Annotated in this window: 47 protein-coding genes and 6 pseudogenes (2 of these 53 running past the window's edge); 23 read left to right on the forward strand and 30 right to left on the reverse strand. The window is 67.3% G+C overall.

What is annotated here, in order from left to right:
• Positions 1 to 1,030 carry the 5' portion of an LLM class flavin-dependent oxidoreductase gene (locus ON32_RS20305; protein WP_040792628.1) on the reverse strand. Its footprint begins 20 nt before the window's first position, so only the first 1,030 of its 1,050 coding nucleotides appear in the window; it begins with the start codon at positions 1,028 to 1,030; its stop codon lies off the left edge, out of view.
• A 137-nt stretch (positions 1,031 to 1,167) separates the two neighbouring features.
• On the opposite strand from ON32_RS20305, the gene ON32_RS20310 reads away from it, so the two are divergent.
• Entirely contained in the window at positions 1,168 to 1,974 is an 807-nt protein-coding gene (locus tag ON32_RS20310; RefSeq protein WP_040792530.1) for an SDR family NAD(P)-dependent oxidoreductase, read from the forward strand.
• 541 nt (positions 1,975 to 2,515) lie between these two features.
• Positions 2,516 to 4,735: an acyl-CoA dehydrogenase family protein gene (locus tag ON32_RS20320; protein ID WP_040792629.1), complete on the forward strand. Its 2,220-nt coding sequence runs from the start codon at positions 2,516 to 2,518 to the stop codon at positions 4,733 to 4,735.
• Between the two features lie 37 nt (positions 4,736 to 4,772).
• On the opposite strand, the gene ON32_RS20325 is transcribed toward ON32_RS20320, so the two are convergent.
• The 3 genes from ON32_RS20325 to hpnE all read right to left on the reverse strand — a co-directional run bounded on the left by ON32_RS20325 (position 4,773) and on the right by hpnE (position 8,616).
• Positions 4,773 to 6,563, reverse strand: a complete 1,791-nt coding sequence (locus ON32_RS20325; RefSeq protein ID WP_040792532.1) for a hydroxysqualene dehydroxylase — start codon at positions 6,561 to 6,563, stop codon at positions 4,773 to 4,775.
• Positions 6,564 to 6,634: 71 nt separating this feature from the next.
• Positions 6,635 to 7,228, reverse strand: a complete 594-nt coding sequence (locus ON32_RS20330) for a TetR/AcrR family transcriptional regulator (RefSeq protein ID WP_040792630.1) — start codon at positions 7,226 to 7,228, stop codon at positions 6,635 to 6,637.
• A gap of 23 nt (positions 7,229 to 7,251) precedes the next feature.
• Positions 7,252 to 8,616 carry a hydroxysqualene dehydroxylase HpnE gene (gene hpnE / locus ON32_RS20335; RefSeq protein ID WP_040792533.1) on the reverse strand — a complete coding sequence of 455 codons (1,365 nt, stop codon included), beginning with the start codon at positions 8,614 to 8,616 and terminating at the stop codon, positions 7,252 to 7,254.
• Positions 8,617 to 8,748: 132 nt separating this feature from the next.
• On the opposite strand from hpnE, the gene ON32_RS20340 reads away from it, so the two are divergent.
• The 5 genes and pseudogenes from ON32_RS20340 to ON32_RS30890 all read left to right on the forward strand — a co-directional run.
• Complete coding sequence (locus ON32_RS20340) at positions 8,749 to 9,975, forward strand: oxygenase MpaB family protein (protein ID WP_040792534.1); 1,227 nt, start codon at positions 8,749 to 8,751, stop codon at positions 9,973 to 9,975.
• 1,140 nt (positions 9,976 to 11,115) lie between these two features.
• Positions 11,116 to 11,799, forward strand: coding sequence for a DUF8020 domain-containing protein (locus ON32_RS20350; RefSeq protein WP_051133494.1), 684 nt, complete (start codon positions 11,116 to 11,118; stop codon positions 11,797 to 11,799).
• 284 nt (positions 11,800 to 12,083) lie between these two features.
• The gene (locus ON32_RS20355) at positions 12,084 to 13,172 is read left to right on the forward strand and encodes an ADP-ribosylglycohydrolase family protein (RefSeq protein ID WP_040792535.1); all 1,089 of its coding nucleotides are present in this window, start codon (positions 12,084 to 12,086) and stop codon (positions 13,170 to 13,172) included.
• Between the two features lie 131 nt (positions 13,173 to 13,303).
• Positions 13,304 to 14,065, forward strand: coding sequence for an SDR family NAD(P)-dependent oxidoreductase (locus tag ON32_RS20360; RefSeq protein WP_040792632.1), 762 nt, complete (start codon positions 13,304 to 13,306; stop codon positions 14,063 to 14,065).
• Between the two features lie 189 nt (positions 14,066 to 14,254).
• Positions 14,255 to 14,506: pseudogene (locus tag ON32_RS30890) on the forward strand (hypothetical protein); the annotation flags it as partial.
• Between the two features lie 121 nt (positions 14,507 to 14,627).
• Here ON32_RS30890 and ON32_RS20370 read toward each other — a convergent pair.
• Together ON32_RS20370 and ON32_RS20375 are read right to left on the reverse strand one after the other, a co-directional pair.
• Positions 14,628 to 15,950, reverse strand: a complete 1,323-nt coding sequence (locus ON32_RS20370; protein WP_245551183.1) for a VWA domain-containing protein — start codon at positions 15,948 to 15,950, stop codon at positions 14,628 to 14,630.
• Between the two features lie 68 nt (positions 15,951 to 16,018).
• Positions 16,019 to 16,666: a TetR/AcrR family transcriptional regulator gene (locus ON32_RS20375; protein ID WP_083874675.1), complete on the reverse strand. Its 648-nt coding sequence runs from the start codon at positions 16,664 to 16,666 to the stop codon at positions 16,019 to 16,021.
• A 199-nt stretch (positions 16,667 to 16,865) separates the two neighbouring features.
• On the opposite strand from ON32_RS20375, the gene ON32_RS28120 reads away from it, so the two are divergent.
• Positions 16,866 to 17,675: a Rieske 2Fe-2S domain-containing protein gene (locus ON32_RS28120; protein WP_373284333.1), complete on the forward strand. Its 810-nt coding sequence runs from the start codon at positions 16,866 to 16,868 to the stop codon at positions 17,673 to 17,675.
• On the opposite strand, the pseudogene ON32_RS20380 reads toward ON32_RS28120, so the two are convergent.
• The 5 genes and pseudogenes from ON32_RS20380 to ON32_RS20400 all read right to left on the reverse strand — a co-directional run.
• A pseudogene (locus tag ON32_RS20380) lies at positions 17,630 to 18,223 on the reverse strand (arsenate-mycothiol transferase ArsC); the annotation flags it as partial. The gene ON32_RS28120 and the pseudogene ON32_RS20380 overlap by 46 nt on opposite strands.
• Positions 18,224 to 18,329: 106 nt before the next feature.
• Positions 18,330 to 19,664: a hypothetical protein gene (locus ON32_RS20385; protein WP_040792540.1), complete on the reverse strand. Its 1,335-nt coding sequence runs from the start codon at positions 19,662 to 19,664 to the stop codon at positions 18,330 to 18,332.
• Positions 19,661 to 20,083, reverse strand: a complete 423-nt coding sequence (locus ON32_RS20390) for a hypothetical protein (protein ID WP_040792541.1) — start codon at positions 20,081 to 20,083, stop codon at positions 19,661 to 19,663. The genes ON32_RS20385 and ON32_RS20390 overlap by 4 nt, the downstream gene beginning before the upstream one ends.
• A complete protein-coding gene (locus tag ON32_RS20395) occupies positions 20,083 to 20,268 on the reverse strand; it encodes a hypothetical protein (RefSeq protein ID WP_040792542.1) in 186 nt (61 codons plus the stop codon). Before ON32_RS20395 ends, ON32_RS20390 begins: the two co-directional genes overlap by 1 nt.
• A complete protein-coding gene (locus tag ON32_RS20400) occupies positions 20,265 to 22,139 on the reverse strand; it encodes a hypothetical protein (protein ID WP_051133495.1) in 1,875 nt (624 codons plus the stop codon). Before ON32_RS20400 ends, ON32_RS20395 begins: the two co-directional genes overlap by 4 nt.
• Before the next feature lie 214 nt (positions 22,140 to 22,353).
• On the opposite strand from ON32_RS20400, the gene ON32_RS20405 reads away from it, so the two are divergent.
• Complete coding sequence (locus tag ON32_RS20405; RefSeq protein WP_040792543.1) at positions 22,354 to 23,115, forward strand: Mut7-C RNAse domain-containing protein; 762 nt, start codon at positions 22,354 to 22,356, stop codon at positions 23,113 to 23,115.
• Between the two features lie 39 nt (positions 23,116 to 23,154).
• Here the strand turns inward: ON32_RS20405 and ON32_RS30570 are convergent, their stop codons facing one another.
• The 3 genes from ON32_RS30570 to ON32_RS20420 all read right to left on the reverse strand — a co-directional run bounded on the left by ON32_RS30570 (position 23,155) and on the right by ON32_RS20420 (position 24,910).
• Entirely contained in the window at positions 23,155 to 23,277 is a 123-nt protein-coding gene (locus ON32_RS30570; protein WP_281032242.1) for a hypothetical protein, read from the reverse strand.
• A gap of 211 nt (positions 23,278 to 23,488) precedes the next feature.
• Positions 23,489 to 24,046 (reverse strand): TetR/AcrR family transcriptional regulator, encoded by a 558-nt coding sequence (locus ON32_RS20415; RefSeq protein ID WP_040792545.1) that lies wholly within the window; start codon positions 24,044 to 24,046, stop codon positions 23,489 to 23,491.
• Positions 24,047 to 24,067: 21 nt separating this feature from the next.
• Positions 24,068 to 24,910, reverse strand: a complete 843-nt coding sequence (locus ON32_RS20420) for an SAM-dependent methyltransferase (protein WP_040792546.1) — start codon at positions 24,908 to 24,910, stop codon at positions 24,068 to 24,070.
• Between the two features lie 551 nt (positions 24,911 to 25,461).
• On the opposite strand from ON32_RS20420, the gene ON32_RS20425 reads away from it, so the two are divergent.
• The 3 genes from ON32_RS20425 (at position 25,462) to ON32_RS20430 (ending at position 27,249) form a co-directional block, all read left to right on the forward strand.
• Positions 25,462 to 26,061, forward strand: coding sequence for a metallophosphoesterase (locus ON32_RS20425; protein ID WP_040792547.1), 600 nt, complete (start codon positions 25,462 to 25,464; stop codon positions 26,059 to 26,061).
• A 181-nt stretch (positions 26,062 to 26,242) separates the two neighbouring features.
• Positions 26,243 to 26,389, forward strand: a complete 147-nt coding sequence (locus ON32_RS28125; protein WP_083874676.1) for a DUF1059 domain-containing protein — start codon at positions 26,243 to 26,245, stop codon at positions 26,387 to 26,389.
• 146 nt (positions 26,390 to 26,535) lie between these two features.
• Complete coding sequence (locus tag ON32_RS20430) at positions 26,536 to 27,249, forward strand: 3'(2'),5'-bisphosphate nucleotidase CysQ (RefSeq protein ID WP_040792634.1); 714 nt, start codon at positions 26,536 to 26,538, stop codon at positions 27,247 to 27,249.
• 61 nt (positions 27,250 to 27,310) lie between these two features.
• Here ON32_RS20430 and ON32_RS20435 read toward each other — a convergent pair whose 3' ends face one another.
• Both ON32_RS20435 and ON32_RS20440 read right to left on the reverse strand, forming a co-directional pair.
• Positions 27,311 to 29,080 (reverse strand): cutinase family protein, encoded by a 1,770-nt coding sequence (locus ON32_RS20435; protein ID WP_040792548.1) that lies wholly within the window; start codon positions 29,078 to 29,080, stop codon positions 27,311 to 27,313.
• 138 nt (positions 29,081 to 29,218) lie between these two features.
• Positions 29,219 to 30,166, reverse strand: coding sequence for a sigma-70 family RNA polymerase sigma factor (locus ON32_RS20440; RefSeq protein ID WP_040792549.1), 948 nt, complete (start codon positions 30,164 to 30,166; stop codon positions 29,219 to 29,221).
• A gap of 458 nt (positions 30,167 to 30,624) precedes the next feature.
• Here ON32_RS20440 and ON32_RS20450 point away from each other — a divergent pair, with 458 nt between their 5' ends.
• The 3 genes and pseudogenes from ON32_RS20450 (at position 30,625) to ON32_RS20460 (ending at position 32,756) form a co-directional block, all read left to right on the forward strand.
• Positions 30,625 to 31,275: a TetR/AcrR family transcriptional regulator gene (locus ON32_RS20450; protein WP_040792551.1), complete on the forward strand. Its 651-nt coding sequence runs from the start codon at positions 30,625 to 30,627 to the stop codon at positions 31,273 to 31,275.
• A gap of 130 nt (positions 31,276 to 31,405) precedes the next feature.
• Positions 31,406 to 31,782, forward strand: a pseudogene (locus ON32_RS30265) (SDR family NAD(P)-dependent oxidoreductase); the annotation flags it as partial.
• Positions 31,783 to 31,961: 179 nt separating this feature from the next.
• Entirely contained in the window at positions 31,962 to 32,756 is a 795-nt protein-coding gene (locus tag ON32_RS20460; protein WP_040792552.1) for a thioesterase family protein, read from the forward strand.
• A gap of 83 nt (positions 32,757 to 32,839) precedes the next feature.
• Here ON32_RS20460 and ON32_RS20465 read toward each other — a convergent pair whose 3' ends face one another.
• Positions 32,840 to 33,406, reverse strand: a complete 567-nt coding sequence (locus ON32_RS20465) for a peptide deformylase (RefSeq protein WP_040792553.1) — start codon at positions 33,404 to 33,406, stop codon at positions 32,840 to 32,842.
• A 45-nt stretch (positions 33,407 to 33,451) separates the two neighbouring features.
• Between ON32_RS20465 and ON32_RS20470 the strand changes: the two genes are divergently transcribed.
• Complete coding sequence (locus ON32_RS20470; RefSeq protein ID WP_040792554.1) at positions 33,452 to 33,994, forward strand: PadR family transcriptional regulator; 543 nt, start codon at positions 33,452 to 33,454, stop codon at positions 33,992 to 33,994.
• A gap of 23 nt (positions 33,995 to 34,017) precedes the next feature.
• Here the strand turns inward: ON32_RS20470 and ON32_RS20475 are convergent, their stop codons facing one another.
• The 6 genes and pseudogenes from ON32_RS20475 to ON32_RS20510 all read right to left on the reverse strand — a co-directional run.
• Positions 34,018 to 35,976 carry a vWA domain-containing protein gene (locus ON32_RS20475; RefSeq protein WP_040792555.1) on the reverse strand — a complete coding sequence of 653 codons (1,959 nt, stop codon included), beginning with the start codon at positions 35,974 to 35,976 and terminating at the stop codon, positions 34,018 to 34,020.
• A 20-nt stretch (positions 35,977 to 35,996) separates the two neighbouring features.
• On the reverse strand, positions 35,997 to 37,391 hold the full coding sequence (locus ON32_RS20480; protein ID WP_040792556.1) for an ATP-binding protein: 1,395 nt from the start codon (positions 37,389 to 37,391) through the stop codon (positions 35,997 to 35,999).
• Between the two features lie 67 nt (positions 37,392 to 37,458).
• Positions 37,459 to 37,698 carry an MmcQ/YjbR family DNA-binding protein gene (locus ON32_RS20485; RefSeq protein WP_040792557.1) on the reverse strand — a complete coding sequence of 80 codons (240 nt, stop codon included), beginning with the start codon at positions 37,696 to 37,698 and terminating at the stop codon, positions 37,459 to 37,461.
• A gap of 259 nt (positions 37,699 to 37,957) precedes the next feature.
• The gene (locus ON32_RS20495) at positions 37,958 to 39,496 is read right to left on the reverse strand and encodes an FAD-dependent monooxygenase (protein WP_373284334.1); all 1,539 of its coding nucleotides are present in this window, start codon (positions 39,494 to 39,496) and stop codon (positions 37,958 to 37,960) included.
• 270 nt (positions 39,497 to 39,766) lie between these two features.
• Positions 39,767 to 40,255 carry a hypothetical protein gene (locus ON32_RS29030; protein ID WP_157224262.1) on the reverse strand — a complete coding sequence of 163 codons (489 nt, stop codon included), beginning with the start codon at positions 40,253 to 40,255 and terminating at the stop codon, positions 39,767 to 39,769.
• Positions 40,256 to 40,501: 246 nt separating this feature from the next.
• Positions 40,502 to 40,975: pseudogene (locus ON32_RS20510) on the reverse strand (XdhC family protein); the annotation flags it as partial.
• A 487-nt stretch (positions 40,976 to 41,462) separates the two neighbouring features.
• Between ON32_RS20510 and ON32_RS20520 the strand changes: the two are divergent.
• From ON32_RS20520 to ON32_RS20535, 4 genes are all read left to right on the forward strand, one after another.
• Positions 41,463 to 42,374, forward strand: coding sequence for a TIGR03564 family F420-dependent LLM class oxidoreductase (locus ON32_RS20520; RefSeq protein ID WP_040792563.1), 912 nt, complete (start codon positions 41,463 to 41,465; stop codon positions 42,372 to 42,374).
• Between the two features lie 151 nt (positions 42,375 to 42,525).
• Positions 42,526 to 43,296, forward strand: a complete 771-nt coding sequence (locus ON32_RS20525; RefSeq protein WP_040792564.1) for an SDR family NAD(P)-dependent oxidoreductase — start codon at positions 42,526 to 42,528, stop codon at positions 43,294 to 43,296.
• 24 nt (positions 43,297 to 43,320) lie between these two features.
• A complete protein-coding gene (locus tag ON32_RS20530) occupies positions 43,321 to 44,163 on the forward strand; it encodes an enoyl-CoA hydratase/isomerase family protein (protein WP_051133498.1) in 843 nt (280 codons plus the stop codon).
• Entirely contained in the window at positions 44,148 to 44,837 is a 690-nt protein-coding gene (locus tag ON32_RS20535; protein WP_051133499.1) for a nucleoside/nucleotide kinase family protein, read from the forward strand. Before ON32_RS20530 ends, ON32_RS20535 begins: the two co-directional genes overlap by 16 nt.
• Here ON32_RS20535 and ON32_RS20540 read toward each other — a convergent pair.
• The 6 genes and pseudogenes from ON32_RS20540 to ON32_RS20565 all read right to left on the reverse strand — a co-directional run bounded on the left by ON32_RS20540 (position 44,818) and on the right by ON32_RS20565 (position 53,436).
• The gene (locus tag ON32_RS20540) at positions 44,818 to 45,696 is read right to left on the reverse strand and encodes a PfkB family carbohydrate kinase (protein WP_040792565.1); all 879 of its coding nucleotides are present in this window, start codon (positions 45,694 to 45,696) and stop codon (positions 44,818 to 44,820) included. The two genes, ON32_RS20535 and ON32_RS20540, sit on opposite strands and share 20 nt — an antisense overlap.
• A gap of 6 nt (positions 45,697 to 45,702) precedes the next feature.
• A pseudogene (locus ON32_RS20545) lies at positions 45,703 to 48,959 on the reverse strand (acetyl-CoA carboxylase family protein).
• 289 nt (positions 48,960 to 49,248) lie between these two features.
• Complete coding sequence (locus tag ON32_RS30270; RefSeq protein WP_245551193.1) at positions 49,249 to 50,097, reverse strand: MSCRAMM family protein; 849 nt, start codon at positions 50,095 to 50,097, stop codon at positions 49,249 to 49,251.
• A gap of 240 nt (positions 50,098 to 50,337) precedes the next feature.
• Positions 50,338 to 51,726 (reverse strand): annotated as a pseudogene (locus ON32_RS30275) (MFS transporter); the annotation flags it as partial.
• 104 nt (positions 51,727 to 51,830) lie between these two features.
• A complete protein-coding gene (locus ON32_RS20560; protein WP_040792567.1) occupies positions 51,831 to 52,538 on the reverse strand; it encodes a cyclase family protein in 708 nt (235 codons plus the stop codon).
• A gap of 112 nt (positions 52,539 to 52,650) precedes the next feature.
• Positions 52,651 to 53,436: a helix-turn-helix domain-containing protein gene (locus tag ON32_RS20565; RefSeq protein WP_051133500.1), complete on the reverse strand. Its 786-nt coding sequence runs from the start codon at positions 53,434 to 53,436 to the stop codon at positions 52,651 to 52,653.
• A gap of 152 nt (positions 53,437 to 53,588) precedes the next feature.
• On the opposite strand from ON32_RS20565, the gene ON32_RS20570 reads away from it, so the two are divergent.
• Both ON32_RS20570 and ON32_RS20575 read left to right on the forward strand, forming a co-directional pair.
• Positions 53,589 to 55,307: an AMP-binding protein gene (locus ON32_RS20570; protein WP_040792640.1), complete on the forward strand. Its 1,719-nt coding sequence runs from the start codon at positions 53,589 to 53,591 to the stop codon at positions 55,305 to 55,307.
• Positions 55,308 to 55,363: 56 nt separating this feature from the next.
• Entirely contained in the window at positions 55,364 to 56,281 is a 918-nt protein-coding gene (locus tag ON32_RS20575) for a ribonuclease Z (protein ID WP_040792568.1), read from the forward strand.
• Positions 56,282 to 56,303: 22 nt separating this feature from the next.
• On the opposite strand, the gene ON32_RS20580 is transcribed toward ON32_RS20575, so the two are convergent.
• Positions 56,304 to 57,188, reverse strand: coding sequence for an NAD-dependent protein deacetylase (locus ON32_RS20580; RefSeq protein ID WP_040792569.1), 885 nt, complete (start codon positions 57,186 to 57,188; stop codon positions 56,304 to 56,306).
• 195 nt (positions 57,189 to 57,383) lie between these two features.
• Between ON32_RS20580 and ON32_RS20585 the strand changes: the two genes are divergently transcribed.
• Positions 57,384 to 57,671 carry the 5' end (the start) of a P1 family peptidase gene (locus ON32_RS20585; protein WP_040792570.1) on the forward strand. Its footprint extends 573 nt past the window's final position, so the window shows 288 of its 861 coding nt (coding positions 1–288); it begins with the start codon at positions 57,384 to 57,386; the stop codon falls past the right edge of the window.

The following is a 57,671-nucleotide window of genomic DNA, read 5'->3' on the forward strand; positions in this document are numbered from 1 at the left end:
GTAGCGTCTGTTCCCGGGCCGGAGCGGTGGTGGGGTCGGTGCCGGTGAAGGCACTGCCGATAGGACTGACCATGACCTCGTCCACGTCGTATTCCGCGGCCAGTTCCGCAATCCGGCGACGGGATTCGGCCGGGGTGCCGATCACCCATTCGGCCCGCATCGCATCCAGGAAAACCTGATGGGCGGGTGGAATTTCGACTTGTTCCGCTTCCTCGACCAATCGCAACGGCGCCAGGGGCGCGCCGGTACGCAACGCCAGGAGGGTGAGCATCTGGGCCCGCGCCAGTCGTTCGGCCTCCTCCATCGTCTCGGCCACACAGGCGTTGACGGTGAGGAAGGTGCGTGGCTCCTTCAACTCCGGCGATGGCCGGAAGGTGGAACGGTAGAGCTCGAGCGCCTCGGCGGTGCCCTGTCCGGTGAAATGATGGGCGAAAACGTACGGCATCCCTTTCTCCGCGGCCAGGCGCGCGGAGTAGTCGGAGGAACCGAGTAGCCATATCGTCGGCACCGACGTCGCCTGTGGGGTGGCATGTAGTTCGTGGTGGCGTCCGCCCACGGAGATCGCCACTCCGGAGCGGTCCATCATGGCGAGCACATTGTCGACGTACTCCGGGAAGCGGGTGATGTTCTCCTCGCTCACTCCCCCGGCCCCGTGCCGCAGCGCCCACCCGGTGACCGGGTCGGTTCCCGGCGCGCGGCCGATACCCAGGTCGATCCGCCCTGGGAAGGCCGCCTCGAGCAGCGCGAACTGTTCGGCCACGACGAGCGGGGCGTGGTTGGGCAACATCACCCCACCCGAACCCACCCGCATCCGTGTGGTGGCCGAGGCCAACAGGCCGATGAGCACCGGCGGGTTGGTCGCCGCCACCGCGGGCATGTTGTGATGTTCGGCCACCCAATAGCGCACATATCCGAGCTCTTCGGCCACCTTCGCCAGTTTCAGCGATGCCTGGATGGCGTCGCCGCTGGATTGATCGGTGCGCACCGGCACCAGGTCGAGGACGGACAGAGCGGGCGAAGACGAATCCATATCCCACATCATCCTCGACCCGATACCGGCCATCCCACTGAGCGAGCCCTATCCCGCCCGCATCGTGCTCGTCGGGGCATGCTGGGGGTGACCGAGGCCACACGATACACCGGCCGCCATCGATCTCAGGAGCACTCATGACCACATTGCAGCGCTACACCGACCGACGCGTTCTCGTCACGGGCGGCGGATCGGGTATCGGCCAGGCGACGGTCTTGCGCATTCTCGCCGAGAACGGCCATGTCGTCGCCGCCGATATCAGCGAGGCAGGTCTGAAGGACACCCTCGCCAAGGCCGGTGAGTACGCCGATCGTCTACACACCCGGGTCGTGGACGTCGCCGACGAGGAATCGGTGAACACCGGCGTGGCCGCGGCCGTCGACACACTGGGGGGGTTGGACACCCTGGTGAATGCCGCGGGCATCCTGCGTTCGGGGCATTTCGAGCAGACCGGTTTGGCCGATTTCGAGCAGGTGCTGCGGGTCAACCTCATCGGAACCTTCCTCGTCACCCGGGCCGCGATCCCCGCATTGCGTGAGGGCAACGGCCCGGCGGTGGTGAACTTCAGTTCCACCTCGGCCACTTTCGCCCACCCCTACATGTCCGCCTACGCGGCCTCCAAGGCCGGCGTGCAGGCGATGACCCATGCCCTCGCCCTGGAGTTCGCCAAACAGGGCATTCGTTTCAACGCGGTCCAGCCGGGTTCCATCTCCTCCGGGATGACCGACGGCACCGGCGAATCGAAACAGAGCGTGGGCCCCGGACTGCCCGCCGATGCGGATTTCGGCCTGTTCGGGAAGATCACCCCCGTACTGCCGCTGGAGAACGGGGGCATTTTCGCCCGACCGGATGCCGTCGCCGGTGTGGTGGCCATGCTCGGCTCCCCCGACGCCTACTTCATTACCGGGACCGAGGTGCGGATCGACGGCGGAACACATATGTGACCACGGGGCGCCGGACGCCGGCGATCCGATACCGCGGCTGTAGGACGGCATGTTTCGCGAACGGCCGGCAATCGTCCGGCTCCACACCTACGATGATGCCCACTATCGGTCACCTTTGTCCGGTAGGCGGGGACGGCGATTCGATATCGCCGAACCACCCGGCGCGGCAAGTAGATCGAGAGCCATCGGATGAGTGGATGGGCAAAAGCGCTTGCGGGCGGCCGGGGTGCCGTGCGAGACCGTTGTGATCCCGGGCGCATTCCACGGTTTCCATGAGATCCATTCCACGGTTTCCATGAGATCAAGGCCACCGCGGCCGTCACCCGGTCGGTGTTCGCCGGCCAGTGTGCGAGCCTGCGCGCGGCTCTGTTCGACCGATGGGACGCCGAATACGTTCCACAGTGTCGGCCGCCACGAGGCATCGAGGGGCGACATCCGCGCGCGAAACTGGTACACATCGAAGTAGAACCTGTTCTAGGTCGACGTGTACCGTCTGCCGGACCAGGGACCACGACGCGCCCCACGACCCGAGCGAGAGATTGTGCCTGTTGCCCTGACCACCGACCAATCCGCGCTGGCGGAAAGTGTCGCGGGATTCGCCGAACGCCACGGCGCCCGCGAATACACCCGCAAGAACACCGAGCGGCTGAAACGGGGTGAACGCCCCGACCTCTGGGCGGATCTGGTCGCGCTCGGCCTGCCCGGGGTGCATCTGCCCGAGCAGGTCGGCGGGCAGGATGGGACCCTCGACGATCTCGCGGTGGTGATCGCGGAGGCGGGGCGCGCATTACTGCCCGGCCCGTTGCTGCCGTCCGTTATCGCGAGCACCGTCGTCGCGAGCGCGGATCCGGACGAGGCACGTGACGCCGCCCTCCGGCGGTTCGCCGCGGGCGGCACGGGGGCGGTCGTCCTGCCCCAGCACGCGGTACGGCTGTCCGATGGTGCCGAACCACGGCTGTCCGGTGTGACCGGTCCGGTTCTCGGTGCCGCCGCCGCGGAATCGTTCCTGGTGGCGGCGACCGAGGAGTCCGGTGCGGTATGCGGATGGTTCCTGCTCGAACGGAACACCCCCGGTGTCGAGGTGGAGATACAGGACGGTGTCGACCTGGGCCGCGATATCGCGGTGGTGCGCTTCCGGGACGCGGCGGCCGGCGCCGCGCTATCGGGTATCGATACCGACCGGGCAGCCGCCGTCGCGGTGGCATTCCCGGCGGTCGAGGCCGCGGGAGTCATTCGCTGGTGCTCGGACACCGCCACCGCCTACATCAAGACTCGCAGGCAGTTCGGCCGACCGATCGGCGCCTTTCAGGCGGTGCAGCATCGGGCGGCGCAGTTGCTGATCACCGCCGAACTGGCCGCGGCGGCTGCCTGGGACGCGGTTCGGGGTCTCGACGACGAGGCCGATCAACGCACCCACGCCGTGGCGGGGGCTGCGATCACGACACTGGGCAATGCGGTGCACGCTGCGGTGGAATGCCTCGCGCTGCACGGCGCCATCGGATTCACCTGGGAACACGATCTGCACCTGTACTGGCGGCGGGCCATGGCACTGGCCGGACTCGCCGGCCCCCGCGAAACCTGGGAATCACGGCTCGGCGAGGTCGCCCTGCGCGGCCCACGCAATTTCGCGGTACCGCTGCCGGAGACGGATTCCACCTTCCGCGAATGGGTTTCGGATATCCTCGACCGGGCCGCGGAACTGGACAATCCCACTCCATCCGCGATCGGCGATCACGATTCGGTGGCCCTCGGCCCGCGTCGCACCCTCCTGGCCGACAGCGGTCTGGTGGCACCGCCTCTGGCCAAGCCCTACGGAATCGAGGCCGGCCCGCTGGAGCAGCTGATCCTGCAGGACGAGTTCGATCGGCACGGGCTCGCCCAACCCTCCATGGGGATCGGCCAGTGGGTGGTGCCCATCGTCCTGCACCGCGGTACTCCCGAACAGCTCGAGCGGCTGGCGGGACCGGCGCTGCGCGGCGAGGAGATCTGGTGTCAGCTGTTCAGCGAACCCGAGGCCGGTTCCGATGTGGCCTCGCTGAGCCTGCGGGCCACCAAGGTCGACGGCGGTTGGCGGTTGAACGGGCAGAAGATCTGGACCACCCTCGCGCACCGGGCCGCCTGGGGTCTGCTGTTGGCCCGCACCGATGGCGCGGCCGAACGACATCGAGGACTCACTATGTTCCTCGTCGATATGCACGGCGAGGGTGTCGAGGTCCGTCCCATCACCCAGGCCAGTGGTGACGCCGAGTTCAACGAGGTGTTCTTCGACAATGCCTTCGTCCCCGACTCCATGATTCTCGGGGAGCCCGGCCAGGGCTGGGCGCTCACCCTGGAAACCCTGGCCCAGGAGCGGTTGTTCATCGGCGGTGTCCGGGACCCCGGACACGATCGGCGTATCCGGCAGATCATCGAACGCGGCGAGTACGCCGGTTCACGTGACGATGCGGTCCGAGCCCTGGGGCGGATCAGCGCCCGCGGCGCGGCCATCTCGGCGATGAACCTGCGGGAAACCATCCGTCGCCTCGAGGGTCACGGGGTCGGTCCGGCCACGAGCATCGCCAAGGCCGCCGCCTCCATGCTGCACACCGATGCCGCAGCGGCGGCGTTGAACCTCATCGGTCCCGCGGCCGCGCTGAACGAGTCCGCCTCCGAACCCGTGCATCACGAACTCGACATCCCCACCTGGGTGATCGGCGGAGGAACTCTGGAGATCCAGCTCAACACCATCGCAACGCTGGTCATGGGGCTACCGCGCAAGTAACCGACCGGGTTCCTCGCGCGCTTCGGGCGGGGAACCATTACAGGGCGGTGTCCAGCAGATTCGGCAGCCCGGCCAGCCACCGCTGTCGGTCGATCTCGCGGGCGGCGTCGAACTCGCCGATCGTCGAGCGCGGCACCAGTTTCGCCCGTTCCGCATCGGACCCGGCCGCATCCAGCACGGCGTTCGCGGCGGTGCGGCCACCCTCACAGGCGCCTTCCATGGTCGCCAGGTCGATATTGTTGCGGACATAGTCTCCGGCCAGGAACAGGTTGGGAATCGCGGTGGTCGACGTGGGCCGGTTGTCCCAGGAGCCGACGGTATTGATCAACAGCGGGTCGGCATTGGTGTTCACTCCGGCAGCCGGATCCCAGCGAATGGCGGGATCGAGGAACCACGAGTGCAGATCGTCGTCGGTGAGCCGATCGGGGAACAGCAACTCTCCCTCCTGCGATCGCGTCACCTGATACCACACCTCACGCGCCACCTCGTCGGGGTTGCATTCCCGGGCCGGTTTCCGGGTCAGCACACCGGGTGCATCCCAGTCCGAGATACACAGCGACAGCACGTCTTTCACGGTGCCGTCGCCATAGCTCGCTTCGACCTTCCGCCGCCAGAACTGATTCTGGTTGATCGCGGTCAACCGCCACGGCGATTCGATGAACCCGATATGCCCCGGGCCGATCGGTTCATCCGTTTTCAGGAAGAACTGGATACCGTTCATCCAGTCCACCCGCAGTTCGCGGATCCGTTCCAGAGCCGGGTCGAGCCGCAGGATCTCCGGGCTCAGATATTTCGGCACCTGATCGGGCGGGAAGGCCAGGACGAACCAATCGGCCTCCACCGTCGCGGTCCCACCCGTGCGATCGGCCACCTCCGCGCCGGCGATCAGCCGGTCGCGCACCGTGAGCGAGCGGACCTCGGCACCCAGTTCGAACCGCACTCCTCGGCTGCGCAGATAGGCCACCCAGGGCTCGATCCACACCTCACTGGTCGGCCCGTTGAGCACCATGTCCGGATAGCGGTTGTCGTTGCCGCGATTGATGACGTTCAGCAGGAACGCCTCGGCCATATTACAGATGGTGCGCGCGCTGGCCACATGTTCCTTGGCCGCCACCAGGGTACGGGTGAGAGTGGAAACGAGCAGTTCGTAGTTGATATCGGTTCCGTCCATTCGGGCGAAATCCTTGAACGAGGTGTACTCCCACTGGCCGAACCGGCGTTCGTCACAGCTGGTGAAATATACGAGCAGGCGCCGCCCGAGACCGAGTGCCCGCTCGGTCGGCATACGCGGCACCCAGGCCAGACCGCCCAGCATCGAACGAATGGCCCGCTCCGGGTGGAGGGTCAGTCCCATCGCATCGAAGTCGAGCGCGGCGGGGGTGGTGATATCCGGCCCGTCCCAGGCGGCGGTCAGGGTCAGCGCGGGCACCAGGTTGTCGTAGACACCGTTGGCATTGCCCGGAAACGGAATCCGACGCATGGTGTCGGGTATCGCCTGGTAGAAGCCGGGAAAGAAACGGAACCCGTGCTCACCGGGCAATGGTTTGCGACCGCCGGCCACAACCGAGGGCGTCTCGATACTGCGCGCTTTTCCGCCCCAGGCCCGCCGTTCGTACACCGTGACCTCGAAGCCGCGTTCGACCAGTTCGTGCGCCGCGGTCAGACCGGCGATACCGCCACCCAGCACCGCCACCCGCCGTTTCGCGGGGGCGGCATCGGCGCGGGTGAGGCCCGCGAGGCCACCGCCGCCCGCCATGGTCACGGCAAGCGCCGCGGAGCCGACCACACCTTTCATCAGACTTCGGCGGCTGGTTGTGCGGTCGATCACGTATCCATATCCTCATCGGCACCGGGCGTAACGCCCGAACGATAGTCGCATCCGTACCGGGACGCGACCGGTCAGCGACCGATACCGTATTTCATCAGCGGAACGAACGCGATTCGAATGAAGGCCCGCGCGGCCTCCTCGTCGTCGAAGTCCACCCCGGCCCGGGGCGTCAGCAGCAGCGAATGCGCGAAACGAGCCACCAGTTCCGCGACCGGCCGTGGATCGTAGCGTTCCACCACGCCGAGCTCCTGCGCCGCCTGCAGCACCCCCACGATGTAGTCGATGCCCTGGGACACCATTTCCTCACCGCGGACGGTGTAGAAGCTCAACACCTCCTCCGGCGCAACCTCGATCAGATGGGTCACCAGCGGATGGGTGCGGGTGAGCCGCAGAATGTACAGCACGGTCTCTTCGATCTGCGCCTCGACTCCCGTGGTGGCGGTTGCGATAGCGCTTGCCTCCGCGAGCACCCGCTCGATTTCCCGGGCCAGCGCGGCCTCGACCAGGGTGTCCTTGTTCTCGAAGCGGCGATAGATCGTCACCCGGTTGACCCCCGAACGCCGGGCGATGTCGTCGAGGCTGCTCCGTCGGATGCCGACCTGGAGTATCCGATGCAGGGTTGCGTCGAGAATCCGCTCGTCGACCTCGTCACGGCTGCGCACCATGCGGCGGAATTGTAGATGCCGCATCATCGCGGCCGTGGTGGCAACTCCAGCAGGGCCGCCACCGCTCGTTCCGCGCTCTGCACCGCACTTTCCATGGTGGCCGACCAGTCGGTGCGGGTCCAATCGCCGGCCAACACCAGGTTCGGTATGGAGGTCCGCTGGTCCGGGCGCAGTCCGTCGGTACCGATGACCTGTGAGAACGTGGCCTTGGGCATCTTCACCACCTGGGCGTGTGCGACCTTCGCCGCAGCGGCCTCCGGATAGTAGCGACGGATCAGTTCCATTTGTTCGGCGACGATCTCGTCGTTGCTCTTGTGAATCTGCTCATAGGCACCACTGGTGGTGAGACAGTACAACCAGGTGCCGGTGGGGGTGCGGCGGTGCATGCGTTGGCGATCGAAAACCTCGTCGATAACCCCGGTGCCGCCGATCAGGGCCTCCATCGCGGTTTTCGTGCGCAATGGCCGGTCGAGGTAGAGGTTGGTGCTGACGATCGGGGTGACACCCAATTTGTCGGCGGCCGCGTAGATTTCCGCGTGCTCGGGCAATTCGTCGAGCAGTCCGTGGATGCGCGAGTTCGGTACCGCACACACCACCGCGTCGGCCGGGACCACGGTGCCGTCCATCAGCTCCACCCCGTCGGCCAGACCGTCGGTGACAACGATCCGACGGGCGACGGCGCGGTAGCGCACCTGCACCCCGTATCGCTCGAACACTTTCTGCGCACCCGTGATGTACAGGGTGTCCAGGTCCACGGTGGGATACCCGATGGTGACGGTCGTACGGTCGCGCAGCCCGATCCGGATACCGGTGGCCAGCACATCGGCGAACACCTTCGCCGATTCCCGCTGCACCGGTTCGGCTGCGATACCGAGAGCCGGCCAATCCCACAGCGCTTCACGGGCTTTCGCGGGCATACCCACCCGCTGGAACCACTGTTCGGTGGTGAGATCGGCGAGATCTTTCGGTTGGCGCAAGGCCTGTCGCACCAGCAGGGTGGTGGCGCGCAGGGCGCGGAGCCGGTCGAGTACCCCGGCGTCCGGGTGAGCGCCCATCAGGGTGCGAAGGGCGCGAAATCCCGTGGTGTGCATCAAGACCGCCCGGCCGCCCGGCCAACGCAGGGTGCCGTTGCCCGGGAATTCGACGTACTTCCGGGTGCCCACGCTTTCGAGATAACGGAACAGGCTGCGGTACCCGCCGGCCACGACATGCTGACCGTTGTCGGGAATATCGTCGACCTCTTCGGCCCGCATCGCCTGGGTGCGGCCGCCCAGCCGGGCGCGACGTTCCAGCAATGTCACCTGTTTACCCGCCTCGGCGAGCCATACCGCGGCGGCGAGTCCGGCCAGCCCTCCCCCGATGACGACATAGCGACGGGAATCGTTCATCGCGTACCTCTCCGATACCTCGTCCTTCCGCCCCGGAAGGACACCCCACGACCGACCGGTGCGGCGAGTTCTCGATCGTCCACGGCAGATCAGATTATTGACACAATGTAACAGCGAAAATAAAGTTGTTGCATGAGTTCCGCGATAACGGCCTCGTCCGTTCCCGCACGGCATCCGGCCGCACCGGTCAAGGTGCCCGGCCTGCGCCCCTTCGCCCTGTTGATGGGTATCGGCAAACCCGACGCCGAGCAATGGCGACTCATGGGCGAAGATCTCCTGGTCGGTGACGAACCGATGGACACCCTGGTCGACTGGATGTACACGACCGGGATGACCGAGACACGGCCGCTGTTCCAACGCGCCCTCGAAAGCGGAATCGACTCCGTCCCCGACGCCCCGGAACCGCTACGCGCCTTCTTCACCCTCGTCGAAACACCTCCGGACTGGTTGGACGAGAGCCTGGTCCGCCGCGGCGAACAAACCCTGCGCATGGGCGGCTACGACGGGCTGTACCTGGCCCGCGATGTCTCCTTCCTCGGCGGCTACCTCGCCTCCGGTTTCAACAAGACCTTGTTGCGCACCGGCGCACTGGAGAAGGGGCCGGCCCAACGGTTCGCCGAAACCATGCAGTGGGCACTCGACGTCCAGAAGGGCATGCAGAAATTCGGCCCCGGCTACCGATCCACCCTGCACGTGCGTTTCGTACACTCGCTGGTCCGCCGGCATGTCGGCGCCATGCCCGACTGGGACACCGACGCCTGGGGGCTGCCGATCAACCAGACGGATATGGCGGCCACCCTGGTCGGCGCGTTGATCGCTCCGTTCGTCGGCGGGATCGCCATGGGCATCATCCCCTCTCGCGCCGACCGCGAGGCCGCCGCACATCTGGCCCGTTATGTCGGTTGGCTCATGGGCGTCGAGGAGAAATGGCTCCCCACCGGATTCCGGGACAGCGTGCGCATCCTCTATCACTGCATGACCGCCATCACGAACCCGGACGAAACCACCCGGCAACTGGCCGTCCCCATGGCGAACGATCCCCTGAACTGGCACTACCCGAATCTGCCCCGGTTACGCGGTAGGATCGCCCGCGCTCAGCACCTATCGATCTCCACCATGTATCTCGGCCCGAAGGCAATGCGCCAACTCGGTATCCGGCCGTATATGCCGCCCTGGTACCCGCTGCTGCGGATTCCCATCAACCTCACCCGCAGCATCGCGAACCACCTCGTTCCCGGCGCCCGGCTTCGCGCCGAGCGACGAGGACTGCGCGAACAGGAGGCGTTCCAGCGGCGCCTGGTCGGTTCCGGCACCGCCGCCGTCGGGCAGTCGGCCCAACATCTGCAGGACACCGCATAGGCCGTGCGCCTCACCCGACTCGACGCACCGAGCGTCGGTGATGACGAGGTGCCGATCGAGGTATGGCGCGCCGGACCGAACTACGGGGACCTCAACGACGCCAGGCCCGGGCGGATACCACCGGGATCGCTACTCGGCTCCGATGCCGCCGGTATTGCGGTCGGGCCCGGCCGGGCCGCCACCCGATACCCGAGTGGTCGCCCCGGCGACCGGGACTTTCGCCGAACAGGTCGTCCCATCGAACGCCCCCGGCGGTGGACCTCGCGGCGGCAGCACTACGGTCGCGGATATCGCCGCCCTGCGCGCTGTGGGCGAGCAGTTTGCTGCCGGGACGACGTGTGCTGACCAACGGCGCGTCGGGTGGTGGGACGGTTCGCCGTGCGACCGGCCATCCTCGGCGGAGCATATGTGATCGCCTCGGTGGGATGGCCGGAACACGGCGCCGGCCCGAAGGAGCTCGGCGTCGCCGAGGTCGTGGTCGGGCTCGACGATATCGATACGCCGGTCGATGTGGCACTCGACAGTGTCGGCGCCCCTCTGGTCGGTCTTCGGCCTGGCAATTGCTCGCGCCGGGCGGTACGCTGCAGAGCATCGGCCGGACATCCGGCGAGACGGCGGGATTTCCGCCCTACTCCACGATCGGTCCGGCGAAATTGCTCGTACCGTGCCTCGATGTGGTATCGGCGGGTGCGGATCCGGCCGAACTCGTACGCTTCGTCGAGTCGGGCGCTTCCGGCGGAGATCGGCCGGTCGGGTCCGCTGGAGCGATTCGACATCGCCGGGGCGCTGCACAACCGACGAATCAATGGCGAGGCCGTTTTCGTTGTGACGGTTCGACCGCACAACGCTGAACGAGTTTTCGTAATATCTCGTAATACCTTGGTCAGGAACAGAATTCGACGATGTGTCTGTCGAATTCGAAAACAGGGATTCACGAGGCGGCCTTCCGATCCCCCCGAGAACCCCCGGCATTTCATACGCTGTTAACACCCCTCGAGTTTGTTAACCCGTGCTTACCACTTCGGCAACACATTCGTGATCGACAGATTACAACCTCGTTAGATCCGCTGTGCCGGCGGAACTTTCACCTCTATGTCCGAGAGGTGAAGGGAATCTCGAGGAAGTGGTACAGGTATGAGAATGAGGACGGTCACAACCGTTACCGCGCTGGCCATTGCCGCGGTCGGTGTCACGAGCGGCCAGGCCGCCGCGGCGCCCGCCCCGACACCCCCGCCGGGAACGACCGTGCAGACCGATATCCTTCCGGGAATTCACTACACCGCGAACGTGGTCGACCAATCGGTTGTACTGCGCACCGATGCGGGAACGCTCACCACTCAGGGAACGCAATTCCAGGTACTCGACGACGAGGGGCGTCTGGTGGCCGGAATGCCGTTGACCTATCTCAAAGACGGGATGGAGTGGCCGATCGCAGCCCGAGTCGAGGGGAATACGGCTGTTTTCACGCCGAGCACCAACCCGGCCGAGGCGCGCCCGGCCACCATGCTGCAACCGGTCACGACCGAGGAAATCGGCGGGGTCGACCCCGACACCGCCTTGGGCACGGCCTCCACCCAATTCGGCCTGGCCGTCAGCATCGGCACCCTGCTCGGTTCGCTCATCGGAGGCGCACTGGGCTGTGTCGCAGGCGCCGTCATCGGAGCTCCCCTGGTGGTTCCGACCTTCTTCGTCGGTCCGATCGGCCTGTGTCTCACGGGTGGCGGGGTCGGCATCACCATCGGCGCCGCCGTGGGAATGATCGCCCTCGGGGTTCCGGTCGGTATCGCCAGCGCCATCCAGTTCTACAACTCGGTCTACGGCTGATGCCCTGATCGGCCCGATGATGCCCGGTGCACCACTATGGCGCACCGGGCATTGCCGTTTTCGATATCCGCAGCACAGCCGTTCGCGGCACCGCTGTGCGCAACGGGGCCGCATACGAATTCTTCGAACCCGAGCCCGGCAGACCGAGGGCAACGCCGGACCATCGCTTCCGGCCGTCAGACGGGTGGCCTCGATCCGCGACACGGATGCGGTCGCGGCACACGAGCGCCCGATGACGGAACCGCCTGTATCGGAACGGCCCCGGCTCGAGAGGATCTCATGCTGTGCGTGATTACGAAAAACTCGTCGACAAGGTGCGCGGCACGATATTGGGTGGCGCGGTGGGAGACGCCCTCGGGTGGCCGATCGAATTCCTGAGTCTGCGGCAGATCCGGGCACATCACGGTAATGGCGGGGTGACCGGGTTCCTGCCCGGTCCGGCACCGGGCGGACCACAGCAGATCACCGACGACACCCAGATGACGCTGTTCACCGCCGAGGGGCTGCTGCGTTGTCCGCCCGGGATCGATCCGGTGCCGGTGCTGCGACGGGCATATCTGCGCTGGCTGACCACCCAACGCGAGCCCGGCCCCGGCCCGCGACCGGACGGCCTGCTGGCCGGAATGCAGTTCCTGTATGCGGTACGGGCACCGGGAAACGCCTGTATGAACGGCCTGGTCCGCCAATCCGAACGGTACCTCGAACCGTTGCCGTTCGGCACACCCGGACCGGTCAACCCGCAGTCCAAAGGATGCGGCACGGTGATGCGATCGGCGCCGTTCGGCCTGATCGGCCTCGGACCCGAGCAGACGTTCACCCTTGCCGCCCGGTGCGGACAACTGACCCATGGTCATCCCACCGGCTACCTCGCCGCGGGTGCCTTCGCAGCGCTGGTCGACCGGCTCATCGAGGGAGTCGACCTATCGAGCGCGATCCGCGATACCGTCACCCGGCTCGGCACGGTTCCCGGCGGGGAAGAGACCGTCGCGGCGATCGAACGCACCCTGGCCGTCGCCGATTCCGGGCCCGCCACCGCGGAGGGCGTGGAACAGGTGGGCCAGGGATGGACCGCCGAGGAATGCCTGGCCGTGGCCGTGTACTGCGCGCTGCACGCGGAGCGGACCGGCGATATCCGGAGCGCTCTGCTGCTTGCGGTGAATCATTCCGGTGATTCCGATTCCACCGGTGCGGTGGCGGGCAACCTGCTCGGCGCGGCCCACGGGTTGTCGTCCCTACCGTTGGAATGGGTCGGCGCGGTGGAAGGTCGGGACGTCCTGGTAGAGGTCGCCGACGATCTCGTCCGGGCCTTCCACTACAGGGAGCGACCCTGGCCCGACGACCGCTATCCGCTGGAAGCCGTGGACACACCCTGATCACCTGACCAGCACTTTCACCGAGACTTCCGCGAAAGATGGTCGGGATTCGGCGCGCCACTATAACGTAGACCAAGCGCTTGTTCGGCGCGCAGGACCCGGTCCGCACCACCCGAGAAGGACAGGAAGACATGGAGATTCAGGGAACACGCGCGGTCGTCGTCGGAGGCGCCTCCGGAATGGGCCGCGCCACCGCGGAAAGACTCGCCACCGGCGGCGCCAAGGTGGTCATCGTCGACCGCACCGCCGACGAGGGTGGCAAGGTCGCCGCCGGTATCGGTGGTTCCTTCTACCAGGCCGATGTCACCGACCACACCGGGGTCGAATCCGTCCTGCAGCAAGTGGTCGCCGAACTGGGCGGCCTCGATATCGCCGTCAATACGGCGGGTGGCGGTATCGCCAAGCGCACCCTCTCCAAGAGCGGTCCGCACGACCTGGAGTCGTTCACCCATATCGTGAACCTCAATCTGATCTCGACATTCAACCTCAACCGACTACAGGCCTGGCATATGAGCCAGGGTGAGCCGAATGCCGACGGCGAACGCGGCGTCATCATCAACACCGCCTCGATCGCGGCATTCGAAGGACAGATCGGCCAGGTCGCCTATACCGCCGCCAAAGCCGGTATCGCCGGGATGGCCCTGACCATGGCCCGCGATCTCGGCTCCGTCGGGGTGCGTGTCCTCGCCATCGCACCGTCTCTCTTCGACACCGGAATCGTTGCCGGGGCACCGGAAGAGATGATCGCCCCGCTCGTGGCCGGAAACGCCTTCCCCAAGCGGATGGGCCGTCCCGAGGAATACGCCAAACTCGCCTGCGCCATCGTCGAGAACGCCATGCTGAACGGACAGTGCCTGCGCTTGGACGCCGGTATGCGGTTCGGGCCCAAGTAGATCCGCACCGTCGACCCCGTGCCGCGAACCCTGGTTCGCCCCGCCCCGGCCTACTCGGACAGGCGTAGCGGCACGGGGTGCGCCACATCCGCTCGGCCGGCCGGAACCGGATCCGTCGGCACAATGGGAACGGCACCCGCTGTGGGCGCGAGTCGCCGAGCGGCCGCCGCGACCACCACCGAAGGTGTCATGGCGCTCGAAGCCGCACCGCACGCGGATTCGCTCCCGGACCAATCGCCCTCGAACGTGTCGACGAGCACCGCTTCCGCAGCCGAGCGCACAGCGGCCCTCCGACCCGCACCTACGGCGGTGAGGTCGCGGGGCACAGACAGTGCCGGGGCCGGGCTCACCCATTCGGTGTGGTTCCATGCGTCACTGCGGATCGACGAATGGTTCTACTACGACCAGAACAGCAGTTGGGCGAGAAGCGCCCGGTCCTCGGGCCGGGGAAGATCTTCGACCGGTCCGGTCGGCTGTGCGCGATCACGATGCAGGCGAGGTTCATCCGCCCGTATCGACCCCGGTGCTCACAGTAGTGGCGCGGTGGGCGAGCACCCGCCGGTCAGGTGCGCACGATGCCCGCCGCCCGCGCGGCGCGCAGCCAGTCGGGGAACTCGCCGAGCAGCCGCCGGTACAGGTCGGCGTCATCGATCCGATCTATATCGTCGACGGCGAAGAAACCGGCGTTGTCGACCACGCGTCCGTCCATCTCGTCCAATCGGCGCAGAATCCCGTAGTCGGCCTTACCACCCATGCCCACGAACTGCCAGAAGGCCGGCAACGCCGCTGCCTTCCGCATCAGGGCGGCGATTGCGGCCTTCTTGCGGAAACCGCCGTCGGTGAAGAACAGCACCAGGGTGGGTGGGTCGCCCACACGCAATCCGGTGATGATCTCGTTCATGATGGGGATCTCGTCATTGACCCCACCGATCGCGGCGTAGTCGATACCTCCGTGGATGCCGGACAGATGCAGGTAGGTCTCGCACCACGTGTCGGTGCGTTCGACGGCGATCTCCGGAAGTTTGGCGAAGCGCATCGCGTACAGATAGGGCTCGAGGAGGCCGTCGTCGTCGAGTTGGATGGCGACCGGAATCATCCGCTGTACCACCCGACGCACCACCCCCTTCCGATACAGCTTGTGCATGCTGCCGGTTTTATCGATCACGAGCACCACACGCGCCCGAACATCGCCCGCCCCTTTGCTCATCAGGACCGTCGCGACTTCCCGTTTGCGCAGATCCAGTTTCCGGCGCTTCTCCAGGGACAACACCGCCTCCCCGGGCACGGTCCGGATCGGCGGTGTGGCCGGGGAGACCTCGGATTCGGGTCGATACGCGGGGTCCGGCGCAGAGTTCCCGGATGCGGGTTCGTCGTCGACGACCACACCGTGATCGGTGACCAGCGCGGCGAAACCCCCGGCGTATCCCTGTCCGACGGCGCGGATCTTCCATCCGGCACCACGGCGATACAGTTCCAGCGCGATCACCACGGACTCGCTGCCGAGCCCCTCGATCCGATAGCGGTACCGGGCCCGCCCGCCGGGCTCGGTCACGGAGGCGATCGGCGGCGGGATCCGACCGAAGGTGTTCGTGGGGTCGTCCAGGGTCGTCACGATCCGTATCTGCGCGATATCGGCGGGTACGGCGGCGGTCGACACTTCCAGAGCGGCCGGTTGTCCCCCGGTTCCGGGCCGTAGCCGCACACCGGGACCGGTCGGTTGGTTGTAGAACACGAAATCGGCGTCGGAGCGGACCTTGTCGCGGTCGTCGACCAATAGCGCGCAGAGATCGGCGAGGGCTGCGACCTCCACCGAGATCACCAGGTCATCGATCTCCAGCGGACCGTTCTGTCCCTTGACCAAAGACATGGTCGCCGTCGTGCTCATCGTATTCGTCCTTTACCGCGGGAAGGGGGCCGGATCACCGTAACCGTCGCCGGCAACGGCGATATCCGCTATCCGGTATCCCTCACCCCGAGAGACCGGGAGTGTTCGAGGTAGGCGACGATCGCGTTCGTCAGCCCCCGCCGGGCCTCGTCCAGGTCGGTATAGGTGCCCAGTTGCCGCTCCGAGACGATTCCCCGCATCGCGCCCGGCAGAAACGCGGCCACCTCGCGCACCCGGGCGGGATCGACGTCGAGGTCGGCGAAGGCCTTCTGGCAGGCGGCCTCCCATGCCTCGCCCCAGGAGAGCAGTTCGGCCGCGGTGCGCGGATAGAGCCGTTCCAGTTCCGCACGATCACGAGGTAGCGCGGTGCGCAGGGTTTCGATGGCTCGGGAATCGGTCGAGGTCAGGCCCCGGTACAGGGTTTCGACAGTGGCGGCCACGCGGTCCCGTAACGGCGCTCCGGCATCGAAGACGACCGGAAGTTCGCCGCGCCGTTCGGCGGTACGCCGCAATACCGCCGACCAGAGCCCATCGGCATCCTGAAACTGGTATTTTACCGCGCCCCAGGTGGCACCGATCTCCTTGGCGATGCGATTGGCGGAAACAGCGCCCGGTTCGCCCGAGGCCAGTGAGCGCAGAGCGGCCTCCAGCATGCTCTCGCGGGTGGCGTGGCCACGCCGATTCCCACGTCGTCCGCCGGTAGCCGCTTCGGTCATCTTTCGGATGGTAGCGGTGTCGGTTCGTTCTCTTGCACGGTTTGTCGGGGACGGCCCCGGTGAGGGCGCGGCCGAAGACCACGCGCGCCAATTTCACAGAACCCACTGTCGTGCTGCCGGTAAGGCATTACCACCGCGACTGCGGGCCACCGGCCGGATCCGTATCGGCAATCCGTCGGCGGCGAGAGGACGGCAGACCATGGCCAAACCACCGTTGTCCATGCAGCCCACCGGATGGTCCCAGGTCGCGTGGTCGGCCGAGGTCGGCATCGGCGGGGTTCGCCGCATGAAGTATTTCGACTGCGAGATGATCGCCTGGCGAGCGGGTTTCGGCCCGGTCGCGGTCATGAACGCCTACCGCGAACACCTCGGCGGCGCCCATCCGGGCCACGGCGGACGGATCGAGGACGAACGCATCGTCTGCCCGTCCCACGGATGGGAGTGGAACGCCGAGGGCCGCAATGTCCGTATCCCCTATGAGAACCGACCGAACCCGGGCCGCCGCATCCGCAGCTATTCGGTGGTGGAACGCAAGAAGGGCATCTACATCCGGCACGACTACATCCGGCACGACTACATCCGGCACGACTACATCCGGCACGACTACATCCGGCACGACGTCCATGGCCGCGCCCCCCATTCCGAGGTGCCGGATGCGTTCACCGGACTCGCCGACGGAGCGACCGCGGTCGACTACTACCCCGCCTTCGGTCGGTCCACGCTCTACCGGGAACGCCTGGAACTGCACTCGCAGTACGTCCTCGAGAACGGCGTGGGTTTCGACCATTTCAGGTATGTGCACAAGGTGGCGCTCGCACCGAAGTTCACGTCAGGATTTCGACGCGCCGGTGTCGTATGTGGACTTCATCATCACCTTCGCCGGCCGCTTCAGGTGACCGGACCCAGTTCGGCCACCAACTCGCCGACCCGGTTTGCGAGCTCGTCGCGAATGGGCCGGACCGCCTCGATATCCCGGCCCCGGGGATCGGGAACGTCCCATTCGCGGTAACCGATCCCCGGCACCGCCGGGCAGTCGTCGCCATGGTCCATGGTGACGATGACGTCGGCGACCCGTGCCATCTCCTCGGTCCACGGCATGGGAACCTCGTCGCCGATCTCGATTCCCACCTCGCGCATCGCCGTGACCACCACCGGGTCGATATCGCCCACCGGGTCGTCACCCCCGGACCAGGCCACCGCACGGTCACCGACCATCCGGTTGAAGAATGCGAGCGCCATCGGCCCGCGTCCGGCATCGTGCTCGGACAGGAACAGCACCATCGGCCGCCCCGCTCGGGCCCTACCCTCCACCTCGGCCAAGGCGTGCAGACGTTGCCGGGCGACCCGTTCGGCCGACAACGGCGGGAGTTCGGTGATATCGGCGTGGGCACGGATACGCCCGTAGGACGAGCTCAGAAATTCCTCGACCGTCTTCCGATCGAATACGCCCGCGAATTCGCGTTCCAATCGATCCGCGGCGGATCGCAGGGCGGCCCATCGATCGAGGGCGGGTTCGCCGTGCGGGTGGACGGCATTCGGGGCGGGGTTTTCCGTCATGATCGTTCCTCTGTGTCGTGAAGGCCGAGCATCGGTCCGATCGGCGGTCGACCGAAAGCCGCGGTCGGATCGCCGTCACCGGGGGTAGTGCCCATATTCTCCGATCTCATGCCTCGAACAGCAGGTAGAGCCCGGTGAAGGTGAAACCGACCATGGTCAGCATCAGGGCCAGTTGGCCGGTCAACCGATGCGCCGGCGGCAGCAGGCGCAAACTGCGGTCGTGGGCCGCGGCGACGCCGAGGATATGCCCGAGCACCACCGCAAATACCTTGATCGTGCCCAGTAGCGCGGGATGGGTGGACAGCACGTAGGCGACAGCGCGGTCCCCGAGGCCCGCGATATTCCATCCCCGCTCGAGTGGGTCCGCGAACAGCAATACGGTCGCCTGCCCCTTCTCCACCAGGAAAGTGAGGTAATGGGCCACCACATACCCCGCGACGATCGGGGTGAGGCTGTGCGCCAACCGGCCCGGCAGCAATGTGCGTTCGGCCGGTGTGAGCCCACCGGTGGCACGGGCCGCGATCGTGAACACCCCGCCGACCACCACGATGAATCCGAGCAAACCGAGGGTCTCGACCACGGTCGGCAGAAAATCCGCCACGGTCTCGGTATCGGCCATCAGCGTTCGCCAGACGGGGAACATGGTGAAACTGTCGAAGGCGGTGGAGCCGAGCAGGGTCGCGGCCACCGCCACCGCCCCGCGCCGAGTCGGTGTCCCGGCGAGATTGGCCAGTGGTGAGCGCAGGACGAGTTCACCGGTGTCGCGGCGACCGAGCGGGCAGAGTCCGGCCAGCAGGGTGCTGTACACCTCGATCGGGTCGGCGTGCTCGGCCCACCGGGCGCCGAAGACGACCAGCCCGAACAGGGTCACGAGCAGATATCCCACCAGCCAGGTGGTCACCGCCGCCACCGCACCGGGGTCGGGGTACACCAGTTCGAGCCAGACGAAGGAGAACAGGCCGAACACGGCCGGCCACTGCCCCCACGAATCCGGATAACGCAGGACACCGCGATCGGGTGGACACCGCCGCATCCGGCAGATCACCCGATGCACCGCCCGCGTCGGGGACACGATCTTCCATACCGGTCCCACGACGAGCGAGGCGACCGGGACGCCCACCCACAGGAAGACGTAGAGCACCCCGGGAACGGGGTTGCGGCCAGGGTCGGCGGACCCGAACAACGCCACCGCGAGCACGAGCGCGGTGGCGCCCACGCTCACCGTCGCGATCACGGTGCGCGCTACCGCCGAGTCGACGACCCGGGTGACGACCGTCGGCAACGGCCGGCCCGGCGACCGCGGATCCAGTCGCGGCGAACGCCAGGCGAAGAGCAGGAGCGCGAACGAGAACGTCAGGGCCCATGCCGCGCCGACCAGGGCGTACGAGAACGGAATAGGCAGGTCGGTGGCGCCGCCCAGCCCGTGTGCCAGGACCGTCATCCGCGAACGAGCAGTGTCGCCACCGTCCGACCGACCTTGTGCAGTTCGATCTCCACTCGTCCCGGGACGTCCACCGTGAAGCGGAAACGTTGTCCGGCGCCGGCGGCGACGGGGAAGGTGTGCTCGGGGGTCGCATGCACGTGCAGTTCGTCCTCGACGTCACTGTCGACCACGAGTTCGACGGGCCGACCCACCCGAACCTCCTGTCGGGTATCGGCCGGACTCACCGTCCCGCCGGCGATCCGCACCGGGATGATCAATGCCGCCTCGTCGAGCGCACCGGACGCCGTCGCATCCCGGCTCGCCGGTGCATCGGTCGGTCCCGTCCGTCCCGACTCGCCCGTGGCACAACCGGCCGCGACCAGACCGGCCGACAGCATCAGGACGAGAACGGCACGACGATGACGTGGGCAGGACATCAATCCTCCTCGATATCACGCTCGGTATCCGGGTGTTCGCTTTCGTCGTCGGGGCCGGCCCGGCGGTCCCGAAGGGCGATGTACACCACCACCCCCACGACCACGAACGCCGGCAGGAAAGCGGGTACTGCCAGCAGGACCGAATGATCGGCGAGCACGTCCACATGCTCGGGATACCCGGTCATCGGACGGAGGCCGCCGGCTGTGTCACCGCCGGATCCCGGCGCGGGTACCGATCGCCGATACGCGCCGCACCCCAGGACAATGCGGTGACGAGAATCAGGCTGCACACCAGCACCACGAGTGAGGCCGCCGTGAACAGCCAGGCCGGATGGTCGAAGGAGCGTTCCCGCTGCAGAACGGTGATCTCGGAGACGAACGGTCGGGTGAATGTGGCGGGCGCGGGCACCTCCTCGGCGCCGATACCGGGATCGGCCGCCATGTAGATCGGCAGCGCGGTCAATGTTCGTCCGTCCTGGAGGCGCAGCACGGTCTTCCAGCTCCCGTGGACCGGTACGGGTTTCGTCGATTCGTAGTGCCCCCGGTCGATGCGGCGAAGCCGGTCCACGACCAGACCACGTCCGGGGTTGTCGCTGTCGGCGCCACCCTGCCAGGACAGGATCTGTAGCCATTCCGGATCGTCACCGACGAGATCCTCCGGTGTGAGCCGGATATCGGCGAGCACCATACGCCCCGGAAAATCGGTTTCGGCCTCACGCAGCGTCACGGTGGCCGAGGCTTGTTCCGGTACATCGATGATCAGGCCGTTGGCGATCGCCGCCGCCACGATCACCACGGCGGCGACCATGAGACCGCGACGTACGGGCGGACGGGGTAGCGGCTCGCCGCGAAGCACGGTGGCCAGCAGCGCACCCACCACACCACCCGCGATCCCGGTGGGAACGGCCATGACCAATAGCTCCGGCCACATCCCGGCGGGCCACGGATCGACGAACACGGCGGCCACCCACAGCGATTCGAGCCACAATCCCACCGTGGCGGCGGCGAACCCGCAGAGCGCGCCCCACAGGAGCGGCCGGCGGACGAGCGGAAGCAGTGCGAGTAGTTCCACCACGAGCGCGATGCCGAGATAGAGCGGGAAGACATTGCGCGGCGCGTCGAGGATCGGGCCCCCGACCAGGAAGGCCACCGCGGCTCGGACCGCGGTCGCGAACGCCACCGCCACCAGGGTGCTGCCCACCCCCAGGACGAGACGCGCGGCGACGAGGGCGACGGACGCGGCCGCCACAATGAGCAGGGGCTGGAGAACGAGCCGGAACTGCTGCACCCCGAAGTCGTATTCCACCTGGAACACCGACAGCCCGATCAGCAGGCCGCCGAAGGCGAAGGCGCGCAGCACCCACATGAGGCGTCCGCCCGGCCGTTGTGGATCGGGCCGGTGGTGTCGACCCTCGTGTTCCAATAGCAGCACCCCGACCAGGGACAACCCGGCGCCACCGATGAGCATCAGATGGGTCGGCCCCCACAAGGTGACGTCCTGACCGAACATTCGGTGCCACAGATCGTCGAGAGGGAACCCGATCAGGGCGTAGAGTCCGGCGCCCGCGATGAGAATTCCGCCGACCGGCGCGTACCAGGTGCGGGTGATCCGAATGGCCGCGGGACCCGGTTTGTCGTCCAGCGGCAGCACCACCGCCGTCATCCCGGCCGTGAACAGGAAGAACAGCCCGACGAGGATGAAATAGTGGGCCGGATTGGCCAACGGTCCCTCATCCCGTCCGTCCCCCACGTGCAAGGAGACATCCCAGATGAAGCCCAGCAGTGCGGTGAGGATCGTCGCGAGGAATAACGCCATCGGCAGGGCCGCCCAGCCCGGCCGGTTGAAGACCTGCCCCAATCCGTCGGCCAGCCGCCCCAACCAGGCGATCCGGCGGGTGCGGTGCAGATATCCCACCCAGAGCAGCACCAATGCGACGACCCCGGCCGAGCCGGTCATGATGGCCACCTGGTCGAGGGCCGCACCACCGCCCTCACTGCCCTGCGCGACCCACACGGCCCTCGCGTCCACGGTGTGGAGCACGGATACCTCCCTCATACGAACAGTAGGTGTAACGGACGGTATCATGAAATCGGTTCACATTGGTTATATGTCGGAATTTTCGGCGGTCGGAGTATTCTTCCAGTTCATAGGCTGTTGAACCTCGAATTCGGTAAACAGTCGTGCACCGTACCGATTCCCGACTACCCATCCCCATACCGAGTCACACAGCGGTTCGGGTGCGCTTCGCGCGAGTTCCCATGAGTTCCCCATGAGTATCGATATCCGGGTCTACGCCGAACTGAACGATTTCCTTCGGCCCGACGCGCGCTACACGGTGCTGCGGCGCCCCTTCCGTGCGCACCAGACCGTGAAGGATGTGCTCGAAGCCGTCGGTATTCCGCATACCGAAGTGGATCTGGTGCTCGTCAACGGCCATCCGGTGGATTTCGCGCACCGCCCCACACCTGGCTCCCGGATCGCCGCCTACCCCGTCTTCGAAACCCTGGACATCGGTCCGGTGACCCGGGTACGCCCGCACCCGTTACGGGAGCCGAGGTTCGTCGCCGATGTCAATCTCGGCGGCCTCGCCCGTCTCATGCGGCTGATGGGCCTGGACGTGCTTTGTCCGTGGACCGCCGACGATGCGACACTCGCCCGGATATCGGCGGCCGAACACCGGATCCTGCTCACCCGCGACCGCGGTCTTCTCAAACGTCGCACCGTGACCCACGGCGTCTACATCAGGGCTGATCGACCGATCGATCAGATCGTCGAGTTGATCCACCGCCTCGATCTCACCGGCCGCCTGGACCCATTCGCCCGCTGCCTGCGCTGCGGCGGCCGAGTCGACCCGGTCACCAAAACCGAGGTGGCGGATCGACTGGAACCGCTCACCCACCGTTATTACGACGATTTCCGCCGCTGCCGCGACTGCGGGCAGATCTACTGGTCCGGATCGCATCGCACCCGGCTCGACGCCACGGTGGAGACCATCCGCGCCGCCGTCACCACCCGCACCGGCAGCGGATAACCGTCATCGGGCACCGACCGGGAACTCCACCCCCGTCGATCACTGCGCGGCCTCCGCCCGGCTTCCGAGTCCCGCACCTGCGGTGACGCGGCCGGCACCGGCGGCCCGACCGGCCCGATCCGGCGCGTACGCCGGGGTCGACGGTTTCTTCGATGCGCTCATCTCGTATATCCGGTTCCGGCACGGACCGTCGGGCGACTCGGGCCGGGTCACCCGAATTCCACCGAACTCGACCGGCACGAAACGATACCAACAGCGAAATATATCTCTCTCAAAATAAGAATTTCACTCCAGCAGGCGAGCGGGCGACGGTAATCCACATCTCGCCACCGGAACCCGCATCGAAGTCCCTCACCGCTCCCGATGCGGTGGATTACCCGCGCAACCCTCGATACAGCAGAGCCCAGGCTCGCTCGGCATGGGCCCGCCTGACCTCCCCTGCGGTTTTCGATACCAGCCCGGCCAACATCCCCACCACGAGAACGATGTCGTCGGCCGTGACGTCCGCGGCAATATCGCCACGTTGCCCGGGATCGGCGAGTTTGCGGGTGAGAAGTTCACGCAGCCGCGCCGCGGTCTCCGCGACCCGAGGGTCGTCGACGCCGGTCGGATCCAGCATCATGATGAACGCCGCCGAGGCGACAACCTGGTCGACGAGGATGCGCAGCACATCGTCGACGGTGGTCGACGGGTCCGCCGCGCGCGCCTCGACCGCGCAGATGTTCTCCTCGAACACCGCCGCCGCCAGCCGTCCCCGGGTGGGGAAATGCCGATACAGCACCCCCTGCCCCACCCCCGCGGCGCGCGCGATGGCCGACATCGGCACCCCGGAGCCCTTGTCGGCGAACAGGGTCCGAGCCGCGGCGATCAGTGCGGCACGGTTACCGGCCGCTGCTCTGGGGCCCCTATTGGCCCGAGGCGAGGCAGTCATCGCGCCCAACCCTATCTCGAATCACTTGTAGCCGAGTCCACCGAGCATCAACCGTTGCTCGAGGGCACGGGCACACACCCTCGGCCCCGGCGGCCACCAATCGTCCAACTCCACCAGGCCCGGTTCCACCAGATCCAACTCCCCGAAGAACGAGGAAATCTGTTCCCGGGTCCGGAACCATCCCGTGCCCAATCCCGTCTCCAGGTATCGTCGCTGCAGCTCCCGGGCCAGTCGGTGCGCCTCCGTCCCATCGTCCGGATCCCAGAAATGCGTGATCGCCACGGCCGAGCCGGGAGCCAACGCATCGATATGACGACGCACGATCCCCACCGGATCCTGCTCGTCGGAGATATGGTGCAAGACCGCGCCCAGTATTACCGCAATCGGGCGGTCCCTGGCCAGATGACGCGCGATCGCCGGATGGTCGAGCAGTGCGCCCGGGGCGGTGAGATCGCCGGGAACGAAGATGGTCTCCTCGTTGGTCTCCAACAAGGCCCGACCGTGCGCGTGGCACATCGGGTCGTTGTCCACGTACACCACCCGGGCCGCACGGTTTTCCCCCTGGACGATCTCATGGGTGTTGTAGTGGGTGGGCAAACCGGCGCCGATGTCGAGGAACTGGTCGATACCCACCATTCCGGCCAGGTAGCGAACCACACGCTCCATCCAGGACCGGTTCATCCGGGCCAGTCCCGGCATACCGGGTGCGACCTCGAGAACGGCCGCCAACACTCGACGGTCGACTTCGTAATTGTCCTTGCCGCCGAGGGCGGCGTCATAGACTCGGGCGCTACTCGCCCGGGTTCTGTCGAGGCCGGCCGGCGCACACTCTCCGACCGACGGCGTATGCGGGGTATCGGGCATCGCGGGTCTCTCTATCCGAGATCGGGTGAAGCATGACGGTCGGGCGGGCGCGGGACGCTGTTCCATACGCGCTCGGAACACGGCCGTGCCGACCGGGGTACCTGTGGATGATTGGGAATGCTATGCCGATTCGCCCATCCGTGTGTCGGTATCGCTCCAGACATTCGGCAGACGGTGAATCGGGAGTTCCGTCACGGTACGCCCAAGGGGCCTACCCTCCGGGCACATCGCGCATGATGAACTGCCGGCCACCCTTATCTCGTGCCGAATTCGGCAGTGGGCATGAACGCTCCTTCCGACAGAAGTATGGCTCGACGAGGAGGACGATACGGTCGGCGCGAATGTGTGGCCGTCCGAACGGTGTTTGTCGAGTCAACGTGCCTCACTCTTGTATGCCCTGCTCACGGAAGAAATATTCATTGGTGCTCGAGCGACGGTAATGATGATGATGTATTACGCGCTCCACGTGGGAAGATCGGCGAACTTTCGTGCGCGGATTCCCGACTTACCGCAATGGCGCGGAGGACCGCGACACGACCATCGGAGCACGAATGAGCACCACCTGGTACACATCCGATCTGCATATCGGCCACAACCTCGTCGCCGGCCTTCGCGGGTTCGACACCTCGACCGACCACGACGCGGCGTTGGCCGTGTACTGGGACGAGATGGTCGGCCCCGACGATGTGGTGTGGATTCTCGGCGATATCTCCGTGGGCGGCAAACGTGCGGAACTCGCCGCTCTGGAGTGGGTCTCGCGCCGGCCGGGCACGAAACATCTCGTGGCCGGCAATCACGATTCGTGCCACCCGATGCGCAGCCGGGCACATATCTGGCAGCGGACCTACCTGGCGGTTTTCGAGTCGGTGCAGCAGTCGGCGATGCACCGCATCGACGGCGAACGGGTTCTGCTGTCCCACTTCCCGTATGCCGGCGACCCCGACGGTGACCACACCACGGAGAACCGTTTCGAGGAGTGGCGTCTCCCGGCCACCGGCGACAATGCCGGCCGGGCGTTGTTGCACGGGCACACCCACAGTGCGATATGTGTCCGGGGCCGACAGATTCATATCGGTTTGGATGCACATGAGCTGCGCCCGGTGTCCGAGGCCCGAGTGCGGGCGTTGCTGGAGCCGAATCCACCGACGTGAACGAATCCCGGGCGCGGTCCGTCGGAGCCGGTGTGGGCCGGGGGCCGGCACTCGCCCGGTGAGACGGTCGCACCACCGATATTCTGCTGAGGCCCGGTACGAGCCGGGTGAGATACGCCGTCGGGGAGCACCGGGCCGCGACCCTCTCCCCCACCGTGCGGTGAACCGGAAAGGATGACAGATGAAGACCAGGCTGACCTGCCCCTGCGGGGAACATATCGTCGGAGCGGACGAGGATGCCCTGGTGACCAAGGTGCGTCAGCACCTCACCGAGAACCATCCGGGCCACGACTACAGCCGCGACGAGATCCTGTTCATGGCCTACTGATATCTCGGCCTACTGATATCTCGCCGGTCCCGACCACCCCGCAACGGCCGCGGGACCGGACCGCGCGGTACCACCGTTGCCGGGTGGGGGGCCGTTCCGTGGTATACGAAAACGGGCATCCCGCCCAGCGGAAGGATCGGTATCGCATGGACGACCACACACTCGCCGCCACCTTGGCAGCGGAAGCGGGCGAGCTACTGCTCGGTATCCGCGAACTCGGCGGCAAGGTCGGCGATCAACGATCCAACGCTTTCCTCCTCGACCGATTGCGCCGGGAACGCCCCGACGATGCCGTGTTGTCGGAGGAGTCGCCGGACGACACCGCCCGCACCGAACACTCCCGGGTATGGATCGTCGACCCATTGGACGGCACCCGCGAATACGGAGAACCGCACCGCCAGGACTGGGCGGTCCATGTGGCGCTCGCGGTGGACGGGGAGCCGGCCGTCGGCGCGGTAGCTCTCCCCGCTGCGGGAATCGTGTTGCACACCGGGGCGCCTCCGGTGCTCGCGTCATCACCGGAACCCGGTGTCATCCGAATGGCGTTATCGCGTAGCCGCCCGTCCTTCGAGGTCCAACGGCTGGTGGCGCGGTTGTCGGCCACCCCCGTACCCATGGGCTCGGCCGGCGCCAAGGCCATGGCCGTCGTATGTGGGATCGCCGATGTCTACGCGCATTCCGGGGGACAGTACGAGTGGGATTCCTGCGCGCCGGTTGCGGTCGCGGCCGCCGCGGGACTCCATGTCTCCCGGCTCGACGGAACGCCACTGCGCTACAACCGACCCGACCCGTATCTGCCGGATCTGCTGATCTGCCGTCCGGAACTGGCAGATCAGGTGTTGCAGGCGCTCGCCGAATAATGCGGTCGGGACCTCGTCGCCGTATCCGAAGGGAAACCGGCGGATACGGAAACGAGGCAACTCAGTTCGGTGCCGCCGCACTCGTGCCGGTGGTGGCGAGCGGCGTGGTCGCACCGGCGGTGGTGGGCGTCGTCGTACTCGTGTCGGTGGCCGGTGTCGTGGATTCCGATGTTGTCGTGGGTGATTCGGTGGTCGAGGGCGCCTCTGTCGGAGCCACGGTGGTGGAAGGCCGTGCGGTCTCGGCGATCTCGGTGGGCACCGCCGAGGTGGACGGGAGCGCCGGTACCGAGGTATCGGGAGTTGCGGGCGGCGATACGGAGGTCGGCACCGGTGTGCCCTCGGTATCGGTCGTGGTGGGGCCGGGGCCGGTCGTCGTCGGTATCGAGGTCGGCGCGGTCGACGGCGGCGTCGATGTCGGCGCGATCGTCGGTGCCGTCGAGGTGGCCGCCACCGCCCGGTAGGCATCGGTGAAGTCCTCGGGCTCGGGCTCGGAACTCGGATCGATGGGCTTACCGGCCTGCGCCTGTTTGGCCAGATGGGTGAGCCAGGCGGCCGCGTATTCGGCGGAGGTCAGCGGCTTTCCGTTGTCGGGGTCGGCATCGCGCCAGTAGTCGAAGTGGTGCCCGGTGTGATTCGGCCCGAGGGTCAGCTTGTAGGGATCGCTCATGATCACCGGGATCGTGTTCTGGTTCGTCACGATGAGACCGACGATCTCGTTGAACACCTTCTGCGGCAGATACGCCAGCGGCGACAATTCCTCGGTCGCAATGGACTGCGCCGGCTCCGATTCCACCGGCGGTTGCCCCGGCCGATAGGCGGGGTCCGAGACGCGCAACAGCACTTCCAGAAAGGTTTCGTCGCTGCTCATCCAGTTCGGTTGCGATTGGATATCGGCGAAGGCCGCGAGCGCGATCCGGCCGAGGACCACGGCGACGTCGTGCCCGGTCGCCGGAGTGAGCCCTTCCCGTTCGAGCGCGTCGACATTCAGTTGTCGCCCCACGTTCACCGCCAAGTGCAGCAGGGAGATGTTCTCCGGTGCGGCGCAGGTGAGGTCGCCCTCGGAACAGAACGACGCGACCTTGCCGTCCAGCGCGCCGAAGCCGCCGCTGGTGCCCGGCAGCGCACCGCGCCCCGAGATCGGGGAAATACCGTTCTGATACTGCCGGTCGAAGCCATCGGGATTGCCGTAAGGGTTCTGCGCGCCGGGGAACGGCCCGTCGCCGACCGAGCGGCCCGGGTCGGCGAGAATGACCACGCCGAGAACATCGTCCGGGTCCACTATCCCGTATCCGTCGGCTCCGGGTTGCTGATTCCCCACGTTCATCGCGACGCGCCGTACGACATCGGCGCCTTCGCTGTAACCGACGATCGAGAACCTGGTGTCCGGGCAGGCCTGCGCGATTTCCCGCATCACCTGCTGGGTATTCGCGACACCGGCGGTGACGGCGTCCTCATAGGTGGCCATATTCGCCGGGTATGCGATGTAGACGGCGGCGTAGGAGCCCGGTTCCACATCGTCGGCGGGAGCATTGACCACCGGGTCGACCCACTCGCTGTTGTGGTCGCCCGACAGCGCGGCCGGTAACAGTTCACCATTGGCTCCGACCAGCATCTTCGTGGTCCCCTCGCGAGGGGTGTCATTGCGTCCGGCCACCGAGATGGTCACCATATCGTGGCATTCCGTCACGGAGGCCCGGAGCCGGGTGTCCTCGCTGCGCTGCGGCGCTGTTACCGCCACGGAGGTGGCGATCACCGCCGCCAATCCCAGCACGGCCGGCGCGGCAACGGCCGGGGTGATTCGGTACCGCGCGATGAACTCGCGAAGAGCCATGTCCTTGTTCCCATTCCATGAACCGACAAGTGGATGGACAGGCCCCCCGACAGGCCGTATGTCATCAAGGACGTCGCGCCCGGCTCCGGGATCGTTACCGCGCCCGGCTGTGTCGGTCCGCACAGGCGCGCCGACGGCTCAGGTGAGCAGGTCGGCGAGCCGGCGCATACCTGCGGGTTTGCGGAGTTTCGCCATGGCCTTGGCCTCGATCTGGCGAATGCGTTCGCGGGAGACACCCAGCAGACGCCCGACCTGTTCCAAGGTCCGCGGCTCGCCGCCGTCGAGGCCGTAGCGCAGGGTCAATACCTGCGCCTCGCGTTCGGCGAGCGCGGCGAGTGCCGCGTCGAGCTGTGGGCGGATCGACGCGGCGGCGACCGTATCCGAGGGATCCGGCGCCCGATCGGGGAGGAGGTCCCCGAGTTCGGTCTCGCTGTCACCGAGCACACCGTGCAGGGAGATCGTGGCGCGGGAGTGGCTCAGCACATTCCGCACCCGGTCGACGGGCACACCGATCTCGTCGGCGATCTCCTGCGCGGTGGCGTCACGTCCGAGTCGTTGGTCCAGCGCTCGCCGGGCACGTAACACCCGGTTGAGTATCTCGGTCACATTCGAGGGGATGCGGATGGCACGGCCCTTCTCATCGATGGCTCGCCCGACGGCCTGTTTGATCCACCAGGTGGCGTAGGTGGAGAACTTCAGTCCGCGGCGGTGATCGAACTTCTCCACCGCGCGGATCAGGCCCAGGGTGCCCTCCTGAACGAGGTCCAACAGAGACATACCGGTGGGCGCCGGGTAGCGCTTGGCGATCGATACCACCAGTCGCAGATTGGCCTCGATCATCCGGTTCTTCGCGCGCCGGCCGGTGTGCACCGTTCGCAGCAGCGCTCGTCGTTCCGCATCGGTGAGTTCTGCTCCGTTCGAATGGTTTTCGGCCAGATATCGCTCGGCACGCAGGCCCGCGGCCATACGTTCGCCGAGTTCGTATTCCTGTTCGGCGGTGAGCAGCGTGGTTCGCCCGATCCGATTCAAGTAGTCCCGGATGGGGTCCGTGCTCGGGGCGGTCGTGTGGATGCTGTGGATTGACATGAAGACCCTCCGGGTTCTGCCGCGGCTGTTGCGGTGGCCATGGGTGGGACCTCTGATGAGGTCCCACCCCGGTCCGTCACCGTCGTCCGGGGATACGCAGCAAGCGATGGGGCGGTATGCGATCCGGTCGACCGACGCGGTTTCGCACACCTCGTTTCCGCTCGAACGCGTCACGCGGGTGCGGCGGACGAGGACCCGACGGTGCGACGGTGGATCGGCGGAGGATCGACGGCAGATTGTCCGTCGATCCCGTCGGGAACGACCCGAGGGTGATATCGGCCATGAGATCGGCTCCCATTCGGTTGTCACCGAGGTTCGGTGTGGTGTTCGTCCGATCGTGGGTGATGCGCAGGGCGTGCTCCTTCATTCGAACGTCGAAGACTGACCGACATAAATTTATGACCAGCATAAAGAAATGTCAAGTATTAATTTGTAGCCAACCTAGATATCCTGTTCGCATGAGCACACACGCCGCCCCGCAGCCCGGATTGCGAGCCCGCAAAAAGCAGCAAACCAGGGAGAACATCTCCCACCACGCCACCCGCCTGTTCCTGGAGCGCGGATTCGACAATGTGACCATCGCCGAGGTCGCAGCCGCCGCCGAGGTTGCCAAGATGACCGTCACCAACTACTTCCCCCGCAAGGAGGACCTCGCGCTCGATCTGCACGAGGAGTTCGTGACCGGACTCGCGCGCACCGTGCGCGAACGCGCCGTGGGCGAATCGGCACTGGCCGCACTGCACCGCGCCTATCGCGCCGGTGTCGCCGCCCACGACCCCGTGATCGGATTCTCCGGCCCGGAGTTCGCCCGCATGATCACCACCAGCCCCGCCTTGACGGCCCGTCTACGGGAGTTCCACGACGAACGGGAACGCGCTCTGGCCGACGCCCTGGCCGAGGCCACCGCCGCCCCCGCCGACGATCTCCACGCCCGAATCGCCGCCGCCCAACTGGCCGGGGTGCATCGGGTGCTGTTCGAGGAGACATTGCGCCGCACGGTGGCGGGTGAATCCGAAGAGATGATCGCCGAAGCGCTGGCGCCGCAGGTGGACGCAGCCTTCGCACACCTCGCGCCGTCCCTGGACGAATACGCGGTGCGCCAGGGATGAGCCACCCCGAAATCCACTGACGAGAAAATCTTTCGGGGCGAACCGAGGCCGTCCGGCACCACGGGCCGATGCACTCGCTTCGATCTCGACCCCCAATGGTCGGACGTATCCGAAGCCGACAGGAGGACAAGTGAGTGGTCGACCAACCGGCAAGACGGCCTTCATCACCGGAGCGGCACGCGATCGAGGACGCGCCCGCACCGTGCGCTCGGCGAGCGAAGGCGCCGATATCATCGCCGTGGACCTGTACGGCCCGCTGCCGCCCCGATCCGCTACGACTCCGCGACACCGGATGATCCAGCCGAAACGGTGCGGCCGGTCGAGGCGACCGGCCGCACGATCATCGAAGACGGGCGCGGGGGTTCCATCGTCCTGATCGGCTCCGCATCCGGAGTCGTCATGCAGCCCTTCATGGTCCACTACACGGCGGGTGAACACGCGATCACCCGAATGGCCCGGGCACTGGCCGGCGAGCGGAGAATCCGGTTCGTCACCGCGAGCAGCGTCTCGGCCGACCTGGGTGACGCGCAGTACCGGCCGTCACCGACGAACCTGCCGCGCACGGTCGAATCGCCTGGCGGTCAACGGTATTCCGCTCCTATACCCCGTCGCGTGTTCATGACGTGCGTATAAGGTGTTGCACTACAACGGGTTCGCCCGATCACTCTCGAAGGAAAGCAACACCGATGGTCGGTTTCTTCACCGCATATGGGGATCTCCTCGTGGCCGAAGAACTCGCGGTGAGTCAGTGGGCGTCGGACCAGCTGGGCGGTCACGCCATCTGCGGGCTCCTGGCCCGCGGACTCGAAACCCATTGCGCGACCGGCTTCATCCCGACACGAATGACCGTGGACCTGTTCCGACCCGTGGCCAACGCGCCACTGCGGGTATGCAGCACGATGGCCCACCGGGATGAGCGGCAGACGATCGCCGATGCCTCCATCGTGCAGAACGGGCAGCCTCGGGTCCGGGCCACGGCGGTCTTCCTCCCTACCGGCGCGATCCCACCGGGGCGGGTCTGGCAACCCGCATCGGATCTGCCCGTACCACCCCGGGGATGTGTTTCGCCGAACGGTTCACCGCCCTTGTTCAAAAGCGGTGATCGAGAGTGGAGCCGCGACTTCGTCACGAATCAGAATGCCGACCGCAAGATCTCCTGGCACAGCCTGCCCCCGCTCGTCACGGGCGAGCCGATCACTCCGTTCCAACGCGCCGCTCTCCTCGGCGACACCACCAACCTCGTCTGCCACTGGGGATCTCGCGGCGCGGGCTATATCAATGTCGATATGACCCTCACCCTGGCCAGGCTGCCCCGCGGATACGAACTGGGGCTGCGCGCCGACCACACCGTCGCCGCGGACGGCATCTCGATCGGCGTCGCCACCCTCTACGACCGCGACAGCGCGGTCGGCACCTGCGTGGTCACCGCCCTGGCCAACCCCCTGCGACAGATCGATTTCACCACCGTATTCGGCTCCTGAGAAACGGACCCACTACCGCGAAACCCTGATCGCCCACCGACGACCCGGTCGTGAACGATGAAGCGTTGCCGCCGTGGACGGTTTCACCGGCCGAAAGGATCACGATCCACTCCGGGTAACCATTGGTTACCGGGCTCGGTCCATCCTCGTCGCTTGACCATCTTGCGCGCATGGCGACGGTTTCGACCGATCAGGCGGTCCAGATAGAGGCGCCCGGCGAGGTGGTCGGTCTCGTGTTGTAGACAGCGGGCGAGGTAACCGGTGCCCTCCACGGACAGCGGGTTTCCCGAACCGTCCACACCGCTCACCCTCGCCCACTCCGCTCGACCGGCGGGATAGCGCTCACCGGGAACCGACAGGCACCCTTCGAGATCGTCGGGGTCGGGCATCGTCTCGGGCAGGGGCGATGTCTCGATCACCGGGTTGATGACGCAACCCCGGGGCCGTCGGCCCGCGTCGACCAGGTCGAACACGAAGATCGCCCGCGGATCGCCGACCTGATTGGCGGCGAGTCCGGCGCCGTGCGCGGCGGTGTTCGTCTCGTAGAGGTCCTCGATGAACGAGGCGAGCTCGTCGTCGAAAACGGTTACCGGGACGGCGGGTGCCGTCAGACGCGGGTCCCCGGCGATGAGTATCGGTCGAATAGCCATACAAAGAGGCTACTCATATTTGAGTACTCTGGTATGACTTGGTAGGTGAATCCCACCCGACTGTTCGTTCTCGGCGCCCTCGCCAAACACGGCCCCATGCACGGTCATCGGATTCGGCGCGACGCGCGACTGGATCGTGCGGAACTCTGGTCCCAGGTGAAGCCGGGATCGCTGTACGGCGCACTGCATCGTCTCGAAGCCGAAGGCCTGATCCGCGCCGTACGCACGGAGCAGGACGGGTCCATGCCGGCCCGGACCGTCTACGAGATCACCCCCGAAGGGGTTCGAGAACTTCGGGCACTTCGAGACGAGGCATTCACCGAATTCGAGCTCAAACCCGACCCGATCGACCTCGCCCTCGCCATGAGCATCGACCTCGACCGCGAGCTGCTACGCGGCTATATCGAAGATCGCATCGCGGTGCTGGTGGCCCGTGAACAGCAATTCGACCACCAACTCGACCGACGCTGGCCCGACCAGAGCGTCGCCGACGATCTGATCGTGGCGCACGCCAAGATGCGCATCCGAGCCGAAATCGACTGGCACAGGAAGGTCCTCGCCGATATCGACGAGCTCGGGACGCGCTGATCGCCGACGATCTATCGTCCGAACTACCGGCGACCCCGGCGGCCGCGCAGGTAGTCGCTGACCACAGCGGCGCCGAGACCGTCCACGTCCGGTGCCACGACCCGGCCGCCGCTGCGCCGGGCGATCAGGTCCACGAAAGCGGCCAATCCGGAGTCCTCGCCGAGCATGAACACCGTGATGGACGCACCGAGTTTGGCCAAGGCGTCGACCTGGGCCATGGTCACCCCCAGGGTGTGTGGATGCGGTGGCCAGTCGAAGTAGGAATCACCGTTCGGTTCGAGGTGGGCCGTGGGCTGGCCGTCGGTGACGACGAGTACGACCGGCACCGCACCGGGATACCGGCGTAGATGCCGCGCGGCCAACAACAGGGCATGGTGCAGATTGGTGCCCTGTTCCCATACCGCGTCCAGAGCGGTCAGCTCGCCGATATCGACCGTTTTGGCAAGTCGACCGAAGGTGATCACGCTCAGTTCGTCGGTGCGGTAACGGGTGCTGATGAGGTGATGCAGGGCGAGGGCGGTGCGTTTCATGGGCACCCAACGGCCGTCCTGAACCATCGACCACGAGGTGTCCACACACAATGCGACGGCCGCCCGAGAACGCTGCTCGGTCTCCACCACCTCGACATCGGAAACATCCAGCGTAACCCGGCGATCACCCGTCGACGCCGACCGCAGCACGGCATTGCGAACGGTTCTCGACACATCCCACGGCTCCGTATCGCCGAATTGCCACGGGCGGGTGGCGCCGGTGGGTTCACCGGCGGCGCCGGCGAGAGCGGTTTCCCGTTGTCCGCGACGGGCACGCAACTGTCCCACGATATCCCGCAGCGCCACCTCACCGAGCCGTCGTAACGCCTTGGGCGTCAGGCGCAGCGAACCGTCGGGGGCGCGCTCGAACAGGCCTTGGTGACGCAGCTCCCGTTCCAATTCGGCCAGTCCGGCCGCGTCCACGCGCGCCTCGTCGCCCAAATGGCGGGCCAGGGCATCCAGATCGATGTCCTCCATGGTGGCGCCCGGATAGGACTGCGCCAATTGTTCGGCGAGCGCGTCCAGTTCGGCGAGATCCTGGAGCGCCTGGGCACCGTCGCCGAGCCCCAGAGGATCCTCGCCCCGGAATCGGCGCGAGGAGGTCCAGTCCTCGCCGGGGCGTAATGCCCGCAGGTTGGCATCCAGCGCGGCGACCTGCTCCGCGATCCGCGGATCACCGAAGGCCTGACCGATCAGCTGGGACAGTTCCGCCCGCTGTTCGGCGGTCATCGAGTTCATCATGCGCTGCGCGGCGGCGGCGCGGGCGGCGAGCGCATCGATCAATTCCTCGATGTCCCGCGGATTCTCCGGAAAGAACTCACCGTGTTCGGCCATGAAATCGGCGAAACGCCGGTCGGTGTCCTCGCCCCGGGCATGCGCGGCGAGGAGGTCGTTCAGATCCGACATCATCCGCCGGATCCGTTCGACATCTTCCGGTGAGGTGTTCTGCAGGGCCTGCTTCATACCCTGGAAGCGGGAATCCAGCAGTTCCCGGCCGAGCAGACCGCGAATCCTGCGATAGTTCTCCCGACCGGTTTCGGAACGCCAGGCGTAGTCGGCGAGTTCGTTGACGGCGGCGGCCGTACTCGACGGCAGGGCATCCAACTGCGCCTCGGCGAATCGGGCATCGTCGGACGGGTCCGGGAACAGGGCCCGGCGTTCGGCGTCCAGCGCTTCGTTCAACAGTTCCCGGACCTGTTGCAGGGTTCCGTCCAAACGGTGCCGACGAGAGATCTCCGCCCGCCGCTGCCACAGCCGGCGGGTCAGATCCTCCAGGCCACGCACCGAACTCGTGCCGCGCCGCAGCAGTTCCTGTAGCGCGGTACGCGGCGAGCTGCCCTCCATCACATCACGTCCGATATGGTCCAACGCCTCCCGCAGGTCGAGCGGGGGCGCCAGCGGATCGGGCCCATCGTGATAGGGGCCGTAGGAGTAGCGATCGGGTGATGTCATCGAATCTTCCGCTCGGGCAATTATTTTCCGTATACCGCGGAGCCGTCGGCGGAGTCCTTGGCGATCTGTCGGGCCAGGTACAGGGACTCGAGGGCGAATTCGACGGCGGCAGCGATTCGGGCGGGTGGGTCGGCGGCATCCACCCCGAGCCGGGCCGCGACCTCGTGCAGGATCGGCAGTTCGGGCAGAGCGGACAGCACCTCCTCACCGGTCACCCGTTCCCCGGTGGTGACCAGACTGCCGTGGGCCACCGCCTCCGCCAACGGCCGAAGGTTCAGACCACCGAGGCGCTCGCGCGCGGTCTCGGAGAACGAACGTCGCAGCAGGTGCACGAGATGTTCCTGTTCCCGCCCCTCCTCGCCGTGCTCGAACTCCAGTTTGCCGCGCAGGACCGGCGCCACGGCCTCCAGGTCGATGGGGCGGGCGACGGCGGGGTGTTCCCCGGTGATCGCCGAGCGGCGACGGGCGGCGGCGGCCACGGTTTCCGCGGCGGCGACCGCGAACCGGGCCGATACACCGGAACGCTGGTCGATGGCGTCCGAGTCGCGCAGATGCCGCACGAACCGGGCGAGTACCTCGATCAGCGGGTCGCCCACCTCCGCCACCAGTTCGGCCTCCTGCCGCACCAACCTCATCTCGGCCTCGACGGTCAGCGGGTAGTGGGTGCGGACCTCGGCGCCGAACCGGTCCTTCAGCGGGGTGATGATCCGGCCGCGGTTGGTGTAATCCTCGGGGTTGGCGGTGGCGACCAGCAGAACATCCAACGGCAGCCGCAGGGTGTAGCCGCGGACCTGGATATCGCGTTCCTCCATCACATTGAGCAACGCCACCTGAATGCGTTCGGCCAGGTCGGGTAGCTCGTTGATGGCGACGATACCGCGGTGGGCGCGCGGCACCAGACCGAAGTGGATGGTTTCCGGGTCGCCGAGACTGCGTCCCTCGGCCACTTTGACCGGGTCGACATCACCGATGAGGTCGCCGACGGAGGTGTCCGGAGTGGCGAGTTTCTCGGCGTAACGTTCGGAGCGGTGCCGCCAGGCCACGGGTAGGGCATCGCCCAGTTCCGCGGCCAGCCGAATACCGGCGGGGCTGATGGGGGCCAAGGGATGCTCCCCCAGTTCGGTGGCCGCGATCACGGGGGTCCACTCGTCGAGCAGGCCCACCAGGGTGCGCAACAACCGGGTTTTGCCCTGGCCGCGTTCGCCCAGCAGGACGATATCGTGGCCCGCGAGCAGCGCGCGTTCCAACTGCGGCAGGACGGTCCGGTCGAAGCCGACGATACCGGGCCACGGGTCCTCGCCGGCCCCGAGCCGGGCCAGCAGATTCTCCCGAATCTCGGTCTTCACGTCACGCGGCAGATATCCCGCCGCACGCAACTCGCCCGCGGTGGTGGGCAGGTGTTCCGGAGCAATCACCCCTTCGACGCTACGACGATCCGGCGATCCCGTCGACAGAAAGTAACGCGCTGGACACACAGTCCGGTCATCCGGCGTCCTCCAGCAGCCGGCGCGGCGCGGCCTGTTGCCACGAGTCGACGACGATCGCTTCCAGTTCGTCCCGGTCCACGATCGGGCAGCGAACCGCCATCGAGGTCTCGTCCTCCGGAAGTGTCAGGAACAGTTTGCCCGCGACCCGGAATGTCGGCATTCCCCAGGTGAACTGTTCGGTCGTCTCCGGTAAGGACAGGGCATAGCTGCGGACATCGTCCCCGGTGGCACTCATACGGCGGATCCTCGCATGCACCACCGACATACCCGAACCTCCGCCATATCCGCTCCACCGACCACGCTGATCGCACACACCGTGGCGGTCATCCGGGCGGACGACACCGGATCGTCGAAAGACGTGGATGTGCCGGTAGATCCGACCGGGCCGTGGTCACCCGAGCAGGCGACGGCCGCACTCGAAACCTTGTCCAATGCGATCGCACCGAAATCGTTGGAGCAGCCGTCGACGTGGTGGCCGCGGTGCCGGGTGCGCCTCAGACCATGGTGGGGGCGCAGCGGCCGGTCCATCGATCGAGCGCCCGCACCCACTCGTTTCCGCCCCGGTCGGCGGCGCTCGGCCCGGCCCAGGCGATATAGCCGTCGGGTCGGATCAGCAGCGCGGGACCGTTGTCGAGCCGTTCGACCTGCCGTAGACCGGCGGTGACGGGTCCGGTGGCCACGGGGCCGCCGTGTTCGCGGGCCAGAACGAACCCGGGGGTGCGCTGCAACTCGGTCAATCGGCCCTCACGGAGCGGCACCTCGGTGGCCCGGGTGCCGACGAGGCGGTGCTGTCCCGCCGAACGCGGATAACGCAGTTCGGTCCCTGCGAAGCTGCCGACCACCCGATCCCGAACAAGGGGAAAGCGCAGGAATGGTGGTACGACGAGATCGCGCAGCGCCCGGGCGATCGGCGGGTGTATCAGGATGCTGCGCATCATCAGTCCGGACTGCCGGATCACCCGTCGGCCGATGGGATGCCGCTCGGCATGGTAGGTATCGAGTACCGCGTCGTCGGCGCCGCCGAGCACGGCGTCGAGCTTCCAGCTCAGGTTCGCGGCGTCCTGGATGCCCGTGTTCATCCCCTGCCCACCCATCGGAGAATGCACATGGGCGGCGTCGCCGGCCAGGAACACCCGTCCCCTGCGGTAGTGCGCGACCTGACGTTCGTCGCAGTGGAACCGAGAGCACCAACCGATGTCGACGACACCGACATCGCGTTTCATGGCCCGAGTGAGCACCTCGACCACCTCGTCGCGGCGCACCGGAACATCGTCGGCGACCTGGTGCCGGCGATCCCAGGTCATCGCCCGGTACCAGGACCCGTGGGCGCCGCGACGGTTGTAGGGCACGAGGAACCCGATATCGCGTGCGGTGCTGCCGAGGACCGGACCGGCGTCGGTGGGACCGTCGGTGAGCTCGACGTCGGCGAGGACGACCGAGGACAATACGGACCGGCCCGGGAACGGCTCGCCCACCAAACGCCGGACCGTGCTGTGGGCGCCGTCGGCACCGACCACATACGAGGCGCGCCACGTGCTGCGTTCACCGGGGTCGGTGGAACCCTTCGGTTGCGCGGTCAAGGTCACGCCGTCACCGTCCTGGGTGAGATCCACGACCTCGACCCCACGGACGACGATGGCGCCCTGGGCCTCGGCATAGCGACCGAGGAGCCGGTCGACATTGTCCTGGGGGGTGACGAGCGCATAGCGGTAACGGGAGCGCAGATGGTCGAGGTCGATACGAGCTCCGCCGAACAGGTTCACCGTCGTCATGGGGTGGCCGAGCGCGAGCAGTTCGTCGGCCGATCCCCGGGCCTCGAGGACCTCCAGTGTCCGGGCCATGGTGACGAATGCCCGGCTGTGCGGGTTGACCTCCGGCCATCGCTCCAGAACGGTCACGGACCGACCGCATCGGGCCAGATCCCCGGCGACGGTCATACCCGTGGGTCCACCGCCCACGACCACGACATCGGCCCGATGTCCCGCGGATGCGCCTCGATCGTTCGACAGCACATCATCCGTCATGGTCCTCACCTCCGGCGCTCGATCGGTCACCGGTGGACGAATTCGACCCTAGCGAGCCCCCGACAGCACGGTCAATCGTGCAACCCGAAACCGGGTCGGGACGCACACTCCCCTCGGCGCCGCCCCGAACCTGTGCGGCGAAGATCGTAGATCACCCGGGGACGTGGACGGGTACCCGGAATTTCGCCTATCTGATCCGCCCGTTCGAGCGATGCTCTCTCCACCCGTGCTCGGCAGACGAGGCGCGATCGTCGCGCCGGCGGTTCGGGACCGGACCGCTCATTTCGGCTCGACGATGAAATAGGTATCCGCTGATCGCTCACTGGCAAGACCGACGGCTTGAACCCGGATCGACCCCCCTTTGTCGTACACACTGTTGTAGCCGTTGGGAATGGTTACCTCTATGCCGAAGGAACCATCGGGGGTAACGGTGGCTTCGCGTAGCACCTCACTGAGAATGGACCCGGGCGCCCAGGTGATCCGCACCCGTTCACCGGGTCTGAAGCCCGTGCCGTGAACGGTGATGCGACTCTCGGGCACACCGCTGTCGGGATCCATGATGATCACGGGTTTGTCGGATGAGGGCTTGACGGACGACGAAACCGTCGTCGAACCGGAGGACGACGGAACTGTCGTCGCTGTGCTCTCCACAGAGACCGGGGCAGCGGTCGAGATGGTGGAAGACGATACGGTCGACGGTGGTGGTGCGCCGGTCGAGTTCGTCGAACACTGCGCGACAGAGGTCAGAATGGTGATGGGAATGGCCACAACCGCCGCGATACCCCCGAGGATCGTCCAACGTTCGACGTTCGAGCGGCCCCCACGTTCGGATCCCCCACTCATTCCACCCCGCCTGTCATTCGATTGATCTCCCTCCGTACCCATCGGCCTCCGATATGATTCGAGCGGCCGTGGTTCGTACACATTGCCACACAATGCCTTTCGCCGGTGTTTGTTCGCCGACTCGTGATCGAAATAATCGATCACACAACCGCCACGGAGAACGGGCAGGACTCAGCGCCGCGCGGCGTCCGATGACAGCCGCCGCATCGCCGATGGAACAGTCTCGTCGTCGATTTCGTGGCCTCCCGGACGAATCGGGCGACGGGTCGCCGACAGGGGGCGGGCGGATCCTCCGCATCGCACGGCGACGATTTCCGCGCCGATGGCGACGGCGGTTTCCTCCGGACTCCGCCCGCCCAGTTCCAGGCCGATCGGCAAATGCAGCCGGGCGAGTTCCGTTTCGGTGAGCCCGACCTGCCGCAGTCGGGCGCGGCGTTCACGGTCGACCCGACGTGCTCCCATTGCCCCGACGTAGGCGACGGGCAACCGCAAGGCGTCGGTGAGGACGGGAATATCGAATTTCGGATCGTGGGTGAGTACACAGATCACCGTGCGGGCATCGACCGGGGTGCTCCGTAGGTATCGATGCGGCCAGTCGACGACCACCTCGTCCGCGTCGGGAGCGCGGTCGCGGTCGGCGAAGACCGCGCAGGCGCGCTGCCGCGGACACCGATCACCGTGGCGAGCGTGTATCAGACGTATTCAGCGTGCCGACGCAAGAGGTGCGTCGCAAGTTCGCGCATGGTCGACTCTCTCGGTAGGGCGGCCGCATCCGGTCCCGAGCACCGACGCCCTCGACACCGCTACCGAGACCCCTGCCGCGGCGGAACCCGCTCCCGAGGTGTCCGCGACGCGGCCCCGGCGACCCGCCGAACCGATCGACCGTTGCGGGCTGCCGGGGTCGGCGACGATCGCAGGATCGTCGTGGTGGTCGGCGGGCTGCTGCCGGCGCTCGTGGCGTTCCTCGCCCTCCGTCGCCGCCGTTGATCGTTTCGTTCGATTTCGGTACCGCCTTCGGCACGTACCCGGCGCGACCACGGTGTGGTCGCGCCGGGTACGTGAGGCGGGCTCCACACCGCGCGTAGGCTCGACACGATCATGGTGTCCCGCCGACGACGTTAGGAGCTTCGCCGTGCGAATCGGCATCCTGCTCACCGAGCCCTCCGGCCCCGACGGCCTACACCGGTTGACCGACGAACTGCAACGCACCGCCGACGAGGGTTTCGACTCGGCCTGGCTGTCGCATATCTTCGGCGCCGATGCCCTCACCGCGCTCGCCGTCGCCGGCAGCCGGGTGCCGGGAATCGAACTCGGCACCTCCGTGGTCCCTACCTACCCCCGGCACCCGGGCGCCCTCGCCCAGCAGGCGCGCACCACCGCGCTCGCGGTCGGCCCCGGTCGGCTCACGCTCGGGATCGGGCTGTCGCATCGGGTCGTCATCGAGAACATGTTCGGCTACGACTTCGAGCGCCCGGCCCGGTATATGAAGGAGTACCTGTCGATCCTCATCCCCCTGCTCGAGGGTGAGCAGGTGTCGTATTCGGGTGAGACCCTCCGCGCCGAGCTGGCGCTCACCGTGGGAAACGAGGACCGGATTCCGGTGCTCGTGGCGGCGCTGGGCCCCCGGTTGTTGAAACTGGCCGGTCGTCGCACCGCCGGCACCGTGCTGTGGATGACCGGCCCGGCCACCATTCGCGACCATATCGCGCCGACGATCACCGCGGCCGCCGCCGATGCGGACCGACCCGCCCCACGGGTGGTGTGCTCGCTTCCGGTGCTGGTCACCGACGATCCCGATGAGGCGCGGGAGAAGGCCGCGAAAACCTTCGCGGTCTACGGGACGCTGCCCTCGTACCGGGCCATGATGGATCGGGAGGGAGTGGACGGTCCCGCGGATCTGGCGATCATCGGTTCGGAGGAACAGGTGTCCGCGCGCATCCGAGACATCTTCGACGCGGGCGCCACCGAATTCGTCGGGGCCGTATTCGACGGCGGCGCAGCGGCGGCCCGTACCCGGAAACTGCTCACCGATTTGCGGTCGTGAGCCGACCACCCAGCGGGACGGTGACAGTTACTGCTGGTACAACTGGCAACAGTCGTAGAACACGATGCGCTGACGCGGCTCCCACCGGTACGGGCCGGGTGGGACCCGCGGCCGGGTCGACGAGGACCCGTGGAACGAGAGGCTGATCGGCGTGGACAAGAGCGCCCTACAGAAATTGTTCGACCTGAGCGGACGGACCGCGATCATCACCGGGGGCACTCGGGGGATCGGGCGGACACTCGCGGAGGCCTTCGCCGCCGCGGGGGCGACGGTGGTGGTGGCGAGTCGCAATGCCGAAGCCTGCCGCGAAACCGAGACGCAACTGCGGGAATCGGGCGCCGAGGCCCTCGGTGTCGCAACCCACCTCGGGCGTGTCGAGGAGTTGCAGACGCTGGTGGACACCACCGTCGACCGGTTCGGTGGTATCGATATCGTGGTCAACAATGCGGCCAACGCGCTCGCCCAACAGCTGGGCAAGATGACTCCCGAGGCCTTCGACAAATCGTTCGGGGTCAATGTGCGGGGGCCGTTGTTCCTGGTACAGGCCGCACTGCCGCAGCTACGGGCCAGTGCCCACGCCGCCGTCCTGAACTTCGTCTCGGTGGCGGCATTCCAATTCGCTCCCGCTCTGTCCCTGTACGCGGCCGGTAAGGCCGCGCTGGTATCGCTCACCCGGTCCATGGCCGCCCAGTACGCCGACGACGGGATCCGCGTCAACGCGATGGCCCCAGGACCGGTGGACACCGATATGGTGCGCAAGAATCCGCCGGAGTTCATTGCCGCGATGGCCGAGCAGACCCTGCTGCGTCGGATCGCGAAACCCGAGGAGATGGTCGGCGCCGCGCTGTTGCTGTGCTCGGACGCGGGCAGTTACATCACCGGGCAGACGTTCCTGGTCGACGGTGGCGCCGTCGCCCGCTGATCCGTCACCGCTTCCGGGAAAGGGATGGTCGTGTCCGCTGTATCCGTCGAATATCTGTCCTCCGGTGTCGTCGTGCTGACCCTGGACCGTCCGCATCGACGCAATGCGCTGGATCCGCAGACGGTCGCCGAACTGCACACCGTATTGGACGACCTCAACGGCAAACCGGAGGTTCGCGCGATCGTCATCACCGGCGCCGGGGACGGTTTCTGCTCCGGCGCCGACCTGAAGGCCAACCCTGAGGATTTCACCGCGACCGACGCCGGCCCGACCGCCGCCCTGCTGGCCAGGGTCCGCACCCCGGTGGTTCGGACCCTGGCCACGCAGGAATTGATGGCGTCGGCCTTCGAGAAGATCCACCGGCTCCGGCAACCGGTGATCGCCGCGGTCAACGGCGCCGCCGTGGGCGGCGGTTTCGCCCTGGCCCTGGCCTGCGATATCCGTTACGCGAGCCCAACGGCGACCTTCGGCGCGGTATTCATTCGGCACGGTATCTCCGCGTGCGATATGGGCACCAGCTATCACCTGCCGCGTCTGGTGGGCGCGTCCCGGGCGGCGGAGCTCATGTTGACCGGCCGGGTTTTCGACGCCGAGGAAGCCGTCCGTATCGGGCTGGTCCTCGAAACGGTCGACGCCGACGAATTGCTGCCCCGGGCGATCACCAAGGCCGAGGAGATCGCGCGACACTCCCCGCTCGCGGTGTGGATGACGAAGGAAACCATGTGGCAGACCGTCGATTCCCCGAGTCTGCGACACGCCCTCGATATCGAGAACCGCACGCAGGTGATGTGTAGCGCCACCGGCGACCTCGACGCCTCCTTCGCCGCGTTCCGGGGCGGCGCCGCCACCGAATGGGGGCCGCTCTGACCGATGAGCGCGGCACCGGCGACGACAGGGTGTCGCCGACACGTCTCGCGTCGCGGGTCCGGTCGACGGCGGGAACCGGCCGACGCCATCTGCTCGGCATCACCGGTCCCCCGGGCGCCGGTAAATCGACCCTGGCCGCGGAACTGGCCGCGGCCATCGGCCCGGCCGCACAGGTCGCCCCGATGGACGGTTTCCATCTGCGCACCCGCGAACTCGAGCGGCGGGGCGCGCTCGACCGCAAGGGCCGACCGGACACCTTCGACGTCACCGGCTTCCTGACCCGGTTGAAAAGGTTGCGCGATACGCCACCGGGTGAACCGGTGCCGTGGCCGGTCTACGATCGGGCCCTGCACGACCCGGTCCCGGACGCGCTGGTCTTCGACCGACATACCATTGCGATCGTCGAAGGCAACTATCTGCTGTTGGACCGTCCGGGGTGGCGCGAGGTCCGTGAATATCTGGACGCGGTGTGGTATCTCGACGCCCCGGAGTCGCTGCTCGAACAGCGCCTGCTGCGGCGGCATACGGCCGGCGGGAAGACCGCGCGCCGAGCCCGCGCGATGGTCCGCGACAACGATCTGCCCAATGCCCGTCTGATCGCCGCCGGCCGGGACCGCGCCGATCTTCTGCTGCGCACCGGGGCGGACGGTTCGCTCAGGCGGGTAGTTCGTTGAGGTGTCGCCCCCATTGCCGGGTGCCGAACGAGCGACACGACAGCGTCGCCACGGCCGAGGCGCGTCGGAGGGCGTCGACGAAATCGCCGCTGCGCGGGTAGTGGAAACAGAACGCCCCGTGCAGGATGTCCCCGGCGCCGAGGGTGTCGGCGCCGGGGACGGACACCACCTCGATCTCGCCGCGCCGACCGGCATCGGAATAGCGAATCGGCTCCGCGCCGCGGGTGATGGCGACCCGCGTGGGTCCGAGCGAATGCAGATGGTCGAATGGATCGTCGGCCGGATCGGGGTCGGGTGGGACGAAAGCGGCCGAGCAGATGGCGATATCGACCAGCGGTAGCAGTCGGGTGTGCACATCCTGCCACCGACCCGCGTCGAGCACCACCGGAACACCCGATTCCTTCGCGCAGCCCGCGATACCCACCGCGAGCTCGGGGAGGTGTCCGTCGACGAGCACCAGGTCGGCGTCGGCGACATACGCGGCCCACTCGGGGTCGAAGGGCACGTGAACCCGGGAGGCGTCGAGCGAGACGATCGTTCGCGATTGCGCGCCGAGGGCGACGACAATGGACGACACCGGCGGCGGTTCGGTGCGCTCCGGTGCGGTGTCGACAACCGTCACCCCGTGGGTGCGCAGATCACCGCGCACCACCTCGGCGAGATAATGGCGGCCCAGTGCGGTGAGCAGGGTCGGTGACACGCCGGACAGGATGGCGTGGGCGACCGCGGCATTGCCCGCCGGTCCACCCGCGCCCAGGAATTGATCCCTGGCCCGGGTTTTGGTGTCCTCGGCCGGGTAGCTGTCCACGGCGTAGGCGATATCCAGGGTGCTCAGTCCCACGAACAGTGCTGTGGCCACGCCGGATCACCGGAATCCGGGCCGGGAATCGGCCAGGCGGGCGATCCATCTGCGGGTATCGGCCGGGTCGATCACATCATCGAGTTCGAAGGTGGTGGCCGCGGTGAGCGCCTTTCCATGGGCGTATGCGGTCTCCACCAGCCGGTCGAACAGTTCGGCCCGCTCCCGGGGATCGGTGATCTCCTCGAGTTGTTTGCGGAATCCGAGACGCACCGCGCCCTCGAGACCCATGGCACCGATCTCCCCGGTGGGCCAGGCGATGGTGAACTGCGGGGTGCGCAGGGATCCGGCCGCCATGGCCATGGCTCCCAGGCCGTAGGCCTTGCGCAGGATCACCATGCCGAACGGTGCGCTCATTCGGGCCCCGGCCACGAACAGACGACCGAACCTCCGCACCGTGGCCTCCTGTTCGGCATCCGGGCCGACCATGAATCCCGGGGTGTCGCACAGGGACACCACCGGCAGCCGGTGCTCTCGGCACAAGGTCAGGAAATCGGTGAGTTTGTCGGCGGCCGCACCGTCGATCGCCCCGCCGAGGTGTCGACAGTCGTTGGCGAATACGCCGTAGGCGACCCCTTCCACCCGTATGAGCGCCGTGACGACCCCCACCCCGTAGTCGGGGCGCAGCTCCAGCACCATCCCCACATCGGCGATGGATTCGAGAACTCGGCGCACATCGTAGGCGCGCAATCTGTTCTCCGGGACCGCCTGCCGGGCCGCTCGCGCATCGGGCGCCGCCCAATCGGGGATATCACCCTGGAAATACGACAGGTACCGGCGGGCCGTCGCCACCGCGTGCGCTTCGTCATCGGCCACGATATCGATGACGCCGTTGCGGCGCTGCACCTCGACCGGTCCGATGTCCTCGGGGCGGAAGACACCCAGCCCACCGCCTTCGATCATGGCCGGTCCACCCATCCCGATATTGGCATCGGGTGTTGCGATGATGACATCGCATACTCCGGCCAGCGCGGCGTTCCCGGCGAAGCACCGGCCGGAGACGATCGCCACCAACGGCACCCGACCCCGCAGTTCGGCCAATGCCCGGAAGGTCGGCAGATCCAGGCCGGCGGTCCGCTGCCCGTCGAAATCTCCCGGCCGGCCCCCGCCGCCCTCGGTGAACAGGACGACCGGGATACCGCGGCGGGCGGCGATATCGAGGAGCCGATCGGTTTTGGCGTGGCCGTTCAGTCCCTGGGTGCCCGCCATCACCGTGTAGTCATAGGACAGCACCGCGACCTCGGCGGCGCGTCCGAACAGGTCCGCGCCGACGGTCGCCAACCCGGCCACCAGACCGTCGGCCGGGGTATTGGCGATCAGATCCTCCTCGGTGCGGTGACCGCGTTGCGCGGCCACCGTCAGCGCCCCGTATTCGACGAAACTGCCCGCGTCCACCAGGTCGGCGATGTTCTCCCGCGCGGTGCGCCGATGCAGCGCGTGCCGTTTGGCGACGGCGGCCGGGCGGGCCTCGTCGAGGGTGATGTGGTGGCGTTGGTGCACCTGCGCCAGATCGTCACGGACGGTATCGAAATCCACCTCGTCGGCGACATCCACCGCGTCCGGGTCGGTGTCGACCGGACTCACCACCACCAAGGCGGTATCCGGACCGACGGTCTGTCCGGCCCGCACCAGCACCCGCTCGATCCGCACCGAATCGGGGGCGGCGACCACATGCTGCATCTTCATGGCCTCGAGCAACGCCACTTCTCCGCCTGCGGCCACCGTCGCCCCCACCACGGCCGTCTCGACCACGACACCGGTCATCCCCGCGCGAATCGTCTCGTGGTCGGACTCCGGGTCGGAGTCGGCGGCCGGTGCCGAAATACCGGCCGAGACCAACAGGCGCGGCAGTCGTTCGGCCAGATGATCGGTGGTCACCTCCCCGTTCAGTCGGTCGTCGGCCAATAGCGCGCGCAGCATCCCCAGATTCGTGTCGACACCCACGAGGACGAATTCGTCCAACGCCGCTCGGGCCTTGCGCAATGCGGCGGACAGGTCGACGCGAGAGTGCACGACCACCTTGGCGAGGAGGGAATCGAATCGCGGGTTCACCGTCTCACCCGGCCGTAGATGGGTGTCCACACGCACCCCGGGTCCGGTCGGCGGGGTGAAGGCGGTCAACGTGCCCGCGGTCGGACGCACCGAACCGTCGGCGGCCAGGGACTCGGCATTGACGCGAACCTGGACGGCGACACCGTGGGCGGGCGCAACGGTGTCGGAGGACCCCTCACCGGAATCCGAGCGCACCCCGTCCGGGAGACCCAGCTCCTCGATACCGGCGCCTCGAGCGATCGCGAACTGGACCGCGACCAGATCGACCCCGGTGACCTCCTCGGTAACCGTATGCTCCACCTGGATTCGCGGGTTCACCTCGAGGAAGACGAAACGTTGTCCCGAAACGAGGAATTCGACCGTGGCCACCCCACGGTAGTCGACCCCGGCGCAGACCCGCACCGCGGCCTCGTGCAGCGCCCGCCTCAACTCGGACGAAAGATGCTGCGCCGGAGCGATTTCCACGACCTTCTGATGTCGGCGCTGCAAACTGCAATCCCGGTCGCCCAGCGCCAGCGCCACCGTCCCCGACGCTCCGGGCGCGGCGACGACCTGAACTTCGATATGCCGCGGTGCGGGCATCAAGGCTTCGGCATAGACCGCCGGATCACCGAAACCTAGTTCCGCTTCGGCCACACACGCCCGGTAGGCGTCGTCGAGCGCGTCCGCGCTACGCACCTCGCGCATACCGCGCCCGCCACCACCGGCGAGCGCCTTGATCATGATGCCGTCGGACCGCTCGGCGAAAAAGGCCCGCACCTGTTCCACGTCGGCCGGTCCCTCGACGGCGGGTAGTACGGGTACACCGACGGCCCGCGCGGTGGCGCGGGCGGTGGACTTGTCGCCGAACAACTCCAGCGCCGCCGGATCCGGGCCGATGAAGGACAGGCCGGCCTTCGCGCACAGGCGCGCGAATTCGGCGTGCTCGCTGAGGAATCCGTAACCCGGATGGATCAGATCGGCGCCCGCTTCCCTGGCCGCGGCGACAATGGCCTCCCGGTCGAGGTAGGCGGCGACCCCGGCACCCGGCAGAGGTACTGCTTCATCGGCTGCCCGCACATGCGCGCCCGCCGTGTCGTCGGTGGAGTACACCGCGATCGTGCGCAGACCGAGTTCCCGAGCGGTGCGCATGATCGTACGGCGATTTCGGCTCGATTGGCCACGAGAACCGCAGGCCGGTCGTTCCCGGTCTTCGCCTTCAGCGCCGTCATCCATCACCCTCTACTTCACGGTCGCGCATCTGCGGGCCGGGCCGACTCCGCCGGCCGATACCCGTTCTCGCCCCTCCGATCGGGGGGAGCGCCACCGGTGACACGATACCGGCGAGGGCGCACTCGCCGACCGCACCGGTGACCACGTGGGACGCTTCGCAGCGGTCGGCACCACAGCCGTATCGCTTCGGCGACCACCCACCGACCGCGCCGCCCGCATCGCCGCCCGCATCGATGAACACCCCCCATCCGAGTGGCCGGAGACAACCGGCCGATATTCGTGCGGGGATCAGAGGGGTGTGTCGGACCGTTGCCGCGCCATCGGGTCGGCATCGAGCTCGGCGTTGCGCGCGGCCGGCAGGACCGACGAACGGTGACCCAACTCCACGTCGACACCCGTGACATCCGCGTCGCGCACCTGCACCTGCATCGTTTCCGGCCCGTAGCCCGTGGCGGTCACCGTGTAGATACCCTCGTCGAGGTCGGCGAAGGTGTAGGACCCATCGGGTCCGGTCGTCAGGGTGTCCACCACCTCGCCCCGTGCATCGGTCAGGATAACGTGAGCGTCCTCCAGCGGCCGACCGTCGCGGGTCCGCACCACGCCCGCCAGTCGCACCCCTGGTCGCAACAGCACATCCAGCACGGTGGCCTCCTGTCCGGTCACCCGCACCGGGACGGCGGTGGGGTGGAATCCGAGCGCGCTCACCGCCACCGTGAACTCGCCTTCCGACAGCTCCCCCACCTCGAAACGGCCCATGGGGTCGCTCTCACCGGAGGACAGCACTTCGCCCCGCTGGTCCAGCACCGAAATCCGTGCTCCCACAACCGGCGAACCGTCGTCGGACCTGGTCACCGTGCCGGTGACACCGGCCATGGCGTCCAAGGTGATATCGCAGGCGAGGGGACGGTTGCCGAGGGTGGCGGTCGACGCGTCGGGGCGCCGTCCCTCGGCAGAGGCGATCAGCACATAGGAACCGGGCTCCGGTGCGGCGAGTTCGTAGTATCCGTCGGTGCGGGACCGAGTGCGACCCACCTGGCGACCGGAGGTCGAGATCAGGGTCAACGTCGCACCCGCCACCGCGGCCCCGCGGGTATCGCGCACCCGCCCGAATACGACGGAACCGACCGGCTGCGGCATCGCGTCGAGCGGAGCAATGTACCCGTCCGTCTCGGCGACCGCGCCATGGACCGCGGCGGCCGGTGAAACGCCCACCGCCGCGGAGGGCGACGACCCCGCGCCGTTCGCCGTCGCAACGAGCGCCGGGGATCCCGATCCGAGCTCGCCCGCGTATTCCGCTTCGTCCGTGGTCGCCGGCTCCCCCGCCGGCACCTCGACCGGCCCGCCCTGCCCGTGGACTCCGGCCTCGTCCGTCACAACGCGTCGGGCCGGGATGGTGAGCGCGATCAGCGCGGCGGCCGCGGCGACACCGCAGCCGATCAGCAGACCGGCCTGGAAGCCGCTCTCGGTGGGAATGGAGTGGCCTTTGATCGTGGTGCTGAGTTCCGCCAGCACCGCACCGATCACCGCCGCCGCCACCGAGGTGCCGATCGCGCGCATGAGGGTGTTGAAGCTGTTGGCCGCAGCCGTCTCCGTGGCGGGCACCGCGCTCATGATCAGTGCGGGCATCGCCCCGTAGGCGAAGCCGACGCCGATGCTGATGATGATGGTCACCGCCAACAGCCCCCAGGTGGTGCCCATCAACAACAACGAACACCCGTAACCGGCGGTGATGATGACCGCGCCGGTCATCAGGGTGACCTTGGGGCCGCTACGCGCCGACAACCGAGCGCCGACCGGGGAGATCAGGGTCATCATCAGGCCGGCCGGAGCCATCCACAGCCCCATCTGCACCATCGACTGCCCGAGCCCGTATCCGGTGGACTCGGGCAGTTGCAGCAACTGCGGCACGATCAGCGACTGCGCGTACATGGCCATTCCGAGGACGATCGAGGCGGCATTGGTCAGCAGCACCTGAGGTCGGGTCGTCACCCGCAGATCGACCAGCGGGTCGCGGGTCCACAGCTCCCACCCGACCCACACCAGCAGCGCCACGACCGTCCCGCCGAACAGGCTCAGGATGGTGGTGCTGGTCCATCCCCATGCCGCGCCCTTGGAGACGGCCAACAGCAGACAGACCAGCGCGGCGCCCAGGCCGATCGCGCCCAGCACGTCGAATCGTCCACGCGGACCGTGTTTTTCGATGCGCGGCATGACCGCGAAGATCAACAGTCCCGAGAGCGCGGACAGGCCCGCGACCCCCCAGAACAACACCCGCCAACTGCTGTACTCGACCACCGCCGCCGCCAGCGGCATCCCCAGCGCACCGCCGATGCCGAGCGAGGAGCTGATGAGAGCGATCCCCGACCCCAGACGCCGGGGTGGCAGCAGATCACGCAGCGCGGCGATGCCGACGGGGATGATCCCCACACCCATGCCCTGCAGGCCGCGACCGATGATCATCGGCCACAGCGACGAGGCCAGGGCACAGACCACCGATCCGATGACCACCGGCACCACCGAACCCACCAGGACCAGGCGTTTTCCGAACATATCGCCCAACCGCCCGGAGACCGGAGTGACAACCGCACTGACGAGCAGACTCGAGGTCACCACCCAGGCGGCATTCGAGGCCTCGGTGTGCAGCAGCTGCGGCAACTGGCCGAGCAACGGCACCACCAGGGTCTGTGTCAGCGAGGCCACGATACCGGCGAAGGCCAGGACCGCGAGCAATCCGCCGGGGCGGACGGTGGATTGGGAGGTCTCCACGCACAATCTCCTCAGTACGGCACAGGTGGATCGGTTTGCGTCGTACACATCATATGCACGATGCAAAAGAGTGGAGGCCGAGCACCCACACCGGACCGACCGACCTAGGGAATCAAGGCGAAAATCGTTGCAGGAGAACCTGAACCGCCGCGATATATCGGTCCACCGGCCAATACCCACGCCCCGGTGGTCGGAAGCTCCGCGAGATTGGCCAGGCATTCGAGACCGATTCGGTGTTCGCCGTACAGCAATTTCGACACCGCATACGTCTCGTCGGTGCCCACGTCGGGTCCGAAGGTGTCGATTCCGAGCGCCCCGCGGCGTCCGAGCCGCCCGGTCTCCAACAACCATTCGACGGCGTCGACCGCGAATCCGGGCAGATGACCGGCCGCCGCACCGGTTCCGAAGAACTCCGGACCACCCCATTTCTCATCCCATCCGGTCCAGGCGATTACCGCGGCGCCCTCGGGGATACACCCGTGCACCCGCTCCCATTCCCGCAGATCTTCCCGGGTGATCGCATGGTCGCGGTCGCGGGCGCACGCCGCCCGCACATCGATCTTGACCGCCGGCAGCAGCAGATCCTCGGGGTCGAGTTCATCGGCGGCCGGACCATCGGCGTGGAAATGGATCGGCGCGCCCCAATGCGTCCCGGTGTGCTCACCCTGCTGCACGTACCGCAGGTAGTAGCCCTCGGTGGCGATGGTCGCGACGGTGTCGATCCGGAACTCGGGGTCACCGGGATACAGAGGCGTGGTCTGCGGATCGTGGACATGGGACAGACTCACCAACCGGCCGAAGGGTGCCTTCATGGAGGTGCACCCTAATCGCCGCGGCCGCGAACTCGTCCGCCATGGCCTACGCTCGCGGCGGGTATCGAGGACACGGGCGAATACCCCGTGGCCACCGCCGAACCCGGGTGGGTTACAGCAGTCCCGCGACACGCGCCGCGTGAACGGCGGCCGTGCGATTGTGCACGGCGAGTTTGCGCATGGCGCTGCGCAGATACGTTTTGACCGTCTGCGGGCTGAGTCCGAGCCGGGCGGCGATCTCCATATTGGATGCGCCCACGGCGACGAGCCGCAATGCCTCGATCTCGCGCGGCGCAAGCGTCGTCCCGTTCGCCGGGACGACGGGAGCACCGCCGAGCCTGCGGTGGATACGATCCAGCCGGTCCCGCAATACCGGATCATCGGTTTCGGCAATGACGGCGGCGAGCTCGGTCAGCGGATCGTCCGGCTCCGGGCGCACCTTGTCCTCGATATCGCGCCGCAGCTGATCGGCGACGATCTCCGCAGTGCGCAGCGCGCGATCACCGATGGGCCGGTGGTCACGGACGGCCCCGTAGAGTACGGCGCGCACCGCGCCGCGCACCAGGACCGGTACGGCGAAGACCGAGGTGAGCCGTTCCTGCTGCACCACGATGGGATCGTATTCGTGGGTGATATCGGCGGTGCGGGCATAATCGTCGACGCGGCGCGGCACCCGGTCGCGGAGCACACCGCCGCCCAAGCCGGTTCCGATCCGCACCGGCAGACCGTGCAGCCCGGTTCCGTAGGTGCCGACCAGCCGGCCGATCACGAGCCGGCGCGCATCCGAGGACGTGGTGCCACCGAACACGACGGGCGCACCGCTCAGTTTGGCAAGTCGATGCAAGCGCTCGGGCAGCAGACGGTCGACCCACGTCTGCACCGCGACATCATCGTCCATACCTACTCCCGAGCCTCGTGTCGGTGCGGTCCATGGTGGCAGATACCGAATACCGCCGGCGGCCGCTACCCCCGTGGGTGGGTAGCGGCCGGTCCCGCCGTCGGCGCACGCTCGAGGCGACAGTGTCGTCGGAAGAAGACCGAGGAGTCATCGTGGACGTGACCGCCGCATACCGGGCGAGTCGAGACCAGTTGTTGGCATTGCGCGGCGATCATCCGCGCGCGGTCGCCGAGTTTCGCTGGCCGGACCTGGGCGAACGATTCAATTGGGCGGTGGACTGGTTCGACGCGATCGCCCGGGACAACGACCGACCGGCCCTGGTGATCGTCGAGGAAGACGGTTCCGCATGTCGGCGCAGTTTCGCGGAAATGGCCACCGCCTCCGACCGGCTCGCCGCCTGGTTGTCGGCCCGGGGTGTGCGCCGCGGCGACCCGGTGATCCTCATGCTGGGCAACCAGGTCGAGCTGTGGGAGTCCATGCTGGCGATCATGAAGCTCGGCGCGGTGATCATGCCGACCACCACCGCGGTCGGCCCGGCGGAGCTGATCGATCGGATCACCCGCGGACAGGCCCGGTATGTCATCTGCAATGCCGACGACACCGGCAAGTTCGCGGAAGTGCCCGGCGACTACGGTCGGATCAGCGTGGGTCCGGCCGAAGGGTGGGCGGACCTGCGGGAGGCGGCGTCCGTGATCGCGGACCCGATCCCGCATCCCGGCACCGCACCCGGTGACCCGCTGCTGTATTACTTCACCTCCGGCACCACCTCCCGCCCGAAACTGGTCGAACACACCCAGGTCTCCTATCCGGTAGGCCACCTGACCACCATGTACTTCCTGGGTCTGCGTCCCGGAGACGTGCATCTGAACATCTCCTCCCCCGGTTGGGCCAAACACGCCTGGTCGTGTCTGTTCGCGCCATGGATCGCCGAGGCCACCGTCTTCGTCTGCAACTACCGCCGATTCGACGCGGCGACGCTGCTCGAGCGGCTGCGGCGCTGGGAGGTCTCCACCTTCTGCGCCCCGCCGACGGTGTGGCGGATGCTGATCAACGCCGATCTCGGGCAACGACCTGCCGCGCTACGGGAAGTGGTGGGGGCGGGCGAACCATTGAATCCCGAAGTGATCGAACAGGTTCGGCGCGCCTGGGGGTTGACCATCCGCGACGGATTCGGCCAGACCGAGACCACCGCGCAGATCGGCAACACCCCCGGCTCCGAGGTACGACCCGGCTCCATGGGCCGCGCCCTCCCCGGTGTCCCGGTGGTGCTGGTCGATCCGGTAACCGGAGAACCGCTCACCGGCCCCGGCGAGGGCGAGATCTGCCTCGACCTGGCGCAGCGACCGCTTCCGCTCATGACCGGCTACCGGGGCGACCCCGAACGCAATGCCGCCGCGACAGCCGGCGGCTACTACCACACCGGCGACGTCGCCGAGATCGATGCCGACGGTTACATCACCTATGTCGGCCGCACCGATGACGTTTTCAAGGCCAGCGACTACAAGATCAGCCCATTCGAACTGGAGTCGGTCCTCATCGAACACCCGGCCGTGGCCGAGGCGGCCGTCGTCCCCGCGCCCGATCCGGTGCGACTGGCAGTGCCCAAGGCCTATATCGCGCTAGCTCCCGGTCACGAACCCGACAAGGACACGGCAGAGTCGATTCTGCGGTACGCGCGCGAACATCTCGCGCCCTACCAGCGCGTACGCCGTCTCGAATTCTTCGAACTCCCCAAGACCATCTCCGGAAAGATCCGCCGGGTCGAATTACGCGCCCGGGAGAACGCGGGCGACGGACGGAAAACCGAGTGGCGGGAGGACCAGTTCCCCGCACTGCGCGGCAAGTCCGAGGCGGAGCCGGAAACCGGTTAAGCTCGCCCCATGCCGGCGACCATGGGCGGGTATATTGCCACAGCAGAGGCGCGCTGATGTCGCAGCGCGAGTTCATCGTCCTCGGCACCGCCAGCCAGGTACCCACCAGACAGCGAAACCACAATGGTTACCTGCTGCGCTGGGGTGGCGAGGGCATTCTGTTCGACCCGGGCGAGGGCACCCAACGGCAGATGACGTTCGCGGGTCTGGCGGCGAGCGATATCACCCGCATCGCCCTCACCCACTTCCACGGCGACCACTGTCTCGGGCTGCCCGGGATCGTGCAGCGCATCAATCTGGATCGTGTCGCCCACCCGGTGGACGTCTACTATCCGGCGTCCGGTCAGACCTACTTCGAGCGGTTGTGCGAGGCCACTCCCTACCACCGGACCGTGGGGCTACATCCGCGGCCGGTGGCAGGGCCGGGCCCGTTGGATGCGCCGACCGCGCCGTTCTGCCTCGAGGCAATACCGCTGGCCCATCCCGTGGAATCCTTCGGCTACCGCCTGACCGAACCCGCCGGCCTCCGAATGTTGCCCCACCGCCTCGACGCGCTCGGCGTGCGCGGACCGCGGATCGGTGAGCTCCGTCGACACGGCTCAGTCCGCATCGACGGACGCACCATCACCCTCGCCGAGGTCAGCGAACCGCGTCGGGGCCAGAGTTTCGCCTTCGTCATGGACACCCGGATGTGCCCCGGCGTCCTGGAATTGGCCTCGGGGGTGGACATGCTCGTCATCGAGGCCACCTTCCTCGACGCCGATGCCCATCGCGCCGAGGAGTACGGTCACCTCACCGCCGGGCAGGCCGCCCGCGTCGCCGACGAGGCCGGGGTGGACACCCTCGTCCTCACCCACTTCTCCCAGCGCTACCGCACCCTCGACGCCCATCGCGCCGAGGCCGGCCGCTATTTCTCTGGACGCATCGTCGTCGCCGAGGATCTGAACCGTATCCCCTTCCCACCCCGTCCCTGACTCACGGGTACACGGTCGGCCCTCACGAGCAGGGTGTCGGAACGCCCGCCGCGATGCGCCGGCGCGCCTGGAGGCGGTCGGCGAGTTCGGTGAGCACCGGCGAACACCCGGCGTCCAACCGAAGCGTGGCCGGCTCGTCGCCCCGGGTGGGGCCTCGATTCACGATCGCCACCGCGCTGCCGTTGCGGGCCGCGCGACGCACGAACCGCAACCCGGACATGACGGTGAGCGAGGATCCCGCGACGAGCAGCACCTGCGCCGAGTCGACCAACTCGAATGCCGCCGCGACCCGCTCCTTGGGGACGTTCTCGCCGAAGTAGACGATATCGGGTTTGAGCATGCCCCCGCAGCGCGCGCAGTCGACCATGCGGAATCGGTCGGTCTCGGCGACCACGGCGTCGGCGTCGGGCGCGACCTCGATACCGGTGGCCAGCGCCGCTGTCGCGAAACCCGGATTCGCCGCCTCCAACCGATCGGCCAGCGTCATTCGCGAGATCAATGTCGAACAGTCGAGACAGCGCACCCGGGCGTAGGTTCCGTGCAGGTCGATCACCCGACGGCTACCCGCCTTGGTGTGTAGCAGATCCACGTTCTGGGTGATCACCCCGACGACGAGACCGGCCCGTTCCAGACGTGCCAGGGCACGGTGTCCCGGATTCGGTCGGGCGGCGTCCATTCGACGCCACCCGATATGGTTTCGCGTCCAATAACGCTGTCGGAAGGCCGGATCACCGATGAACTGTTGGTAGGTCATGGGGTTGCGTGGTGGGGAGTCGGGCCCCCGATAATCGGGAATACCGCTGTCGGTGGACACCCCGGCCCCGGTGAGCACCACCACCCGCTTGCCCTCGACCAGTTCGACCAGCCTGCCGACGGGGTCGTCGCGCTGTAGCGCCGTATCCGCCATGCCCCGAGGGTACGCGGGAGCACCGACCACACCGGTCCCCACCGTGTACGACACGATCACGCGGCCACGTCCCCAAGTGATAGTCCCCAGGTGATATCGCACGGGCGTTCCCGGAGACGACAGGCGTCGGCATGGCGGACAGCTCCCCCACTCGCGAGAATGGCGAGGCGTACACGGCACGGAGGGAGTGGAGCGATGATCGCGGTGCCCGGGGTCCGTATCGGTCACTGGACCGACGAGGTCGGCGAGACCGGATGCACGGTGGTGACGTTCCCGGAGGGCACGGTCGCCTCCTGCGAAATCCGCGGCGGAGCTCCCGCGACCCGGGAACTGGATGCGCTGTCGCCGGAGAAGGCGGTCGTCTCGGTGGACGCGGTGGTCCTGACCGGCGGCTCGGCGTTCGGATTGGCGGCCGCCGACGGTGTGATGCGATACCTGGAAGAGCAAGGCCGCGGCGTGCCCACCCCCGCCGGACGGGTTCCG

The organism is Nocardia paucivorans NBRC 100373, assembly GCF_000308675.1.
Lineage (GTDB): Bacteria > Actinomycetota > Actinomycetes > Mycobacteriales > Mycobacteriaceae > Nocardia > Nocardia paucivorans.

Bases quoted from the DNA above. Each gene is read 5' to 3' on its own strand.
- ON32_RS20310 (WP_040792530.1), top strand. From the start codon at position 1,168: ATGACCACATTGCAGCGCTACACCGACCGACGCGTTCTCGTCACGGGC.
- ON32_RS20330 (WP_040792630.1), bottom strand. From the start codon at position 7,228: ATGGTGCGCAGCCGTGACGAGGTCGACGAGCGGATTCTCGACGCAACC.
- hpnE (WP_040792533.1), bottom strand. From the start codon at position 8,616: ATGAACGATTCCCGTCGCTATGTCGTCATCGGGGGAGGGCTGGCCGGA.
- ON32_RS20340 (WP_040792534.1), top strand. From the start codon at position 8,749: ATGAGTTCCGCGATAACGGCCTCGTCCGTTCCCGCACGGCATCCGGCC.
- ON32_RS20350 (WP_051133494.1), top strand. From the start codon at position 11,116: ATGAGGACGGTCACAACCGTTACCGCGCTGGCCATTGCCGCGGTCGGT.
- ON32_RS20360 (WP_040792632.1), top strand. From the start codon at position 13,304: ATGGAGATTCAGGGAACACGCGCGGTCGTCGTCGGAGGCGCCTCCGGA.
- ON32_RS20370 (WP_245551183.1), bottom strand. From the start codon at position 15,950: ATGAGCACGACGGCGACCATGTCTTTGGTCAAGGGACAGAACGGTCCG.
- ON32_RS20375 (WP_083874675.1), bottom strand. From the start codon at position 16,666: ATGACCGAAGCGGCTACCGGCGGACGACGTGGGAATCGGCGTGGCCAC.
- ON32_RS28120 (WP_373284333.1), top strand. From the start codon at position 16,866: ATGGCCAAACCACCGTTGTCCATGCAGCCCACCGGATGGTCCCAGGTC.
- ON32_RS20385 (WP_040792540.1), bottom strand. From the start codon at position 19,664: ATGACGGTCCTGGCACACGGGCTGGGCGGCGCCACCGACCTGCCTATT.
- ON32_RS20390 (WP_040792541.1), bottom strand. From the start codon at position 20,083: ATGTCCTGCCCACGTCATCGTCGTGCCGTTCTCGTCCTGATGCTGTCG.
- ON32_RS20395 (WP_040792542.1), bottom strand. From the start codon at position 20,268: ATGACCGGGTATCCCGAGCATGTGGACGTGCTCGCCGATCATTCGGTC.
- ON32_RS20400 (WP_051133495.1), bottom strand. From the start codon at position 22,139: ATGAGGGAGGTATCCGTGCTCCACACCGTGGACGCGAGGGCCGTGTGG.
- ON32_RS20405 (WP_040792543.1), top strand. From the start codon at position 22,354: ATGAGTATCGATATCCGGGTCTACGCCGAACTGAACGATTTCCTTCGG.
- ON32_RS30570 (WP_281032242.1), bottom strand. From the start codon at position 23,277: ATGAGCGCATCGAAGAAACCGTCGACCCCGGCGTACGCGCCGGATCGG.
- ON32_RS20415 (WP_040792545.1), bottom strand. From the start codon at position 24,046: ATGACTGCCTCGCCTCGGGCCAATAGGGGCCCCAGAGCAGCGGCCGGT.
- ON32_RS20420 (WP_040792546.1), bottom strand. From the start codon at position 24,910: ATGCCCGATACCCCGCATACGCCGTCGGTCGGAGAGTGTGCGCCGGCC.
- ON32_RS20425 (WP_040792547.1), top strand. From the start codon at position 25,462: ATGAGCACCACCTGGTACACATCCGATCTGCATATCGGCCACAACCTC.
- ON32_RS28125 (WP_083874676.1), top strand. From the start codon at position 26,243: ATGAAGACCAGGCTGACCTGCCCCTGCGGGGAACATATCGTCGGAGCG.
- ON32_RS20430 (WP_040792634.1), top strand. From the start codon at position 26,536: ATGGACGACCACACACTCGCCGCCACCTTGGCAGCGGAAGCGGGCGAG.
- ON32_RS20435 (WP_040792548.1), bottom strand. From the start codon at position 29,080: ATGGCTCTTCGCGAGTTCATCGCGCGGTACCGAATCACCCCGGCCGTT.
- ON32_RS20440 (WP_040792549.1), bottom strand. From the start codon at position 30,166: ATGTCAATCCACAGCATCCACACGACCGCCCCGAGCACGGACCCCATC.
- ON32_RS20450 (WP_040792551.1), top strand. From the start codon at position 30,625: ATGAGCACACACGCCGCCCCGCAGCCCGGATTGCGAGCCCGCAAAAAG.
- ON32_RS20460 (WP_040792552.1), top strand. From the start codon at position 31,962: ATGGTCGGTTTCTTCACCGCATATGGGGATCTCCTCGTGGCCGAAGAA.
- ON32_RS20465 (WP_040792553.1), bottom strand. From the start codon at position 33,406: ATGGCTATTCGACCGATACTCATCGCCGGGGACCCGCGTCTGACGGCA.
- ON32_RS20475 (WP_040792555.1), bottom strand. From the start codon at position 35,976: ATGACATCACCCGATCGCTACTCCTACGGCCCCTATCACGATGGGCCC.
- ON32_RS20485 (WP_040792557.1), bottom strand. From the start codon at position 37,698: ATGAGTGCCACCGGGGACGATGTCCGCAGCTATGCCCTGTCCTTACCG.
- ON32_RS20530 (WP_051133498.1), top strand. From the start codon at position 43,321: ATGGTCGTGTCCGCTGTATCCGTCGAATATCTGTCCTCCGGTGTCGTC.
- ON32_RS20535 (WP_051133499.1), top strand. From the start codon at position 44,148: ATGGGGGCCGCTCTGACCGATGAGCGCGGCACCGGCGACGACAGGGTG.
- ON32_RS30270 (WP_245551193.1), bottom strand. From the start codon at position 50,097: ATGCCGCAGCCGGTCGGTTCCGTCGTATTCGGGCGGGTGCGCGATACC.
- ON32_RS20560 (WP_040792567.1), bottom strand. From the start codon at position 52,538: ATGAAGGCACCCTTCGGCCGGTTGGTGAGTCTGTCCCATGTCCACGAT.
- ON32_RS20565 (WP_051133500.1), bottom strand. From the start codon at position 53,436: ATGGACGATGATGTCGCGGTGCAGACGTGGGTCGACCGTCTGCTGCCC.
- ON32_RS20575 (WP_040792568.1), top strand. From the start codon at position 55,364: ATGTCGCAGCGCGAGTTCATCGTCCTCGGCACCGCCAGCCAGGTACCC.
- ON32_RS20580 (WP_040792569.1), bottom strand. From the start codon at position 57,188: ATGGCGGATACGGCGCTACAGCGCGACGACCCCGTCGGCAGGCTGGTC.